The organism is Leptolyngbya sp. FACHB-321 (assembly GCF_014695975.1).
In the GTDB taxonomy this organism is placed as follows: Bacteria; Cyanobacteriota; Cyanobacteriia; order Leptolyngbyales; family Leptolyngbyaceae; genus Stenomitos.
In genome coordinates, this window is the sequence record NZ_JACJPI010000046.1 from 57672 (window position 1) to 115342 (window position 57671).

A 57671-nucleotide genomic window follows, 5' to 3' on the forward strand; every position below is an offset into this window, starting at 1 on the left:
GGGCAGTGCGTAAGGTTTGGAGAATCCGCTCATTCGCAGTGCCTAGCCGTTGACGGTTAATGAAGGTCAACCACCCCGGAGCCGCGATCGCAAACAAGACTCCAATCATAATGACCACAACCAGCGTTTCGATAAGGGTGAAACCGGCGGTTGATTGTCTCAGTAAACGGTGATTTTTCATATTTCTTCTCTAAGCTAGAGCACTAAAAGGAGCAGCCTACTGAGGTGCCGGACTTTTCTCAAAACTGCCGCGACTCAGCACACGGGTTTGTAGATCGAAGACAACTTTGGCAGTGGATGGAACCCCAGCCCGACCAGCCGCATTGCCTCTGAGGAAAACGGCAGTCTCCTGGTTACGTCCGCCTGTGTTGTTTTGAATCCCGGCTGTAAAACCACCACCTCTTACACAGGCATAAAAGCTGGTAACAGTTGTACCGGATGGCGATCGGACAAAGGGTGGCAGGCTGCCAGCAACGACAGAATCACCAGGACAGGCAGTCGCAGTCGAGCCTGTAGTAGTAGGGCTATCCACAAAATCCACTAATACAGGCGGATTGACAGCTACACCAGCAATAGCACCTGCATAAGGGTTCGGTGACCCATCTGATAGGATTGTTGCAGTTTGCAAATTATTACCTGTAGCCTCAAAGGGCCAGCCAAGAAATTTATTGTTTGTTGTGGTCGGGTCAACCCAGCCCCTGTTGGGCGCACCAGTCGCTGTAAATTGAGTCAGCGCATAGCGTTTAAGCCGTGCCTTACCAGACCACGTATTACCTACATTAGTTGTATCAAGGTAGTACACAACTAAGCTATAAGTTCTGCGAGACAGGCAGGGCACTCCATTGATGCCACCTGGAGGATCAGGGTTAGTTGCGAGGTTTAAACTAGCTGCATTGGCTGCACAGAGATTAATTAAGACCTGAGGCAGCGGATCGACTCGCCAGAACGCTAAGACAGGCGTTGTTCCAGCCGCAGTTCCTGTCGGTTGCGTGTTGATCGCTGTAGGCAGGAAGCTGGTGACCCCTGGACAAGCATCCGCTGCAAAAGCGCCCGTTCCAGTTAAACAGCTACCATCATAAACAAAGACAGCTTGGCGCAGTTCGGCACTGATGTAGTCCATCGCCAACTGCATTTCGCGCTGAGTTTCAGCACGGCTCGATTCTCGCTGGTTCACTTTCAGCAGTTCGACCACACTGTAGAGCAATGTACTGGTTATGATGCCGCCGATTAACACCGAGATCAGTAGTTCCAGCAGGGTAAAGCCAGTGGTAGGATGCTTACGCTGGAACCGGAACGATCGCACTAATAGCCACGGGAAGGAGTGTTTAGCCATTCTAAGCCTGGTTGAGAGAAGGATAGTAGCGATTAGAATTTACGGGCATTGCTAGCGCCGTAGCATACGAGCGTTCTGGTTCAGCAACCATCGGGGGTCGAACAGACGGTGCTATAGTCTTGCAGAGAATTGCTGGTATCGTTGCGAACGATGGTGGAATACAAAATCGCTAGAGGTCGACGATTTTGGTCACCCAGTCCGCTCACAAAGCGGAGGGAGGCTTGTGCCGTTTGTAGACCGCCTAAATTTTGACGCAAAAGTGGATTGTCGGAGTAAACCCTTACGCCTAATCGGAAGCCAGATAATCCAGTCGGAGGGGGACCCGCTGTGCGAAAAGTCTGTACCAGAAATTGTGACTGGCACGCAGCAAGATTACTGGGATCAAGATCGGTGCTGACTGGGAGCAAAGCAGTAGCCGCAACGGTGACACCTGTGTAAGTGTTACAGCCTACAGTAGAGGACTTCAGAACGCCAGCGGCAATGCTAGTCGGTGCAGGAACGTTACTAATACTGCCAACTACTTCAGGCAGATCAGCCGCTGTATAAACGCCGCGCTCAACTACTGCCCGCACTCGGTCGATCTCTGCTTGAGCCACCTGCAAGGCTTGTTCTGCCTTCCGGCTCTGCACACGGGTTGCTGTGATGAAGAAGATCGGAGGGGTAATCGCAATCAGCGTGATGGAAACCACGACGATCGCCACCAAACACTCAATCAACGACAGACCCTGATCGCGTTTTGCAAGTTGTGCTGACGGAGCACGCTGCGGCAAACGAGTCAACAAAGAAAGGAGTAAGCGCTGCCGTCGCATCACTATGGTAGAAGAGGGGTTGGGCATTGCTGTCGTGGCTACCTGCACTGTAGGTTTACTGGATGCGGGATTGATGGACATAATCAGGTCTCCAGACAGAGTTAAGCAGGACATTTGATGTTTGCAGGAACCCCAGTGATGCCGGATGTACTCGCCGCAGTGCAGAGTCTCCTAATATAAGGATCGTTAGCAGGCAGTTCTGAATAGAACTCGTTGCGGTTTTTGCCAGCGGTAATAAAGCGAGCGGCTGCCGGACCGGCTGGTGCTAGCTGGAGTGCAGGATCGTAGCCCCAAATCCGATTGGGTGGTGAGTAATATCTGATGGCTTCACTGTTAGGAGAAGCTGTTAAGGGCGGTTCCCAAACATCCTGGTCAAAGGGTGCGGTCGCAGAGTTACTAAAGTTGAGCTGCAAGAACGAACCCGCAAACCAGAGGTTTCTTTGATCCCAGTTTTCTAGGAAGCGAGGGAAGTTGTGCAACCCACCATAGGACTGTCCTGCCCTGGAAGGCACAATGCCACTTACGATGATAGAGTCTACCGTCGTACCTGCGGTGGTGGCTGGCATCAGCGACTTGTCTTCAGTAAACTCATCGTAAGTTTCGCTGGCAATCGTTCCATAAGGAGTACCGTTCGCTTTCAAGGGTTTACCGTTGCGGTCAATGCGGATTGGCGCAGTGGCAGTAGCAGCAGCCGTTTTATCTTCTCGCTGCCAATTTGCCGCGCCGAGGTTCGTCTCCGGACGATTTTGGTTTAAGAACGATGTCCTATTGCTAGTACAGCCTGGACCAAACAGCCCAAAACCAGGGTTTGCAGGGGCGTTTAGGTTATTATACTTATCGGCAGCGGCAGTGATCGTGCCACCAGAGCCTGCATTTGCAACGAACGCATCTTCGATACTGCCATCGCAGAAGCTATCAGACAGGATGGAAACGGCATCAGCAAGAATTTCGGTTGGTCGCCAGCGATCGCCCCCTGTACCTACTCTGGCAAAGTTAGGGTTGCGAGTCGTACGACCATAAAACTGATCTTGCGTATAACGTCCATTATCGTCCCCAGGCACTAGGGTTTGAGTAAATTCCTCGATAGCCGTACCAGGGGTATCATCAGCGCCCGTCCGATGCAAGTTAAAATCGCCCTGAATATAAACCGGGCTATCGGTAAAGAAGGAAAGACCACGAGTGTTGTCTGTACTGGGAAGCGCAAAAGAATCATTGCGTTTAAGCTGCACGCCATTGCGAAGCCGGAAACCGTGAGGACGACGATCGGGATCAGCGATAAAGTCTACTTGCTTAGTGCTAATCGCAACGCCATTAGCATTGGGAGCGAGTGTTGGATCAGTTGGGCTAGTTAAAGTTGTGGCATTGGTCGTCACAGGTGCAAGACCACCTGCTGGTCGAGCAATTGCATCTTCTCGCACCGCATCTTCTCGGAACGCATAGACAATACCACTAACAGGTAGCCAGGGTGTCCCAGCAGTCGTGTTAGATAGACTCCGACTCCGCAGCATTCCTAGGTCAATATCCATTGTGCGGGTCGTCATCATTTCGCGACCGTTGAACACACCTCGATCAAGGAAGCCCACTGCTCTCAGCGCCCCTGTAGGATCAACAATCAGGTTAGGCGAGACATTTGCGCCAGCAACATTAGAACGAGTTTGCAGAATCGGTAAGGTCCAGCTTGCAACATCAGCACGTGGTGTCATTAAGATCGCAGAGAAATCATCGGGTGTGGCACCAACGACCTGGTATTGATAGGTAGAGCTAGTCTTAGCCTGAATATACGGGTCGCTAGAGTACGGCTCATTAGTGGGCTGAAGGTTGTTCGGTATTGCAGCGGCATCACCGTCATAGTCGTGAGCGACTTTAGGGAAAAGGTAGAAGAGAGCAGGGTAACGGGGCGTGTTTTCGCAGAAAGCAAGCGCCAATCCAACGCGCTGCCTGCTTTGCGCTTGAGGATTATTACTGGCATTGATAGGAAACGTTTCTGGATCGCAGCCAGTAGAGAAAGTAACGTCAGTATTGCCAGCCGCTTGAGCTTGATAGGTGTTGCCGTTGGCAGCCCAATAACCACTGCTTGTAACAGGGGGTTGCGGAGACCCTGTTTTGAAGCCAAAGAGACGATCACGCTCAACCTGCTGCTTCCCATAGACAATGCGGGCAATGCCTGCCAATGTCAGCTTGTCAGAGTTGCTTAAACCATTGATATTCGGATCAGTTAACAGAGCCTGAATAAACGCTTCGGGCGGCAGCTGGCTGTATGCTGCAGGGGCTTGAGTAGCATAGGATGCTGGAAGGCTACCGTTCACGACTGTAAAGGGGAAGTAGTCACCTGTTGCAGGATCTTTAACTTCACCGTTATTTCGAAGACCATCAATTAAGTCAAAGAGACGAGTGCCTAACATGCCTAAGCCAGGAGTACCACCACCGTCATTAGTGAAGGTGTAGTTTACCGACGTGTTAAGGTTATGCCCCAACATACCCAGGGTACAAGTGGCGGTATGCAGGGTAGACTTGTCAGCCAAACTCAGGTCTGCGTAGGGAGTCGCGGGAGTTCCAGTTCCATCCAAACGGGCAAGCGTACGGCGCAGCTCAGAAAAGTTACCCCACATTGACGTAAGGGGATAGGGATGCACGATCGAGCCAGAGGCTTCCTGCCTGGGCGGGAAGGCACCGTCAATGATACCAGCAGTTGCCGGATCGTCATCGCCCGCAAAGGTTGCCAAATTGCGGAGCGCTTTGCCCAGAGGTTGGGTAGGGGCGATCGCTGCACTAAAAGCGCCCTCAGATGCAAGCCAAGTCGGGGCGGCAAACTCCCAGCCATTTGTCCCATTTCCCGTCAAGAAGTCTGTGATTACCTGGGGATTGCCATTGACCGATTGCGACCGAAAAGTAATGCTGTTAGCAAGCGTAGCCGCTGTGCCAGGATGAGCCGTACTTGCCAAACACGCTACAGGAAGAGCAGCACCAACTGTACTGCCTACGTGGTAGATTGCCGTTGACTGCACCGCCGCAATGTTGTCCCGCAAGGTACGACGCTGGCGCTGCTCGTGACTGAGCGTTTCACTCGGTGGATACAGTGGATCTTTCGGGCCAGTACTAACCCAACCAAAGGCATTACCAAGCTCCAAGCGCTGCCCCACAATGACCCGCATTCCTTCATTAAAGGCACGGCGTTCCCAGTACCCATCTAAACCAGCGTTTGCAGCAGTAGAGGGATTCGATGGATCAACGGTGCCGCTAACCAGGGCGGTAACATTACTTGTGATTAAATCGCCCATCCTGTTCGGCGATTGAACCGCAATTTGGTCGCTGTAACGAGGCTTGGGTCCCCAGCGGTCATCAGCTCGGTAGAGGTCATCGACATAAGGCTTTGCCTCTGCCTGGTTGTAGATACGCGGTGTACCTGTGTTTGGTAAGCCCTTCCAACCTGCCCTACGGTTAGTCCGGTTTGTTCGATCGCTACCACGCGCTTGACTTACATCGTCAGTCAGTAACCTCACTGGATCTAAAGCAACCGGAATAGCAGTGCCACTAGCCTGCGCTGATCCCCCGTCAGCATCATTTTCGAGGGTCGCAATTTGTGACGGTTGAGCAGGGTTAGTCGTTGCGGGCCAGATGTGAATGCTGGAGGACCCGGCATAATCGTTGTCACGAATACTCCCTGCAAACGCCAAGCCAACAAAGTCGGGCGGCTTCGACGTATCGTTATTGGAGTTAACAATGTCCGTGACTGTAATTTCTGAGTTAGATGCAGTACTCATTAAGCACGATGCTTGAGAACTCACCAGATAGGCATTAAAACCACTTTGCGGCTTGGTCATGAAGCTGCCTTCCGTATGCATGGCTCCATTCCAGTTAAAGGTAGGACCAGGGAAGATTTCCATGTCGTAGCGGAACCAGGCTCCCCACTTATTCCCCCGATCGAGCTTCCGGTCTTGCTGCATTTCCAGCGTTGTGAAGCTGCCATTAGTGTTAATGGTGTCTGGAATAACGAGCGCATCGACCTGGAAGTTTTTGCGGAGCGTTGAAGAGGTGCTTAAATCCTGGAACCAACCCTGAGCCGCACTAGACGCTGCACTATCCTGAGCGATCGCGCAGTTGCCTCGCAGTTGATTGCTTAAAGGACCCTGCCGCACCTGTAAGTTATTTGCTTTATTGGTCTCCGATGTGTTGACTACACCAGAACCCGCAACGCCACCTGTGTCTGGTGGTGTTTGCAGCACGATGGAGTAAACAACTGTCGCATCAAGAGCGCCATCGCCATTCGTATCGGTGCGGAATGCCCAGGCATTGTCTTGAGGGGTCAGTTCGCCCGTCTTCGTTGCACCGTCTAGATTAATCCGGGTTTCGCCAGGAATGGTGTATTGATCTGAACCTCCCAAGGCACCAACGCCATAGCTGCCATCGTTACGCAGCATCCCAGTCATGTAGTTTTCAGCAGGGACACCACCTGGATAGCGGCTGTCTTTAGTCGCATCAAAGAGCGTTTCTAGCTTGGCTCTTGCTCGGTCGATCGCAGGGGTCGCCGCATTGTAGATAACCCGCTGCTGACTCTCACCAATCACCTGAGCGCTACGGCTGTAAGCACGGTAGACTAATGCGCCCACGGTTAACGACACAACGAGCAGTAGCAAGATAACGGTCGGCAACACAAAGCCCGCTGCGGGAGACCGAAACCTTCGGTTTAAAATCATTGCCGAACGCAGAAGCCAATTCATTAGCCCTTTAGTTAAGGCTCTGGACATCTTCTGCATCTGGCTAAAAAGAGCCTGAACTGCCTTGGCTAATTTACGGTCTGACATGATAGCTGCTTCCTGCGACGACGGCAAAAGGTTTATGAACTGAACTCACAACGTGAGCTAATGGGCACGACAGAAAACAGAGTGACAATTTTCTGCGGGATGTGTTTTAAATGTCCTGAAGGTACAAAATTTTTGTGTAGATGCCTACTGTGGTAACAGTTTAAATAGCCTGTGATCAACCGGGAAGCCACGAAGATAAACAAGGAACGATTGCTGAAACATCAGCAAATTAACGGAACGAACAAGAATTTAGCGTTAAGGCTGTGACAACAATCTAAGTAATCTTTCACATTGCGAAGTACTGCTTCACACAAGCTTTATAACTCAGTAGAAGATATTAATTCGTCATAAAGAGAGATGCCCCAATGTTACCCATGTACCTAAATAAAGCGATCGTCCGACTCAAATTATTTTTGAGCAGGTGCCACTTTTGCTAAATTCTCTTCTTAAAAAGTTTTTATAAAATTGACGATCGGGCAAGCTTTTATGGTTGCCCGATTACTTCGTTACACATTCATTGCCAGTCGTATCACCAACTGCGCTCAACGCAAAGAAGCTGCTCACACGCTTAGAAGCGATTCAGATCAATGCCTGATTCTTTAGCAAAAACGCTGAGGCTCTTGTGTTCGAGGGTTTTGATTGCTTTTGTAGAAAGCCGCAACTTCACCCAACGGTTGCCCTCAGCCCACCAGATACGCTTCCACTGCAAATTCACTTCTTGCAGTTTCTTTGTCCGACGATGAGAGTGGGACACGGCATAGGCGTTGTTTGCCTTCTTGCCAGTAAGTTGACATTGACGAGCCATAGCAATCTCCGGGGTGTGCGCTTAGAAAATGGTTAACCGACATCCTATTGTATACAACGACCTGGAAATCAGGAAGCTAAGAGGAAGAAGGTTAGAGAATTGAGCGAACGCTGTACTAGATATACAGCAAAAAAAATCCCTCCATCAGGATGTAGATCACATCTGGGAGGGGAGGGGGTAGAAGGTGAAAGGAGTAAGGAAGTGGAAGGGTGAAGCTAGAGAGTTTTGAGTTGCGCTAGAGCATTTTGAGTTAATGCTGCCCTCTGCCTTCTGCCCCCTCTCTCCTCACCCCTTACTTCAGGAAGCCGCGCGGTCAGTGAGACGAGTTAGTACCGCGTTCGATCGCTCAACGAAGGCTTGCATTCCTTCAGCATCGAAGCCTTTTTGCGCCATGAGTGCCAGATCATAGACGTGGTGACAGATCAGGTTTGCCAGTTCGGCAGAGGGAGACTGTCCTTCATTTTGGATGATGGCTCCCTGACTAAGGCTCACCAGATTTTGGATGAGCGGGTGTGAGGTATTAACCAGAAGAGTATGTTCTTCAGGGAACTGCACAGCTTGCTGTTGCATTAAGGCAGTCATCTCTTGCAACCGTCGCAAATGCTCTGGCAAGAGCACCATTGCTGGCGGCACACCATTGGCATCGCTAGACTTGAGTGCTTCAGTGCGGATGGTTAATTTGGGTTTGTTGAGCGCTTTTTGGAACAGCTCTTTAATGCGATCGCTACGGGTTTGATTGGTCGTCGGGTCAACGATGTCAGCAGGCTTATCTTTGTCAATCAAGGTGTCATCCAGATCGGCATCAACCCGTGAAAACTTCACATCGGGATGCTCACGCTCTAAGAAGCTAACAAAGTGGCTGTCGATGAACGAGTCCATAAACAGGACTTCTAGCCCTTGCTGCTTGTGAAGCTCTACGTAAGTCGTTTGTGCTACCTCATCGGTGCAGTAAAAGACGCGATTGGGATGACGATCTTTATTGCGCTCCAGGTATTCCTTCAGCGTCGTGTAGGGAGGTGAGTCGCTGGAAGCAGAAGAGGGGGAGGCGGGGGAAGCATCCTGCCAGGCGTCGCCGTCGGCAGACTGTACCTCAACTTTGGGTACTTCACTCTTCTCACCGCTTGCTTCACCCAGCTTTGCAGTCGTGCGATAGATGAGAATATCTTCGACCTGCTTTTTGAACTTGTCGTCGTTGATGGAGCCGAACTTGACGAAGGTGCCGAGGTCTTGCCAGCAACGGACATATTCGTCCCGGTTGTCACGGTAAAGCTCCTTCAGGCGATCGCCCACTTTCTTCGCAATGTAGTCAGCAATACGACGGACAGTGCGATCGTTCTGCAAGAAGCTGCGGGAGACGTTCAGCGGAATATCCACGCTGTCGATAACCCCACGCAGAGGCAGCAGAAACTTAGGAATGACCTCTTCGCAGTTGTCGCTGACGAAGACCTGATTGCAGAAAAGTTTGATTTGACCTTTGGTCGTATCAACATCAGGCTTGAGCTTGGGGAAGTAGAGAATGCCGTTGACGACGAAGGGATAGTCAGTGTTGAGGTGTACCCACAGCAGCGGCTCTTCCTGAAACGGATAGAGGTAGCGGTAGAACTCCATGTAGTCTTCGGAAGACAAGGCACTGGGCGATTCCTTCCAGGGAGCCTTCTGACGGTTGATTTGTTCTGGCGCTTTGATTTCGAGTGCGGCGGATTCAGCCGGAGTTTCTGCCGTGGCTTCTGCCGCAGGTTCTGTAGAAGACGTAGCGTCTGGTGCCGCTTCTTTGACTTCTAGCTTAATGGGTACGGGCAAAAAGTCGCAGTAGGTTTTGATCAACTGCCGAATACGATGCGGCTCCAGATATTCCTGTTCTTCCTCCTGGAGGAAAAGCGTCACAGTGGTACCGCGATCGCTCTTAGTCGAGGCACTAAGTTCAAATTCAGTAGAGCCATCACACGACCAATGCACAGGTTCGGCATTCGGCTGATAGGAAAGGGTATCAATATCAACCCGTTGCGCCACCATGAAAGACGAGTAGAAACCTAGCCCAAAGTGACCAATAATTTGCTGGTCACCAGCCGCTTTGTACTTTTCGACAAAGGATTCGGCACTGGAGAAGGCAACCTGGTTGATGTATTGCTTTACTTCATCAGCCGTCATGCCAATGCCCGTATCGGAAACAGCCAGAGTTTTCTGTGCCTTATCGATTGTGATGACCACTTCAGGCTCACCGACGTCTCCAGCCAATTCACCCGAATAGGACACCATCTTGAGCTTTTGGATAGCATCAACGGCGTTAGAGACTAGCTCTCTCAGGAAAATTTCGTGGTCTGAGTAGAGCCATTTTTTGATAATGGGGAAAATATTCTCAGTATGAATACTGATATTGCCCTTTTCAAGAACAGTCGTCATAGTAATACTCCAGTCTCAGCAGGTTGTTTGCAGCAGATAAATGACGAAAAGAAGGGAATCCAGTGGTGATACTGGCTAGTTGCCTCTGATTGTACTGAGAGGACGACCTTCCTTGTAGATGCGGATTTCCCTACCTGTAGAGAGAGGTGAAGGGTGGAGAAGTGGAAGGGTGATGGGGCAGAAGAGTGAAGGGTGAGGGGTGATGGATGTTAATGGCAGCTTTTGCCTTCTGACTTCTGCCTTCCGCCTCCTGCCTTTTGTCAGGAATGGGCATAAAGCTGCATGACATCGGCGATCGCCATACGCGATTGGGCACCCAGCGTTAGCGGTGAGGTATGCCCTCGTTGCAAGTGCTCGGCGGCAGCACAGGCAATCATGGCAGCGTTGTCGGTGCAGAACTGAAGGGGTGGGAAGAGGACGCGCAGATTGTGAGTTTGGGCAGCCGCTTGCAGGTGTTGACGTAAGCCCGTATTTGCTGCCACGCCACCACCGACTGCAATCGTGTCTAATCCGTAATCAAGGGCACAGGCGATCGCTCGTTTGGTCAGCGCTTTGGCAACGGTTGCCTGAAAGCTAGCCGCTAAATCCTCGATCGGCAGGGTTTGGTTTTCCTGTTGGAGTTTTTGGGTCAGTCGCAGCATGGCAGTTTTTAAGCCACTAAAGCTAGAGTCGTAACGGTGGAAGCCTCCAGTCGCTAGCGATACTTGCCCTTCTGGTAAGGGAAAAGCTTTGGAGTTACCTTGTGCGGCAAGGCGATCGATGATCGGTCCACCAGGGTAGCCCAGATGCATTAAGCGGGCGACTTTATCAAACGCTTCCCCTGCTGCATCATCACGGGTTTGTCCTAGCGTTTCGTAATGACCGCAGTCTTTGACGTAGATGAGACTCGTATGCCCACCCGAAACCAGGAGGCAGAGAAACGGCGGCTGAAGATCAGCGGCAGCCAGATAGGAGGCGTAGATGTGTCCCTCCAAATGATGCACACCAATGAATGGTTTTTGATACAGTAGCGCTAGGGTTTTGGCAGTGGTTAAGCCAACTAGCAATGCACCCAGCAATCCAGGTGTACAGGTCGCGGCAATGCCATCAATACCAGACCAATCCAGCGTCGCTTCTTGAAGCGCTTGAGCGATCGCGCTATTCACAATTTCCACATGTTGACGTGACGCGACTTCGGGCACAATGCCACCGTATGGTTGATGACTAGCAATCTGTGACGAAACAACACTACTTAAAACGTGACGATCTTTAACGATCGCCACGGCTGTTTCGTCACAACTTGTTTCAATTGCCAAAACCGTCGCCATTTGCTGGTACCTTTTTGAGGGTATGAACTTCCTCTTGTAGCTTAGACTGCATCAGAGGTCGCCTTAAACGGTACGATGCTACCTCGTTTAGTGAACCGACCGTTGCAAGACCTCTAAACTGTTTTACTAAGTGGTTTGTGCGAAAATTTTTGCCTTTCTATGTTTTGTCTTGTGCGTTTTGTAATTTAAAAAGAAGGGAAACAATTCCATGCAACGGTTGTTTGCTCTAGTGCTCGTCGTCATGCTTTGGTTCGGGTTTGTCTCCATCCCGCCCGCCAATGCCTCTAACTTAACACCTTGTAAAGATTCACCCGCATTTGCTCAGCGAGCCAAAGACTCAGTTAGCGCTACAGCCAAGCAGCGCTTTGAGTTTTACGCTAATTCTGGTGTCTTGTGTGGTGAAGAAGGACTACCTCACCTAGTCGTTGACCCAACAGCGGCTCATGCAGGCGAATTTGCGATCCCCAGTATTCTCTTTCTCTATATTGCGGGTTGGATTGGCTGGGTTGGTCGTTCTTATATTCAAGCTGTCAAGAAAAGCGCGACTCCTGAACAGGATGAGATCGTCATCAACGTGCCTCTAGCACTTAAATTGGCTCTGTCTGGGTTCGCTTGGCCCTTGGCAGCGTTGAAGGAGTTTACCACCGGTGAACTGACCGCTAAAGATGATGAAATCCCCGTCTCCGTCCGCTAATCTTTGCCCACGGTTTGAACTTTAGGCGATCGTTGTTGGGCAACAAACCATAGTGCTATCCGGTTGGATGCGGTACATCCTAAAAGGCAATAAGCCTTTTGACCCCACGGTTGGGTCTGCTAATCACTATCGGAAACTGCTCGCTCTAGCATCGCCTCAGGTCTCGATTGAGTTTCAGCTCTTTTCAGGAGAACACTTTATGCAGTATTTCCTCAAGTATCTTTCGACCGCTCCTGTTATCCTCACCGCTTGGCTGGTGTTTACAGCAGGAATCTTGATTGAGTTCAATCGCTTTTTTCCAGACCTCCTGTTTCACCCAATGCCATAAAGTAGTGTGAGTGAAGCAGTTGCGGTTCGGACAAAATTCAAGTTTGGTTAAAGCAGAGGGGTGGGATCAAAGCGATCGCACCCCTCTGTTCTATATGGGTTTAAAGGTGGATAGGTTTAGGGCGATCGGTAGATAGTGCCTGCTGTCTAATCAGCGACATTAACAGTGCCATCTCTCCACTTTTTCAGTGGTTTAGCTACCGCATGAGTTAGCTGTAACGACCGTCAGCCAATATTCCTTTAGTCACTAAATAAAAATGTTGGGCACCATATCTAATTGGGAAACTTCAGTTTAGAATTTTACAGAATTAGCGTTTACCCTCGCGCGTTTGCTTAAGGGTATCTATGAGCAAGGGATATAAAGTACAAGAACTATGACAAGCAGTAAGTCCAACGATCGGTCTAACCATTCTGGAGTGCAAGACCAGCCGCAGCGTAAAGCATCGAGTGTAGCCAAGAAGCCCACGCCATCCGTAGCAACATTTGTGTTCGCTGCTGGCGATCCACAAGAAGGCAATTTGGCAACTCCAATCAATAATTCGGCGTTTACTCACTGGTTTATCAATCAGTTGCCTGCCTATCGTCAAGGAGTTTCGCCGTTTCAGCGAGGGTTGCAGGTTGGTCTTTCACATGGCTTCTGGTTACTAGGTCCCTTTGTGGCATTGGGTCCGCTACGAGACACTAACCTAGCGCTGTTTGCAGGGCTAAGCGCCACGATCGGGTTGGTTGCCATCGCTACGCTAGCAATCGCCGTTTATGCCGAGAGTGCGCCCTTACCACCGATTGCAACACTAACGACACCAAAGCCACCGACTGATTTAGGCGTACCACAGGGCTGGCGATCGCTGGCACGTGGTTTTTGGTTCGGCGGTACGAGTGGAGCCTTTTTTGCGACAGCCCTCTTGCTAATTTTCACCTTTTAGCGGTGGCATTCAACCCGCCAACCTATGGCATTCAATGGTCTAGAGGCTGTGCTGTAGACATGTCTTAACGCAACATTCTCTACGCCGACTGTCTTTACGTGCCTAAGCCTGACCAAGACGTTGGGCTAACACGTCGCTGTTGCAAAGAGGGTTGCTTCGATGCGATCGAGCGCTTTGGCAATGTCATCGTTAACAATGCAAATGTCGAATTCATCGGCAGCAGCAATCTCAGTACGAGCGCTTTGCAGACGACGGACAATCGCTTCTTCGCTATCTTGGGCACGGTGCCGAATGCGATCTTCCAGTTCCAGCAGGGAAGGCGGCAGGATAAAGATTTGGAGAGCAGCGGGAAAGTTTTTGCGAATTTGCCGTGCGCCTTGCAGTTCGATTTCTAAAATCACACGATTGCCTTGACGAATCTGGTCTTCAACCGCTTTACGAGGCGTACCGTAAAGATTGCCAGCAAAATCTGCCCATTCCAACAGTTCGCCATTAGCAACCATGCGCTCAAAGGTGCTGCGCGAGACAAAGTAATAGTTTTTACCATCAATCTCGCCAGGGCGGGGCGATCGCGTCGTCACTGAGACGGAAAGATACAGTTCTGGATGGCGCTGAATGAGCGATCGTAGCAGCGTACCTTTACCGACTCCGCTTGGTCCTGTCAAAACAATTAATGCGCTCATGCCCGCTTTCGCCCTCAGTAAGAATGGTAGTCAGCAATAAGTCGATCGTTAACAATTCTTCATCTTCAACTAATAAGTCCGCTTCTGCAAGACAAACGGCAATTTCGGGTAGTTAAACTGTCTTCTTAGCGGTTTGGACCTGTTAATTACATTGCTTTTCTGACATACACATAACTTAACAAATTAAAAAGGAAGATATTTTACGGCTTACTACTGTGAAGCGCGACCATACCATCAGCATGGCTCAAGCATCAAGGATCACCAGGTCCGTCTTTACTGACAATTAAGCGATTGGCAACCGTTTCTGGCTGAATGGCTGACAGAATGATATGACCAGAGTCAGTAATGATCACGGCTCGGGTTCGGCGACCATACGTCGCGTCGATTAGCTGCTTACCATCGCGTGCATCAGTAATGATACGCTTGATGGGTGCAGATTCTGGGCTAACGATCGCAATCACCCTATTTGCAGACACAATGTTACCAAAACCAATATTGATGAGCTTAATGTCCATACGGACTCAAGGCGTGGGTGAGTGAGAAGCCTGTCCAAACTTAGATTTCTATCGTAATGCACCGCCAAAGCGAACGGCGCGATCGCGCTCTTTAGTCAGCCTCTTAAGTAAAGCTATACAGAACTGCTCCCTCCTGTAAGAAGCGACTTGTAATAGCATTCTTAGCCTTTCGATTACCTGAAGCATCACAAGGTCATGTCTGGCAGCATACCGACAAAAAGGATGCCTACACACGGCGCTCTGTTTTAGCCTTAGCAGAAGCCTCGTCCCAAACGAATCTTTAAGTGATTCTGAATCCGCCCTTCACCCCTCACTGCCCTTGCAACCTGTTGACGTTACAACGCTTACTGCGATCGCCGCAGAACTACGCACTGAATGGTTACCTGCCCGGTTGGAGCAGGTCTATCAGCGCGATCGTCATACACTCTATTTGGGCTTACGTACCCTTAAGCGGCGCGGATGGCTGATGCTCTCCTGGCATCCCCAGGCAGCGCGTCTTTGTATTAGCGATGCTCCGCCCCGCATACCAGATACGTTTACCTTTAGCCAGCAGCTAAAGCACCAGTTAGGCAACTTGGCACTGGTCGCCATTGAGCCAATCGCCCCCTGGGAGCGTGCTCTGGATCTCCAGTTTTCACAGCGTCCTGGCGAACCACCGCTCTGGCATCTGTACATAGAAATCATGGGGAAGTACAGCAACGTCGTGCTTGCCAACCAAGCCAACCTAATTGTTACAGCAGCCCATCAGGTTAGTGCCCAGCAGTCGAGTGTGCGTCCCATTCAAACAGGTGACCCATACACACTGCCGCCGCCCTTGACTGATCCAGCACCCAAGCTAGCGGAATCGTTCGATCGCTGGCAGGAGCGGATCAATCTGGTACCAGGTGCGCTACGACGCAACTTACAAAAAAACTATCGTGGACTCAGTTCTGCACTCACGCTCTCTTTGATTGCTGCGGCTGCACTTCGCCCTAACCAATCTACCGATAGCCTAGATGCAAGTGATTGGCACCGCTTATTTCACCGCTGGCAGGAGTGGCTGCAAGCATTAGAAACGGAAAAATTTTGCCCTGGTTGGACGAGCGATGGCTATACCGTTTTAGGTTGGGGTATGACACAGGCGGTCGATCGAGTGCAGCCTATCATCGATCGCTACTACACCAGCCAGCTTGAGCAGCAAGAATTTGTCCAGCTACGCCATCAGCTTACCCAAAAGCTCCACACCGTTTTAGAAAAGCTACGCGTAAAGGCAAACGTGTTTCAGGCGCGCTTGCAGCAATCTGAGGTTGCTGACCGTTATCGTGAACAAGCCGATCTATTGATGGCAAATTTACACCACTGGCAGCCAGGGTTAGCAACGATTACACTACCTGACTTCACGACAGAGCAACCCATTAGTATTCCTCTCAATCCTGAAAAAAACGCAGTGCAGAATGCTCAAGCACTTTACAAGCAGCACCAAAAGCTGAGGCGTGCTCGTAACGCGATCGATCCCCTGTTAGCAGAGGTCAATGCCGAGATCCACTATCTGGAGCAAGTCGAAGCGGCGATCGTAGAACTGGAGACTTACCAAACAGCCGAAGACCTTAACACACTCGACGAAATTCGTGATGAACTAATCCAGCAGCACTATTTGAACGATCCAGAATATCGTAACGCCAGCCTGCCTACCAAAGATTCACAAAGCCAACCCCATCGCTACACTACGCCAAGTGGACTGGAAGTACTTGTAGGGCGCAACAATCGTCAGAACGATCAGCTGACCTTTCGGACAGCAGGAGACTACGATCTCTGGTTTCATACGCAGGAAATTCCTGGTAGCCATGTTCTGCTGCGCTTGAAGCCAGGAAGTGCGCCTGATACGATCGATTTACAATGTGCCGCGAACCTGGCAGCATATTATAGCCGTGCCCGCCAGAGCGAACAGGTGTCTGTAGTCTATACAGAGCCAAAACACGTCTACAAGCCAAAGGGCGCTAAACCAGGGATGACCGTTTACAAACACGAGCGGACGCTTTGGGCACAGCCGAAGCAGGGAGAGCAGCTAGTAGCGAAGCGGCTGAAGAGTGAGTAAAGCAATGCTGGGGTATCTAGCGTATCGGGTCAATAGCGACGAGAGTTGAGCATTTTTTTGTGTCATCCTATTGGGTAACGCTGAAAGCTGGTTAGCCGAAACTAAAGCACTTTAGAGAAACTACTTTTAGACCAAAGGCAGTTACTTTTAGTATGTAGTATGACATTTTGAAATCACGTTCCATTTGAGTTTATTGAAGCGATCAAAGCTGTTTTTGTGATTGCAACCCTAAAGATAGAACGCTCTCACAGCGCACATTTCACGTCTTAATATTAGCCCCATAGTGAACGATCAATTTTGCAGATGTTTAAGAGCAAAGTCTCTTCGTACGAATGAATGCTGCACAGGTAAGACTTAAGTTGTGTTACTCTAAGGAAGAAGAACTATTTTCGGTTGTGTAATTCGTCATAGCACACGTTTCTCCGAATCTACCATCTCTGCACCTTTTGATTCTGGAGAAAGTCTATGTCGATTTATGTTGGTAATCTGTCTTACGAAGTGACGCAAGAAGATCTAACTCAAGCTTTTACTGAGTACGGTACAGTCAAGCGCGTTCAACTTCCCACTGATCGAGAAACGGGTCGTCTGCGCGGTTTTGCTTTTGTAGAAATGGGCGCTGAAGCAGAGGAAACTGCTGCGATCGAAGCGCTAGACGGTGCTGAATGGATGGGGCGCGACCTAAAAGTAAACAAGGCGAAACCACGTGAAGAAAGAGGTTCGTCTGGCGGTGGCGGCTGGGGGAATAAGGGTGGTGCTTCCAAGCGCTACTAAGTTTTATTTTTGAGCGTTCGAGACGCTGTGAATTTAGTGGTGCAACACCAGCGGCAGCTAGAAACTAGTAGTCAGTTGCTTCAACATTAAGGAACCAACTCTAAAGTCTAGAGGGCAGATAACAAGTCTGCCCTTTTTTGATTCTGCTGCTTGTGCAAAAGGTTAGCTAGTTTAGGTAAAGGAGCTTGAATGGCACAAATTATTCCTGGCGAAAACGAAAACATTGAGTCAGCGCTACGTCGGTTTAAGCGCGAAGTTTCAAAAGCGGGAATCTTTCCAGATATGAAAAAACATCGCCACTTTGAAACACCGATCGAGAAAGAAAAGCGCAAAGCAATTGCCAAGCATAAGCAGCGTCGCCGCAAGTTTCGCTATTAGCTGCAAACTGTATCCACTATTGGCTGCAACAGGAAGTGATGTTACTCAATCAAGGGCGTAATGGTATATAACCCGTCACTACAAGAAGAGCCACGCAATCAAAGAACAAAGCTGATTCCACCTAATCAGGTAGAACCGCTGCTTCACTGGTTAGATCAGACAGGGCGACTAGCCTCACGTGGTATTGAGGCAGAGCCTGATAGCATCGGTGCTAACGAACTAATTGATGAAATTGTTGATGCAAATGCTTATAACGATGATGATGAACTGATCGATTCAGAAGATGACTAATATTGTCGTTTGCTTGAGTTTCATACTATGCATTTGAACTGCATTAAATCCAACTCTGCTTGACGAAGTGCCACAATCTTTACTAGCAGAACAGACATTCATGATATGTTAATCCTATATACCAACAGAGTTTATATAGCTTGATGGCTGCATAGTTTTATCTCTTTGAGCGAAGGCTATGGGGTATGAGCATTATCAATGAAACTTGGGCTAATTTTTGACAAATCAGTTTATAGAATTCTGCTAAAGCGATCACGGCGAATCAGCCGCCAAGTTGAGTCTTAAATGAAAGTTCAAGCGCTAAATATTCAAATGGGCGATCGCATCATTGCTTATTGCAATAATAAGATGCAGGTCTGTACCGTCAGGCAGGTTATTGATCCGGGTCAGACAAATATTACGCTGTCCGTTTCAACGTCAGAACATTCTCGAAGCTCGTTTTCACGGGTTATTCGGTTTCAAAAAGATGCTCTGGTTGATTTAGCAGCTTAAAAGCTGTTTAGCAGATTATGAAACCGTTGCAAGTGTCACACCAGTTTTCTATGAAATACACATTATCGAACTCCTAGCTGTCCCTACTTTCTTTCACAAGAAAAACTGTAGAAAATCCTGCCTCTAGGCGTCTATAAGAAGAATGGGTATTTAGCTAGCTGGTGCATCCTGTAAGCGTTTTTCAATTAGCGAAGTGTCACCAGCAAATATTTTTGTTGGGTTGCCACTGCTGAATCTGGAATCAAGACTACGTTCAAATCCTCTCATTCAGGCTGTAGCCACAACATACCCATGGCAAAAGAACAGAAAGCTAATAAAGAAAACAAGAAGCAGAAAAAAGAATCTGACGGCACCAAGAAGCAGAAAAAAGACCCAAAGCGACATGATGGGTAGTTTCCTACGGTGGATGACTCTGTTTTCTGAGAGATTGTGACTTGCGCTTTACATATCGCTACATATTGTTACAGAACCGTTGCACGAAATGGTAGAACTACACTTGCAGAAATGCTAGTATTGTGAACGAGAATAAGTAATCGGTTGCAGAATTTGTTTCTAGTCTTGACGGGTTTTTCGCGTTTTGTATTGGCAGGCTTCTCTCCGAAATCTCACTCTCTACGAACTTTTGATTTTGGAGCCAATCTATGTCGATTTATGTAGGCAACCTTTCCTATGATGTTGCGGAAGCTGACCTAAGCTCTGTTTTTGCAGAGTATGGTTCAGTAAAAAGAGTTCAGCTTCCCACCGATCGTGAGACAGGTCGTCCACGCGGTTTTGGGTTTGTTGAAATGGGTACAGACGCTGAAGAAGCGGCTGCCATCGAAGCACTTGATGGTGCTGAGTGGATGGGTCGCGATCTTAAGGTCAACAAGGCTAAGCCCCGTGAAGACAGAGGTTCGTCCTTTGGCGGCGGTGGCGGTGGTCGCCGTAACAACAATTTTTCCCGCAGCTAGTTGATTGCTGGAGATTGAGTGTACTTGATTCAGGCATTTGAATGCAGGTAGGCAAGTAGCACTTAAGTACAATTAGAGACCGAGAATTAGAAGGGCGATAGTGCCCATATTGACCAGTTCGCTTAAACTTCTGGTTCTTGATAGTCTATTTGAAAGGTTCAGGCGATCGCGCTTGAACCTTTTTGTTTGAGTTTTTTTAGAGCCTGCATTTCAGTGCATGATCGATCCATGACTGGTGCAACACTAAGAAGATTGGGTACACCAATCACATTTACACTACTGGGCTATGCCACTGACTGAGCCAATGCTACCCGTCGATCGCCTGCCGCCACCGCTATCGCAAGGACTTGCCTTAACGGCACTAGCCCCTATGCAAGATGTAACAGACATACACTTCATGGGTGTGATCGCTCACTATGGCAGTCCCGATTACTTCTTTACAGAGTACTTTCGTGTCCATAACAGTTCGGGGTTGCATAAACACATTCTGCGATCGATTACGGAAAATGCCACTGGTCGCCCAGTCTTTGCTCAACTTATCGGCGAGAGTGTGGACGATCTAGTACGCATTGCCGGTGCTTTAAGCCACTATCCAATTGCGGGCATCGATCTTAATTTGGGCTGTCCTGCGCCAAGAATTTATCGCAAAAACGTAGGGGGCGGACTGTTGCGCGATCCCGACATGATCGATCGTATTCTTGGTGCGTTGCGGGATGCCGTGAAAGGGCGGCTGACCGTTAAGATGCGCCTTGGTTTTGATAACACCGCTCACTTCGATCGCATTCTCGACTTAATCAATCGGCACCACATTGATCTGCTGAGTTTACATGGTCGTACTGTTAAAGAGATGTACCATAGCGACGTGCATTACGATCTCATTGCCCATGCCGTTCAGCGAGTGCACTGTCCAGTTTTAGCTAACGGTAATGTGACGTCTGCGATCGCGGCTGGTGCAGTTTTAACTCAAACGGGTGCAGCCGGAGTGATGATTGGTCGTGCAGCGATCCGCAACCCGTGGATTTTTCAGCAAACCCGCCAGTACTTGAGTGGTCAACCCATGACCACTGTCACCTTAGCGGCAGTGCGCGACTATATTGAACGGCTCCGTCAAGTGGCAACTGCAGCAGCTATACCAGAGCGTGCCCGTGTAAGCCACATGAAGATGTATCTCAACTACATTGGGCAAAGTGTCGATGCAGCCGGTGCCTTCCTGAGCGAGATGCGTCGTGCTCATACAGAAACCGAACTCTTTGGTACCTGCGATCGCTACTTGTTGAGCGACCCAGACCAGCCCTTTGCTTTAGAGCCTTATCCTGGACTTGTGGCTCGTCCGCGTGCTGAAACTGCCCATGCGGCGGTCGCCTCATAACCACATCACATAAACCTGGTATGTAACGCTGACTGTAGGCGATCACGTCTTGATGCCAAGCAGACTTACTGTGCTCCACTTGGCTAGCAGTGACTAAGTTGGAACCAGAACCTAAAGGATATGGCTGGATGCAGGAAACACCTTTCTTGCTTGAGCCTACGTCTGTTAATGATTCGCGTTAAAGTGAAGGGACGCTTGTTTTTAGAACTGGCATTCAATTCGCTCTAAAGACGGTTAGCTGCGCCTAAAACAAAGCAGCAGTGATAGGATCTTTCTAGTATTTACGCAATTCCGACTGGCTTACTGGAAAAACAACCAGCGCCAAAAGCTGCATTCTCTTGTCTTTGACTTACTCTTGCCGCCCTCCTGATGGTTAACACTCAAACTCCTGCCACCGTTCGCAAACCCTCTAAAGTTGAAGGTCTTAAAGACCGCAGTAATTTTCTGCGCGAACCTGTTGCGTCTGAACTGCTGCTGGACACGACGCATTTTACTGAGGACGCGATCCAAATTCTGAAATTCCACGGTTCCTATCAGCAAGACAACCGGGATAATCGCCTTAAAGGGCAGGAAAAAGATTACCAGATGATGCTGCGGACACGTAGCCCTGGTGGATACATCCCGCCGGAACTGTATCTGACGCTTGATCGCCTAGCTGATGAGTACGGCAACCATACGCTACGGGCGACAACGCGCCAAGGCTTTCAGTTGCATGGCATCCTTAAGCGGAATTTGAAGGCAACGATCGCTGCGATCGTTAACAGCATGGGATCAACGCTGGGGGCTTGTGGCGACCTTAACCGCAACGTGATGGCTCCTGCTGCACCGTATCGGAACAAGCCAGAGTACGAGTATGCTCGGGAGTATGCCAACAACATTGCCGACCTGTTAACCCCTCAAACAGGAGCCTACTACGAAATTTGGTTGGATGGCGAGAAGGCAATTTCGGCAGAAGAAAACCCAGAGGTGATTGCGGCTCGTCAGCGCAACGGTAACGGCACCATTTTTCATGAGCCAGAAGAACCGCTGTACGGCAAGCACTATATGCCCCGTAAGTTTAAGATCAGCGTCACTGTGCCGGGTGACAACTCGGTTGACCTGTACTCGCAGGATGTCAGCCTGGTGGTGCTGACTAACCAACAAGGTGAACTAGAAGGGTTTAACGTTTTTGTGGGTGGTGGCTTAGGACGTACGCACAATAAGGAAGAAACCTTTCCTCGTCTTGCTGATCCGATCGGTTATGTTGCCAAAGCCGATGTCTATGACTTGATGAAGGCAATTTTGGCAACCCAGCGCGACTATGGCGATCGTAGCGATCGTCGTCACGCCCGGATGAAGTACCTGATCGAAGACTGGGGAATTGATCGCTTCCGCGAGAAGGTCGAAAGTTACTTTGGGAAGCCGATCGAACCCTTCAAGCCATTGCCTGAGTTTAAATATTTCGACTTTCTCGGCTGGCATGAACAGGGTGATGGCAAGCTCTTTGTTGGCATCTCCATCCAAAATGGGCGCGTGAAGGATGACGAGTCGCTACAGCTTAAAACAGCGCTACGAGAGCTAGTGCAGACTTTCAACTTGCCTATGCTGCTGACACCGAGCCAGGATGCAATTCTTTACGACATCGACCCAGCTCAGAAAGCTCAAATTCAGGCAGTTTTGACCCGTTGTGGCATCAAGGGTGAGACAGAAATTGATCCATTAGTGCGCTACTCAATGGCGTGCCCTGCTCTGCCTACATGCGGACTGGCTACAGCCGAATCAGAACGGGCGATTCCTAGTATTCTCGATCGCATTCGTGCCCTGTTAAACAAAGTTGGACTGGAGCAAGAGCAGTTCATCATTCGGATGACGGGATGCCCCAATGGGTGTGCCCGTCCCTATCTCGCAGAGCTTGGGTTTGTTGGCAACGGTCCCGATACCTACCAGATCTGGCTTGGTGCCGCGCCTAATCAGACGCGGCTGGCGCAGGTTTATCTGGAGAAGCTCCACATCAATGAACTGGAGACGGCGTTTGAACCGATTTTCGTTTACTTCAAGCAGTCTCGCCAGCCAAGCGAGAGCTTTGGGGATTTCTGCGATCGCATCGGTCTTGCCTCCCTTCATCAGTATGTTGCTCAGTATCAGCCCGAAAGCGCTATAGCTGCAACCATTGAGCCAGCTACAGCTCAGCAGAGTGAAACGCTAAAAGCTGCCAACAAAGCCCGTCGCCGCGTCACCATTCAAGAAGATGTTTATGCGCGGTTACAAGAAGCTGCGCTGCGAGAAGGGCAACCCGCAAGCCAGTTGGCGAATGCAGCGATCGCGGCTTACTTGAGCACCCTTGAGCAAGGCTAGGTCGCAAAGTAAACAGGAGTTAAGCACAAGATTGCTTGTGGAGTAGCAGATTGAACCCTTTCTATTCAATGATCTAAGTTTGAGTTCTTCCAAAGAGTATGGAAAGAATCATCAGATATTCCAGAAAGGACTGGTCTCATTGCGAGTGTGGCGATAGGGAAGAGCCTTTAAGTACTTTTCTCTATGACTTGCCAATTTTAACTGCTTGCAACGTTTTTCCACCGCTACACATTCTCAATGTTCTTCTTCTTAGAGGATGGGTTGGTGGTAGCATGAGTCCCAGGTTTAGCTGGCAACCGTTTGAAATTTTTGAACAAGAGTATCAAGAGGTCTTGCCCAAACTTCTTTATCCTGATTGGGCAGCACTAAGCAACAAGCTTTGGCGTATCAGAGCACTAATGAAACTTGATTCAGAGTTTGATCGTGTTAGCGATCGTGATACGTGGATGGCCTTAGTTGGCAAAAAACATGCAAGAACCTCAGTCAAATAGTCCACTGTAGCTACTTGCCGATACAAAAACGGCTGAAGATGCGATCGAGGACAGATTCGGTTACATCTTCGCCCAGAATTTCGCCAAAGGCTTGAATGGCGCTGCGGAGATCGATCGTCCAAAAATCAAGCGGCAGTTGATCGGCGATCGTCCCTTGTACTTGCTGTAAGGCTGCTTTGGCTCGGGTCAGAGCTGCCGCTTGACGCTGGTTAATCGCAATATCTAAATTCGCAGCCTGAAGTTTGCCAGACTGGACGATCGTTAAAATAGCTGCTTCAAGGTCATCAATACCCTGATTAAGAGCAGCGGCAGTTTTAGCGGAGGGGAGTAGGGAGTAGGGAGTAGGAAGAGATACAGAGAGGGAGCCAAGCAAATCGATTTTGTTGAATACCAAGATCAAGGGGCGATCCTTTACCTGTTCGTAAATGACTTGATCGGCATCTGTCCAGCCTGTTTGAGCATCAATAGTCAGCAAAACGAGATCAGCATTCTGAGCAGCCAGACGTGATCGCTCTACGCCAATTTTCTCTACCTTGTCATCAGTGTCACGAATGCCTGCGGTGTCTAGCACCTGAATGGGAATACCGCCGACCACAAGCTGTGATTCCACAACATCACGGGTTGTGCCAGGGAGATCGGTGACGATCGCGCGATCACTCCGACTCCAAGCATTCAACAGGCTCGATTTACCCACATTAGGACGACCGACGATCGCCACCTTCAACCCCGATCGCAGTAGTTCACCTTGATCAGCCGTTGCCAAAAGATGGCTCATCTCTACCAGCACTAGCTCCAGGTGTCTTTGAATCTCGGCTTCATGCAGCGGTGGCAGATCTTCTTCAAAGTCAATGCGTGCCTCTACCTCTGCCAAAATGTCGAGACACTTAGCGCGGAGCTGACGGATGGGCTGTGCGAGTTTGCCTTGTAAACCAGCCAAAGCTGTTTGCGCCGCTTGGGGCGATCGTGCCCCCACCAAGTCGGTAATACTCTCTGCCTGTGTCAAGTCTAGTCGCCCATTCAAAAAGGCTCTCAGCGTAAATTCGCCAGGTTGCGCGAGCTGTGCTCCCTGCTCCAGGCAAAGCTGCAAAACCTGCTGCACCGCCATAATGCCACCGTGACAGTGAAACTCTACGACATCTTCACGGGTATAAGAGCGGGGCGCTAGCATGAGCAACAAAAGCGCTTCGTCCACCACTTGATCAGTGCCAGGATGCCGCACGTAGCCGTAGAGAATGCGATGGCTTGCCCAAATTTGATCACCTGGCGCATGAAAGAGAGTGCGGGCGATCGCCACCGCTACCAGTCCAGATAGACGCACAATACCAACGCTACCCTGTGCAGGAACAATAGCAGTGGCAATGGCAGCGATCGTGCCCGGTGTGGACATAAGAACCGTGATGGAGCGACTGAAGGAATTGGAAACGAATAGAGACAATTGCCTCTAAAAAGCGTTCACCGCTGATCTCAATCTGACTGTTCAGAGTGAAATCAACGGTGAATGCGGCTAATCAAGATAGCACCGAACCGTTAGCGAACAAAGAGCATTGCTCCAGCTGCTTCAGCAAGAAGAGACGCTGGCAGCATTACGCAGCCCACTTCTCGGCAACGAGTTCTGCAAGGTCGACAACACGCTGGCTATAGCCCCACTCGTTGTCATACCACGCAACAACTTTTACTAAGTCACCGCCCATAACCATTGTGAGTGCTGAGTCAATGATAGAAGACTCATCTGTTCCAGCATGATCGCTGGAGACAAGCGGCAAATCGCAATACTTCAAGATGCCTTTGAGCGAGTTTTCAGACGCATCTTTCAACACTTCATTTACCTGCTCGGCAAACGTGGTCTTTTCTACCTGCACAACTAGATCGACGATCGAAACATTAGGTGTAGGTACTCGTAAGGCAATCCCGTTCAACTTGCCCGCTAAGGCTGGTAACACCATTGCAACCGCTTTAGCTGCGCCTGTAGACGTGGGTACGATATTCATGGCAGCAGCTCTTGCCCGACGCAGATCCCGGTGGCTAGCATCCAGCAGACGTTGGTCGCCTGTGTAGCTGTGGGTTGTAGTCATCACGCCTTTCACAATGCCAAACTGTTCGTGAAGCACTTTGGCGATCGGTGCCAGACAGTTGGTGGTGCAGCTTGCATTGCTGATCACCCAGTGATTCTCATGAGTGTAGTCTTGATGGTTAACACCAACTACAAACGTGCCATCATCACCCTTACCAGGTGCCGTGATCAGCACTTTTTTCGCGCCAGCTTTAATGTGCTTTGAGGCACCTTCTTTGCTGACAAAGACACCCGTTGATTCAATGATGAGGTCAATGTCCCAGTCTTTCCAGGGCAAGTTTTCAGGATTACGATCGGACGTACATTTGATCGTGTGCCCGTTGACAGTGATCGTATTTTCATCGGCGCTAATGTCAGCATCAAACTTGCCCAACATGGTGTCATATTTCAACAGGTGGGCATTTGTTTTAGGGTCAGAGGTGTCGTTAATAGCAACTACCTCAATCTGACTGTCGGCGCGAGTCAACCAGCACCGCGTAAAATTGCGCCCGATGCGTCCGAATCCGTTAATCGCTACTCTAATCACTGCGTCTTGCCCTCTGTCTATTAAAGAGATTCTTGGTAGTCAAATTGATCATAAGACCCTAAGGATACGAGTGCAATAACTCGCTTTAACGTCATCCTGCTTAAGAACGGTCTGACAAATGGCGATCGCGCCTCTGACAAGAACTTCCGCCCCAACACTTGACTTAAGCCTGTATTACTTTCTGTATCATTCATGCCTTAGCTAGGTATTTTAACTCATTTGGTACAAGAGTTTTTCAGTAATATAGCAACGAACGGACTCCGGTACCAGATACCGGATCGAACGCTTATCGCGACACTGCTGCCGAATGAGGCTAGAAGAAACTGCTACTGAAGGCATTTCTAGCCGGTGCCAGTTGAGAGGAAGGTAAGGCATAAGGCGCGAGGAGTTTAGCTTACTGCCACTTTGCGACGGGGTAAAGACATCCAGAGGTATTGCCACCTCTAAAAGTTGATCATTTCCTGCCGCCCTCTCTTCCCCTGCTGCCCTCTCTCCCTCTCCCGCCCTCTGCATCAATCTCGGTGCAACGAGCCAAATGCATTGTGCGGCTAATGTTTGGCTAGCTCTCCAGTGGGGCAGACTTTGAAAGGCATCATTGCCAATAATCCAGTACCAGCAAGCGTTGGGTTCAAGAGTTTGCAGAGCCTTGAAGGTGGCGATCGCGTAGGAGGTGCCTTGCTGTTGGCTGTCCACAGCAGAAACATGGAACGCAGGATGACCAGCGATCGCTAAGCTAACCATTGCTAGACGGTGTTCAAAGCTTACTAAAGGTAGCGCTTTATGTGGTGGTCGAAAGGTAGGTACCCAAATAATTCGATCAAGATGAAACTGATCAAGTGCTGTCTCCGCGATAAGAAGATGCCCCCAGTGAATAGGGTCAAAGGTGCCGCCAAAAATCGCAATATTGGGCATCTTAATCAAAGCGTTTACGTTGTGACGAATAAAGGGCAGCTTCATTCGATCAGTTAATAGCTTCACTTAATGGTTCGAGGTCTTCAACATAGACGACCATCGATCCGGACGTAAGCATTACAGGGCTGTAGTTAACTGTAAAAGCAAGAGCATCTATGTAATGACTGGCGCGATCGCAACACCTTTACAAACAAGCCTATGCGAGTAAAATTGTCAGCCTTTCAGCCAAAGCTAACCGGAAGATTCCCAAATTGATGGTATAACTTTCGTGACGATTAAACGTTGGTTATTGACAGAGAGCCTCTATTCATCTTAAATCGCAAGATTTTTGAGAGGCTGTATCCCGAGAAGATAATCCTTGATATGATAGCCCGAGATATTGGTGTGGTGTGTGAGGAGTTAAAATGCTGAATTCTGTCGATTTCAGCGGTAGACCATTTCATTTCATTGGCATTGGTGGCATTGGAATGTCAGCCCTTGCTTATGTACTAGCGAAGCGTGGACTACCCGTATCTGGATCGGATCTGCATCTCAGTCGTATTACACAACGGCTGCAAGAAGAAGGCGCTCATATTTTTTGGAGCCAAGATCCAAGCAATTTAGATTTTTTTCAAACGGCTGCAAGTGTAGCAACAGAGTCACTAGCATCTGCTGTGAGCGTTGCAAAAACAAACGCTGGGGGTAATCGATCAACTTCTTCGCGATCGCCCATACAACAGCCAACGTTACTGCCGCAGGTTATCTGTTCCACTGCGATTCATCCAGCGAATGCTGAATATCGGGCAGCACGGGAGTCAGGCTATCCGATTTTTCATCGCTCTGATGTATTGTCGGGGTTGATGCAGGAGTACGAAAGCGTTGCAGTGGCAGGCACCCATGGCAAAACAACAACCAGCAGCATGATTGGCTATATGCTGCTGCAAGCAGGGCTTGACCCGACGATCGTTGTTGGTGGTGAAGTAAACGCCTGGGAAGGTAACGCCCGTGTGGGGCAAGGTGCCCACCTAGTAGCAGAGGCAGATGAGTCAGATGGTTCGCTGGTGAAAATGGCAGCCAGCATTGGTATTGTCACCAACATTGAACTCGATCATCCCGATCACTACAGCACTCTAGATGAAGTCATTGCTATCTTTAAAACCTTTGCTGGGCGCTGTCAAACGCTGATCGGCAGCATTGATTGTGCCACAGTGCGAGATCAGCTCCAGCCGACCATCAGCTATAGCCTTGATGTGGATACAGGTGCTGACTACACAGTTGACTGTATTACCTGCCGAGCAGACGGTACGACAGCACGGGTTTGGGAGCGGGGGGTCATTCTGGGGCGGTTAAACGTCAAGCTTTTAGGGAAACATAACCTTAGTAATGCGCTGGCAGCGGTTGCTTTGGGGCGCTTGCTAAAGCTGGAGTTTGCGACGATCGCGCAGGCGATTTCCACCTTTGAAGGTGCGCGACGGCGATTTGAGCACCGTGGAGCATACAACGGCATCACCTTTATTGATGACTACGCCCATCATCCAAGCGAATTGCGGGCAACGCTGGCTGCTGCACGGCTGCAAAGCGACAACGGCTCAGCCTCCAAGCGTCGAGTGGTAGCAATCTTCCAGCCACATCGATACAGTCGCACGCTCACGTTTCTAGAAGACTTTGCCACATCATTTAACGATGCTGATGTAGTGGTTATTAGTGACATCTACAGTGCTGGTGAAGCAAATCCAGGAAATATCAGTGGTCAGCAGGTTGCTAATTTAATTGGAAAGTATCATTCTCAAGTAAACTACCAACCGTCTCTCCAAGCAATAAGTCAGCACTTGACTAAACTGTTAAGACCCGGAGACATTGCCCTCTTTCTGGGAGCGGGAAATCTCAATCAATTGATTCCCGAAGTCATGGCGTTTCATCAGACGATTGAACAAGGGCGATCGCAAGCTTGGTGCAACCAGGCTTAACGCCACAAACCTGACAGAACCTGAGACGATCGCACCCACTGGCGCTAACCGGTTGGGTCACAAACCTGATTTACTACCATGACGCTCTCGTACGATCCTCCAAAAGTAGCTATTTCCAGCAAAACTCGACCGAGTTTTGAATCACTTAAACGTGGCGCTCCACTCTCTCTTGCGCAACCAATCCGGCTCGCTGGTACTGACTGCCTAATCAAACCTCAAGTGCCGCTCGCATCGTTGACCTCTTTTCGGGTCGGTGGTCCAGCACAGTGGTATGCTGCACCCAAACACTTTGCTGAATTGCAGGCAAGTTTTGAATGGGCACAAGCGAATGCTCTACCCCTGACGCTGTTGGGGGCAGGTTCAAATTTGCTGATCAGCGATCGAGGCTTACCGGGCTTAGTCATTAGCACTCGCCGTCTACGCCAATATCAATTTGATGCCGAGTCAGGGCAGGTAACGGTTGGCGCAGGTGACCCTCTCCCCCGACTGGCATGGTTGGCAGCCGAACGTGGTTGGCAGGGCATGGAGTGGGCAGTGGGTATTCCAGGGACAGTTGGCGGTGCTGTTGTCATGAACGCTGGCGCTCATGGTGGTTGCACAGCAGATGTTCTGGTTAACGCCCACGTGCTGCTACCTGATGGCACTACCCAGATTTTGACTCCACAAGACTTGTGCTATCGCTACCGTACCTCGGCACTGCAAGGAAAGAACTGGCTAGTGACGCAAGCAACGTTTCAACTTCAGCCAGGGTTTGATCCGGTAGCGCTTACTAACTTGACCAGCCAGCACCTTAACCAACGTCGTACGACACAGCCTTACCATCTGCCCAGTTGTGGTAGCGTTTTCCGCAATCCCAATGAACAGCACAAAGCAGGCTGGCTGATTGAGCAAGCTGGACTAAAAGGCTACAAGATTGGCGGTGCCCAGATTGCTGAACGGCACGCTAACTTCATCCTTAACTGCGGTAACGCTCTGGCAAGCGATATCTTTCGGTTAATTGATCATGTGCAGCAGCAAGTTGAACAACATTGGTCACTGCATCTGGAGCCAGAGGTTAAGGTTTTAGGTGACTTTCAGGCTTTAGGCACCTAAGTTAGTTACTCAGTGTTTCAGCTTCCCGACTTCTTTAGGAAGTCGGGAAGCTTGGCTGTAATCTTACCCAAACTGTTTGTTTGACGTAGATTCCAGGTTGAACAAAGTAGTAAGCGTTTGCATTGCCTGCCGTCTAACTTCAATGTCTTGCTGTGCCCGTAGCTGCACCATCGGGTCATGAAGGATTTTGTTGACGATGCCTCGAGTAAGCGCTTCGATCACTTCCTGATGCTTTTCAGCAAACTCAGTGCCTAAACGAGACAGCGCTTTTTCGAGTTCTTGAGCGCGGATAGTTTCGACCTTTTCACGCAAGCTGCTGATAGTGGAGACGGTTTCGAGCGATCGTAACCAGCTATCAAACGTATCCACTTCCTGATCCAGGAGTAGCTCCGCCTCCATTGCCATTTGGCGACGACTTTCCTGGTTTTGCGCTACTACTGCCTTCAGGTCATCGACGTTAAATGCCTGTACATGAGGCAACTCGTTGACATCAGTATGAACATTGCGCGGAACAGCGATATCAAATAGCATTAACGGCTGTGCCGGATCCAAGACCATTTCCAGCTTGGCACGATCGAGCAAAGGTTCTGTAGCCGCTGTACTCGTAAACACGATGTCGGAATTTGCCAATACGGTCGGCAGGTCAGACAGTGGATGCAGGTGCAACTCTGCGTCTGGAAAAAGTTTAGCTAATTCCTGCGCCCGTTCTAAGGAGCGGTTCAGAATCGAAATATTGACTGCACCTTTAGAGAGTAAGTGTTGCACCAAGAGGCGAGACATCTTGCCCGCACCCAAAATGCCTACACGACAGGCAGCTAAATTTTGCGCTTTGAGCTGTGCCAGCTCTACGGCTGCGGAACTAATTGAAACCGCTCCAGTGCCAATGCTGGTTTCAGTGCGAACACGCTTACCAGCTGTCAGCGCTTGTTTAAATAGCTGGTTGAGCACACGCCCAATGCCCTCATGCTGCTGCCCTAGCTTATGACAGTGCTTGACTTGAGCCAGAATTTGTCCTTCACCGAGCACAAGGCTATCTAGCCCTGAGGCAACACGCATGAGATGCATCACCGCATCCTGATGCAACAGGGTAAAAAGATGGGGACGTAACTGCGGGAGAAAAAGCTTACTATGATCGCTTAAAAATTGGGTTACTTCGCGGATGCCCTGCTCGGTTTCGCTAGTAACCAGATAGATTTCGAGGCGATTGCAGGTGCTTAGAACAGCAACTTCTTCAAGGTGAGGACAGGCACAAAGCTGAGCAATCGCTCTTTCATAAAGGGTTTCGGGAATGCTTAATTTTTCTCGAACGTCAACCGGGGCTGTTTTGTGGCTTAACCCTACAACGGCAATGTTCATTTCAAAATGCGCTCTTTTTATGTGAACCGAATCTCAATGCGTAGCGGTTGGTTGTTAGCTATTAGCCGCCATTGCCCTAAGAACTAACAACCAACTACTAACAAGTTAGTGCAACTGCACGACTTTTGGCTGCCCAGACATATGGATTGTGTCTACAAAGCGAGCCGTACTGGACTGGTTAGAGATGACTAGCGACTGCGTTCTAGCGCCACCACCAAAGAACCGTACGCCTTGCATCAGATTACCCGTTGTGATGCCGCATCCGGCAAACAAGACAGTTTCACCAGATGCAAGTTCATGGGCATCGTACACTTTGTCTGGATCAGTGATATTCATGCTCTTGAGGCGATCGATGTTAGCCTGCTTGCTTTCGCCAATCAGCCCTGTCTGCACAACTTCAGGGTCATAGATGAGTTGCCCTTGGAAGTGTCCACCCATTGCCCGCATTGCTGCTGCAGAGATGACCCCTTCAGGAGCCGCACCAATGCCCATCAGCGCGTGGATGTTTGTGCCAGCAAAACCGCAAGAAATCGCTGCGCCCACATCGCCATCACTAATGAGAGAGACTCTGGCACCAGCATCACGAATTTCTTTAATCAAGCCAGCGTGACGATCGCGTTTCATAACGACAATAACCAGCTCTTCAACCGCCCGATCAAGGCATTCCGCCAGAATCTTGAGGTTTTCGGTCGCAGATTTGTTGATATCAACTTTGCCTTTAGCTGCGGGGGGTGCTGCCAACTTTTTCATGTAAAAGTCGGGTGCAGCAAACAGCCCGCCTTTTTCAGAGATTGCCAACACCGCCATGGAACCAGGTTGTCCATAAGCAACGAGGTTAGTCCCTTCACACGGATCTACCGCGATGTCGATTTCAACCAGTTCATCAGGGTTACAGAAGGCTTCTGCATTCTCTTGTGTACAAATACCGACTTCTTCACCGATGTAGAGCATGGGTGCGTCATCGCGCTCACCTTCACCAATGACGATACGACCCCGCATGTGGATCTTGTTCATGCGTTCACGCATGGCTTCTACCGCAACCTGATCGGCAATGTTCTTCTCGCCCTTACCCATCCAGCGGGCAGACGCGATTGCCGCCTGTTCCACAACCTCAATAATCTCTAGACCGAGCGTGTTCTCCACGAAGTAAATCCTCCAACTGCTTGAGTTTGCGCGGTTTTGTTAATTCTGATCTCAGTCTTTAAGTCTACCAAAAGGGGGAGACGTGCTTGACAGCAATCTTCTCGCTTCACTATGTTAAGTTTTGCTGCGTCAGCCCAGACATCTGGACTACTTTCTCCCCGTATTTATGTGTAGAGGCTAACCAGATTACCGCACGTTAGTTGCTAGTTTTCTCTACTGTCAAACCATAACAACAGCGTTAGATTAGATCTAAGCACTCGATACAAACGTGCGAATCAACGGGTTAACGCTACATAAACCCATACAGGAGCCTCATACAATGTCTAAATTACTTGAAACGAACAATACTGCCCCCCTTGGACAGCAGTTGCAATCCATGCTTGAGCAAGCACGCTCTGCCTGTAGTAACAATGGCGAACTTTCCAGTGAATGCGCAGTTGCCTGGGATGCTGTAGAAGAAATGCAAGCAGCAAGCTCTGATCGTCGCTTGCACCAAAAGACTAACTTCGATCGCTACTGCGAAGAACGCCCTGACGCTTTAGAATGTCGCATTTACGATGTCTAAGCTAGCTGGCGCATAATTCTAGCGAGTTATGCTTAACATTACTGACCCCCTGGCTGCAGCTAGGGGTTTTTTGTAGCCGTTCCCAGCCTGCAGCGCGGCTGATAAAGTTAAGTAGGTGTCGGATGATCTGATTCAGGTAGTAAGTAGCTGGGTGTAATTAATTGATAAGAAGCCTTTCGACTTCGCGTTCGACTGAGTACCCTTTGGCTTAAGCGCTTAGGTCGAAAGCTCACGCCGAAGTCTTAATGCTCTCAGTCCTATGTGTCGGTGGGTTGAGCGCAGTCGAAACCCGGTCTCTCAGTGGTGCTTAATTTAGCCCTCCTGCTTACCAATGCTCTTTCTAGATGCTACAAATCAAGCTTCCACCTTATTAAAGAAAATTGAGGATCAAGAGGGGAAATGTGTAACCAGCACTTGTTGAATTGATAGAAGAACTGCTGTGTAACTACGTGCCCGACTCTGGACGGCAGACATCAAACCATCTAAGGTACAAAACTAAATGTCTTGAGATACGCTCCATGTCACAAAGCCTCTGGTTTGCTCTCACCTGGATTGCTGGCACTGCTGCTATTCTCGGCAGCCTCATGGCGTTGGGCAGTGTGCTCCTTTGGTTTGTGCCGTCTGTTCCACCCCGCTCGCGCAAACTAGAAGAAGCATCGACTATCCCAGCCTGGCAGAATCGACTCAAACTACTAGTCTTTTCAGTTGCGATCGCCCTTGCTGGGCTTGGCATACTAGTAGTAACGCCCTTTCCTTCTCTTTAGACTGTTTTTCAAGCTATTTATACCTGCGATCATGGAGCGATCAACCGATGCTGAAAACGCTCAATTCCTTGCTTAAACGACATCCTGAGCAAGTCAACGCTAACGTAGAGATCTATACCTGGCAGACATGTCCCTTCTGCATTCGTGCCAAACTGCTCTTATGGTGGAAAGGAGTTAGCTTTACAGAATTCAAAATTGATGGTGATGAAGCAGCCAGAACTAGAATGGCAGAGCGCTCTAACGGGAAACGATCTGTGCCGCAGATTTTTATCAATCAACAGCACATTGGTGGCTGTGACGACCTCTACCAGCTTGATCAAGAACAAAAGCTCGACTTGCTGTTAGCAGCTAGTAGTTAGAAGGCAGAAGGCAAAAGGCAAAAGGCAAAAGCCGACACTTAATTCCCCCTTTCCCCCCTTACCCATTCACTCCTTACTCCTCTTCACCCATTCACTCCTCACCCCTTGCCTTCTCCCTTTGATCATCCAGAATACGTGCGACATCGGCAGTGGATGGAACGAGCGATCGCCCTGGCTCGGATGGCTGGCGAAGCAGGAGATGTGCCGGTAGGTGCCGTGATTGTCGATGCGAATGGACGAGCGATCGCAGAGGCAGAAAATCGGCGCGAGCGGGACCATGACCCAACTGCTCATGCGGAGATTCTCGCACTACGAGCAGCAGGACGGGTACTTAATGACTGGCATCTTACCCAATGCACCCTTTACGTTACGTTGGAACCCTGTCCAATGTGTGCAGGGGCGCTAGTGCTGGCACGACTGGGGCAGCTAGTGTATGGAGCCGATGATCCTAAAGCCGGAGCCGTGCGATCGGTGCTAAATATGCCTGACAGCGATTGTTCTAACCATCGTCTTCCTGTCATGGGTGGTGTGCTAGAAGTGCCTTGCCGACAGCAGCTACAGGATTGGTTTGCTCAGCGACGTCATCATACTTCATGACACCCTAGAAAGTGTCCTTAGCAATAACAACGACGATCGCGTAGCGCTCTAGGGTAGGTTTACGTGTTGTTTCCGCACCTCGTTCCCCTCGTCACCCTATGAACTCGCTCGATCCAACTAGACCACTCTACGCTTCAGGGCAACTGCCAACCAGCGCCGATACGTTGGTAAATTCACTTGACCAAGAGCCAGAAAAGTGCCGGGAGTGCTACCACTCTGATCCATCGAAGATTGACTCTGAGCAGCCAGCATCGAAGAATTCGCTTTTTGTGCAACTGCTTAAAGGTGGCATCTCTCAGGGTCAAAGCCAGGGTCAAAGCGCATCGATCGCTGCGTCGTCCCAGTGTTCATCATGGTTAGCATCATTAGTCTATCCGCTTGGTCGCTATCTTCTTGTGCCCGCTTACTTTAGGCAGGTTGAAGTTATTGGGCGCAACAATCTTCCTCGGACTGGGCCCGTGATTCTTGCCCCCACTCACCGTTCTCGCTGGGATGCCATGATGATTCCCTATGCTGCGGGACACGATATCACAGGGCATCATCCGCGCTTCATGGTTTCGGCAGATGAAGTTAGAGGGCTGCAAGGCTGGTTTATTCGACGGTTAGGCGGCTTTCCTATCGATCCTAAACGTCCGGCGATTGCTAGCCTACGTCATGGGGTTGATCTGCTACAAGATGGCGAAACCCTTGTGATCTTCCCGGAAGGCAATATCTTTCGCGATGGTCCAGTACAGCGCCTCAAGCCAGGTCTGGCGCGGTTGGCGCTACAGGCAGAAAGTAGCCGACCCAAGCTTGGTATCCAGATTGTTCCAATTCGTATTCATTACAGCGATCCATCTGTGCCGTGGCGCTGCAAAGTTAAGGTCTGCATTGGTCACCCGATACAGGTATCTGCATATAATGCAAAGACACCGAAGCAAAGCGCTCAATTGCTGACGGCTGATCTGAAGCAAGCGATCGAAGCACTTTAAGTTGCTTGTCTGACTTTAGAGTGGTGCTTACAATTAAAAAGTTGCCTGCTACAAGCTAGCTTGTTAAAGCATTTTGCTCGTCGCTAGCTGCTGGTTTACGTCGTGCAGCAACCCTTCACAGGCATCAAACAATAAATCAATCACCTGATTAAACCCTTCAGAGCCACCGTAGTAAGGATCAGGTACTTCTTGTAAAGTATGCCGAGTACAGAAATCACACATGAGCTGCACCTTAGACCGATAGTTACCAGCAGGGTCAAGGGCGCAGATATTGTTAAAGTTCTCTCGATCCATTGCCAGAATGCGATCGAATGCCTCAAAATCTGCCGTTGTAAATTGCCGTGCTCTGCCACGCAGTGTAAGACCTTGCCGTTGTGCGGCGACCGCCATCCGACGATCAGGCGGACTACCAACATGGTAGCTAGCGGTGCCTGCTGAATCACATTGAATGCGATCGCTTAAACCGGCTTGAGCAATCAGATGATTCATGATGTTCTCTGCTGAGGGAGAACGGCAAATATTACCAAGACAAACGAACAGCAGCGTATAGGGCATTAGTTGTGCCGTAGGGACAGAAAAACTTTAAACGGAACAGCTACAGCTTTTCGTAGACGAACAGCAGAGCAAATGTAGCGCATATAACTGGAAGCACTTGGAGATTAATAGGTTTGGCACACCACAGCAGAATGCCAAATGCAGAAGCAGGGTCTAGTCACCAGACACACCGTAAAGCAGTGTTATTAACCCTGCCGTCTAACTGCCTCTCAATCTCTACATTCCTGGTAAATTTAGCCCACCGGTTAGCTCTTCCATCCGTTCGCGCATGGTGGCGGTTGAGCGGTTGTAAGCATCTTTCATCGCTGCCGTAACCAAATCTGAAAGCACTTCTGCACCTTCACCGAGAGCATCGGGCGAAATGGTAACGCTAAGAGGTTCCTGGTTGCCACTGAGCACAACCTTCACCAAACCGCCACCCGATTCTCCTTCAATTTCCATTTGTTCCAGTTCTTCTTGAAGCCGTTTGGCTCCCTCTTGAACCTGTTGCGCTTTCGTGAAGGCTTCTTTCAGCTCCTTCATCTTGCCAAGACCGAAGCCAAATCCCTGTCCTTGTGACATAACTAATAGCGAGTTGCGAATGGAACATAAGTAGTCAGTTGCTCCATTATGCCATCGCACACCCAGGCAACGTCATTTTTTGCAAAATCGCTGGATTTGAGCGCAAGCCAGATTATTCACATGCTGAGCGATCGACCTTAGTGTAGTGCGGCTACTGATGCCGAAACATTGTTGGCTGAACGCTGGCTGCTTCCCCATACCCTGTGGCTGTTGGTGCTTCGTAGCGATCGCTACTGTCGGGCAGGCAAAAGCTATCGATTTCTTAAGAGAAGTGCAAGTGTAGGGATGTTCTGTCAAAACTGTTCGACAATAGCGTTTATTCCGCAGTAGCGATGGGTAATAGGCTATGCCAACGAATCCGCTGTTTCATCCGGTGAGTGATGCTGTAAGAGCACCCAATCTGCATGACCAGATCCAACTGGCGCTGGCGATCGCTGACAGCCACGTACTCAAGTCGCTGCTAGAAAACTGCATCCCTGCGCTGGCACAGGGGCATTCAATTCGCACTATTTCGACACAGGTTGGTGTACCAACAGGCTATCAACAGACGGCTGATGGCATCGTGCATTTTGAAGTGGTTTATTGCAAGCTGGCACCACCTGGGGAAGTAGAGCGCTTGTTTAAAAGCAATAGCCGCACTCAAGAGAGCCGAGAGCTGGCAAGACTTACTCAGCATGAATCAGAGATGCAGATGCTGGGTAAAAATCTGTCGCTGTCACTGACTGTCTCGCTGCTAGTAGAAGCAGGGTTCCGCCCAGAGCAAATTGAGGAAATCTTGCATTTGCCCTTTGACGCGTGGCACAAATCCTGGTGGTATACGATTGATGAGATGGGCAACTTCACCCTGCCTTTCTTGCGGCAGATTCGCACATTGCGCTACCCCGATGGTACGTTTACGCTTCAGTACAAGGATTTGTTTGAGCAAGATAAACCGAATTGCTTCATTAGCCTGACGGAAAAAGTGCTGGTGCTGATTAAACCTGATACTCAGGGGTTTGGGGAAACGCTAAAGCAAATCAACTACCAGCGGGAAGCACTTGGTGTTACCCAGGCACTTCTAATTTGCAGTGTCCTCTCAGATTTGGAAGCGCAGGGCTTTATTAATCAGGGGATCAGCGTCTATCCTGCGATCGAATTAGTGTTGCCAACCCAATCAGACTGCATTCACTGCGGGCGCAAAGAATGTGGGATGAACGGTGTTTTAGATTCACCCGTTGCCCTTTGCTATGGCTTTTTGCCAGAGAGCGAATTTGTTTAAAATTGCTATAGCTCTGTGTGAAAGGTTCTGTTCCAGTGCCTATTAGTGCGAGTTTATAGACGCAATTTTACGGATTAAACCTGTTACAGATTAAAGCTTGTGTGGGCTAAGACGCTAGTTCAGATAGCTCTAGCCAGCGATCAGTTGCAGTATCAATCGCGGCATTCAACTCGGCTAACCGAGAAGACAGTGTTTGCACTTCAGTGAAACCTGACGGCGGGTTTTTATACAACGTTTGCTCAATCTGCTCTTTCTCCGCTTCCATAGCGGGGATCTGTGCTTCTAACTGCTCGAATTCGCGCTTTTCTTTGTAGGAAAGCTTGCGAGCTTTAGAGGGCGAGGGGGAAGGGGCAAGGGGCAAGGGTTGTTCCAGCTGAACGCCTTTTTCCTCTCTCTGCTCTTCTTTTTCCTCCCTCTCCTCTTTCGCCTCTCTCTCTCTCCTTTCTCCTTTCTCCTCACCTTCCTCTGCCTGCTTATAGTCCAAATACACCGAGTAATTTCCAGGGTATTGACGCAGAGTGCCGTCAGACTCAAAGGCAAAGATGGTATCAACCACGCGATCGAGGAAGTAGCGATCGTGGGAAACAACAATCACACAGCCATTAAAGTCTTCTAAATAATCTTCCAGGACGGCAAGGGTTTGTACATCTAGGTCGTTAGTCGGCTCGTCCAGAATGAGGACGTTTGGAGCACTCATAAGCACGCGCAGCAGGAAAAGACGACGCTTTTCACCACCAGAGAGTTTGCTAATCGGGGCGTACTGCTGGTTACCAGGAAACAGAAAGCGCTCCAGCATTTGGGAGGCAGTGATGACGGAACCATCCGCAATTTTCACCAGTTCAGCGACATCTTTGAGATAGTCGATCACACGCTGTTCAGGCTTAAGCGTAAGGTCATCGGAATGCTGGTCAAAGTAGCCGATGTGAATAGTCGTGCCGATTTCGACTGTGCCAGAGTCGGGCTGCAAGCGCCCGGTGATCATGTCCATCAAGGTAGACTTGCCAACACCATTGCCACCGATGATCCCCACGCGATCTTCTGGGCTGAACTCGTAGGTAAAGTTTTTGATCAATGTGCGATCGCCATAGCCTTTCGAGACGTTCACCAACTCAATGACTTTCTTGCCAATGCGCCGCCCTGCCGTCGCCAGATCAACCTTGCCATGCCCTTGCTTGAATTCGGTTGCCTGCATGGCACGGATGCGATCGATGCGCGCCTTTTGTTTCGTACTGCGCGCTTTCGGACCGCGTTTCAGCCATTCCAGCTCGCGTCGCAGCAGTCCTGCATGCTTGCGCTCGGTGCTGGCAGCAGAGTCTTCTGATAGTGCCTTTTTCTCCAAGTAGTAGGAGTAGTTGCCGCTGTAGGTGTAAAGGTCGCCGCGATCGATCTCCAGAATGCGATTGGTCACGCGATCGAGAAAGTAGCGATCGTGAGTAATCAACAGTAGTGCGCCTCGAAAGCGATTGAGGTAACTTTGCAGCCATTCGACCGAAAGTGCATCCAAATGGTTAGTTGGCTCATCCATCAGCAGCACATCTGGTTCCGACAGTAACGCTGCTGCCAGGGCAATACGTTTGCGATAGCCGCCTGAAAGGCTGCCAATTTTGGCATCAAAGTCTTCAATGCCAAGCCGAGTCAGAATAATTTTGGCATTGGTTTCTAAGTCCCAGGCTCCGGTTGCATCCAGGCGATGCGTCAGGCTAGAAAGCCGTGCCATCAGTTGGTCTGGATCACCATGCCCGTGCGCCAGCTTATCAGAAACCTCCTCAAACTCCCGCACCAGTGCCATCTGGTCGCCACTGTCTGCAAAGACCTGTTCCAGGACGGTGCGATCGTCGTCTAGCTCTGGCTGCTGCGGTAGATAGACGATGCGAACACCAGAGTTAACGAGAATTTCGCCACTGTCGATCGACTCCTGCCCCGCAATCATTTTGAGCAGCGTGGATTTACCAGAGCCGTTGGTGCCAATCAACCCCACCTTGTCGCCATCATCCAGGCTAAAGTTGGCACCATGCAAAATCTCTTTGATGCCAAAGTCTTTGTGGAGCGATCGCAGCGTAAAAATACTCATCTAACGATTTTGACTTTTGAATTAAAGAATAATGGCTGCAAAACTCTTTCAGCACCGTTCTACGGTAGCACTCACAAGGAGGCAAGGGAGTAAGGGGGAGGAGAAGCTAGGGAAGCAAGGGAGCAGAGGTGCAGGAGGGAAGGGGGGCAAGGGGAGCCATTAGTAAATGTCACCTTCTGCCTTTTGCCCTCTGCCCTCCACCTTCATTCCCCTCCCGCCGACCGTCACTTAATGGGCAGAAATCCGCACCTTAGGCGGACCAGAATGTGGGCTACACCTGAGGTAGATAGTTTTATGCGAGTGGCTGCATACAGTAGTGGCAGGACTAGCCTGATTAACGCGACTATCACTATTACCAGAGGAAAGAAGACATGAATGCGTGGCGCGATCGCCTTAATCAATTCACTGGCAAAACTCGGTTTGTTGTTTGTCGGATCTTTATCCATCTAGTAGGTGATGAAGTCGCTCCGCTGCTAGGCATCCTTAATAGTGCTGCGCGTGACGCTGTAGACACAGAAGGCGACATGCAAGAGCTAGGAGAAGGCTTAGTCGAAATTTGCCAGGGCTTACTTCAGCACGACATCTACTGGCAAGCTGCTGGTAACGAAGGGGAGGTCTTTTGGGATGAAGGCGAGGCAGGCGATTTTGTTACAGAATTGTTTACCGATTCGGCACAGCGTTATCTCAGTACCCCAGCGCTGGAGTCTGCTGGGACTGCTGATGACCCGCTAACCCTACCTGCCACCCGCAACCTTGTTGTAATGCTAACGATTGCTTCTGAGGGCGAAGTACCAGAGCTGGAAACTGACCTTGCCAACATGAGTGCTTTGAGAATAGGGCTAAAGGCAATGATTAATTTGCATTACCAGGAAAGGCTACGCGCCGTTCAAGTGCACTTTTCGCCCGCACGGTTGGGCGATGAGTTGACACCTGATCAGGTGCTTAGTAACTTCCCAGAGCTTATTCCACTCTAAACTGACTCTTCCTCGGTTGCCCCTTTACTCACTGACACCTTTAATCACCTTTAGACGTATGCTTCGCAAATTTTTAGTTCTCTCAATGACTTTGACGCTCATCTGGACTTCGGTCGGGTGCGGCAGCCCTCTTGCAACCAACTCAAATACTGAAACGCGATCGCAGCCAACTCAATCAACTCGCCCAGTTGCCCAGAGCCGCCTTTCGGATGGTGAGTACCCTGTACAACAGGCAACTTACAACGATGATGGTGGCGAATACAACGTAGCTGTACTCAATACAAAACCGGGTGAATCATCTGCGTTTCGCGCCACCAACCTACAGATGGCTCGTTTAACTGAAGAAGAAATTGCGGCTGGTAAGAAGAGTTACCTCAAGGTTGAGAAGGGTCAGCCGTCTCTCCATCTCACAGAGGACTTTAAAATTGAGTACGTTCATAACGTAACGGAAACTCAAAACAATCCAGAGACAGGTCGCCCAGAAACCGTTGTAGTACGTCAAGAGTCTAATTTCTGGACACCGTTTGCAGGCGCATTGGCAGGGCAAGCGATCGGTAGCTTACTCTTTAGACCGCAGTACTATATGCCACCCATGTATCAACCAGGTGTGCCTATGACTGGATACGGCGGTTATGGTTCTTCTTACAATCAAGCCGTAAACCGATACCAATCGCGGTACCAAGCTCCTCCGGCAGCAGTGCGTAACAACCAGTTGCGGACAACCGGACAGTTGCGATCGCCGTCCTCCAGTACTGCCAGAACGCGCAACACCGGACAAGCAAATCGTTCTACTGGCACTGGCTATGGCAACAGCACACTGCGACGCTCCGATCGTCCCAACCGCACCTATCGTAGCCCTAGCCGAGGTTTTGGTAGTTCCCGATCACGTAGCTTTGGTCGGCGACGTTAGCCTTACATTTTAGTAGAACCTGCTGGGCACTGTGCGTCCTTGCCAATTAATTGGGGCGGGGGCGGCGGTGTCCTTCCAAACGGGGTAGTGAAACAAACGGCAGCCACTGGCGTTGCGTTGTTTTTGTCATCCTTAGCGAACAGGATCGCGCCTGTGTAGCTGGGCATACCGTCTTGCTTCGCTGTCGCTGTAGCAATAACTTGCTTGGCTTGCTTCACACCAGTGCTGTAGCTATAGTTTGGTGTGCTTGCAGGAATGCTAGTACCTAACTCTGTGAGGCTAGAAGCAAAACGCTTCTGTTTAACAAAAAACTCCTGCTGCTGCTGCAATAAAGCACTGATGGTAATGGCAGCCTCCATCGTTTTCACAGCATCTTTTGATACGTCAGGGCTAGCACCAGATTGGTCGCCTGCTATCAGCGGAACACCGCCCTCTGCACTACCTTGGGCAATACTCGATGATGGTAGGGTGCCACCGCGTTTTGCTTGTTGTTGAGTACGTACCAGGGCTTGCTGATAGCTCGGTAGCAGTTTCTGCGACGCCTTGTAGTTAGGGCTTGATGGCGGCACTGCTTTCATAAAGGCGATCGCTCGCTCCCATTGGCTAACGACCAGTCTCCAATCGTCTGTAGTTTGAGCAGACTGCGCTAACTGAGTGGCACTCGCTGCTTTGTCAACGCCTTTCACAAACGGATTCACGATCGCCGTTGATTGCGGTGAAGGGCTAGCAATTATGGGACTGGGGGGCAGTGCATCCGGCAGTGGCGAAGAGGTGACAGGTGGTCGAGAAGGATTACACGCAACGAGTGTCATTGCGATCGCCAAGTGAGCGCAAGTATTAGTTAAAAGGGTCTTCATGTCTAGCAATCTTACCTTTACCAGAACCGGTTAGAAGGAAGGAGGGAAAGTTTTGAGCTTTGAATTGTTCCTCTGCTTCTCCTCTCCTATTAAAACGGTCTTATAACGATCGAGAAATACAGCCCGTTCTCCTGCAAGGTGTTTTTCGCACCGTTGATGTCAGTGAGCGGGATGCCCCAGTCCAGGCGAGCTGTCAGGCGATCGCTATATTGCAGCCGCAGCCCCAAACCGACAGCTAAGAGCGTTCTTGGGTCGGGATTAGGTGAGTTTCCCAGGTTCCAGGCAGTGCCGAGATCAATAAAGGGGGTCAGTTGCAACAGGCTATTCAATTTAGGTAGGCGCAGAATGGGAAAGCGCACTTCTGCTGAAGTAAACAGACCGTTATCAGTCAGCAGTGCATCTTGACGATAGCCACGCACACTGTCCTGACCACCCAAACCAAACTGTTCCAGTGGTAGCATCGGTCGGTCTGCCAGTTGTAGATCGCCGCGCACCAGCAGCAAGGTATCGGGAGCTAGCAGCCGCACCCACTGCGCTTGTCCACGCCATGCAAAGAAGCGGCTATCGGGGGAGTCAGGGTTAATAGTGGCGCTGAGAGCGTTTAGCCCGACGGTGAACTGGGAGCGGAGTGCAATCACTTCTGTACCACTGCGCCAGGTTGCTTCCTGAAAAAAACGCAGGGCAGTAAGGCGTGTTTTGCCATCGGGATCAGCTCCCAACGCTGGAAAGGGAATGAGTCCATCCAACAGCGTGGCTTCACTTTGGCGATGGGTGGCGGTAATGCCAACTGCCAGTTCGCGGGTAGGCGTTTGGACGAGCGGCTGGCGAAACGCGAGTTCATAATAGCGGGCTTTGGACTCAATCTCAAGCACATCAAAGGGTGGCTCAATAATCGAGCTGGCAGCGCTGCCATAATTGAGACTCAGAGTGCCATTGCGCGGATTGAGCGGCAGTACATAGCCCAAATCGATCGCGTTACTGCCATTTGTGTTGGTGTAGGAAGCACTCAGCCGATCGCCCAAACCTGTAGTGTTTCCCTGGCTAATCTGAATTTGGCGGCGATTAGTTCCTACGCTAGGCGCACGCGCATTATCAAAAGTAAGCTGCGAGTTCAAAGAACGAGCTTCTGTTACTTGTACCGACAGCACACTCTCGCCAGGACGGCTGCCAGCAGAGAGTTCTGCCGAAAGGGATTGCAGCAGTGGATCAAGCTGGAGCAACTGTAAGGCTGTTAGTAGTCGATCACGGTTCAGCGGTGCGCCTGTTGCGATTGCCAGCCGCGATCGCACGTAGTTTGGGCTGAGTCGGCGGGTACCTGTAACGGTGATGGTCTCCAACCTACCTTCAATGACCCGAATGGTCACGACTCCACGCTGAAGCGTTTGTGGTGGCACATAGGCGCCAGACGTAATGTAGCCCTTGTCAAGATAAAGCTGCGTAATGGCAGACCGAAGCTGAAACAATTCGACGATCGCGAGTGGACGCTTGGTAAACGGCTCCGTAATTTTGGCAAACTCTGCTGCACTAAACACGGTGCTGCCAACAACCTCAAAGCGCTCGACCGTAATGGTCTCAAGCGTGTTTTCAAACGGCGCTGCTGGCTGTGAACCGGGTCGCGGCAGCAGCTGATCAAGGGGCGGTAAGGGTGCAGGGGTAGAAGCTGGAGGCGGTTGCGTAGACGGTGGCGACGGTTCTCGCGGTAGCTGCTGTGGCGCAGCGTTAGGAGGGATGCTTTGGGCAATTGTAAGCTGGTTCGCGGGGGCGATCGTGGTCGGCAGTAGCGTTGGCGGGAACTGAGGCTGTTTTATGACCTTAGGTACAGTCAGCAAAAGCTGGGGCGATCGCTCTGGTTCCACATCCTGACCCTTCACAGGTTTTGCGGTAACAAGACTAACCGCAATTAGTACACTGCACCCAAGCTGGAACGTTGTAGAAGCACTCTGCATAGAACCAGTAAGCCACGACATCTATATACCCAGGAGTGACAAGACTTAGAACTTTTTGAAGGGCAAAACGTCTTAAATTTTTCTACAAAAAATATCTCCTTCATCATCTCATGTGAGGTGAATGGCAGAATGCTGTGTTTCAGGATACTGTGCTTCGATCGTCCCTTCGGCTTCGTTAGCGATCGCTTTTAAGCGGTCTAGCATTTTAGGATCAGGCTGTGACCATAAGCCGCGCTGGTTCGCCTCTAGCAGTCGTTCTGCCATGTCGCGCAGTGCCCAGGGGTTGCTTTTTTGGATGAAGTTCTGCACGGCTGGGTCAAAGACGTATGCCTCTGCAACGCCTTCGTACATGAAGTCTTCAACGCAGTGAGTGGTGGCATCATAGGCAAACAAATAATCAAGTGTCGCTGCCATTTCAAACGCGCCTTTATAGCCGTGACGCATTGCACCTGCAATCCATTTAGGATTGACCACTCTAGAACGGTAAACACGTGCAATTTCTTCACTCAGTTTACGGACTTTAGGCTGTGCAGTACGGGAATGATCGCCAAAGTAGATTTCTGGAGAAGTTTTTGATACAGAGCGTACTGCCGCTGTTAAGCCACCTTGAAACTGATAGTAATCGTCTGAATCGAGTAAATCATGTTCACGGTTGTCCTGGTTTTGCAACACAATTTGCATGGTGCCGAGCCTTTGAGTAAAGGCTTCAGGGGCTGATTTCCCTTCGGCGTTGCGGGTGTAAGCGTAGGCACTCCAGTTAATGTATGCGCGGGCTAAATCGTCGTCGCTTTCCCAGTTTTGCGCTTCGATTAAGCCTTGTAGTCCGGCTCCATAAGCACTGGGTTTCGAGCCAAAAATGCGGTAGCGCGATCGTGCGGCTGCCTGTTCTGCCATCAGTCCTTCAGCTTCCCAGCGCAAGGTTTCCTGCTGCACTTGAGCGGCAAGGGGGTTTTGGTCAGCAGGCTCGTCGAGATTTGCTACAGCGTTCACGGCACTATCAAAAAGGTCGATCAAATTGGGAAATGCGTCGCGGAAGAAGCCAGAAATCCGTAGGGTTACGTCTACTCGTGGACGACCCAAAAAGGACAGGGGTAGAATCTCGAAATCAATGACTCGGCGTGAGACGCCATCCCAGACAGGCTGTACGCCTAACAAGGCGAGTGCTTCTGCCAGATCATCGCCACCGGTTCGCATGGTTGAGGTTCCCCAGATGGATAGTCCTAAGGTTTTGGGGTATTCGCCGTGTTCCTGGGTATATCGTTCTATCAGGGTTTCGGCAGCTTTGCGTCCGATGTCCCAGGCGGTTTCGGTGGGGATGGCGCGAATGTCTACAGAGTAAAAGTTGCGTCCGGTAGGCAATACTTCTGGTCGCCCACGAGTGGGAGCACCGGAGGCACCACTAGGGATGTAGTGTCCGTTTAAGCCGCGTAAGAGGTTGATGATTTCTTGATCAGTTTGGCGGAGAGCGGGGAGGAGGCGATCGCGCACCCAAAGCAATTCTTGTTGCGTTTGCTGCCCAATGGTGTGTTGCGGACAGAGATCGTATGCAGGCACTGTTAGTTCGGTTTCAGGCTCTCTCCAGGCGACTTCCCCCCGGTCCCCCACGACCCCTAAATAGGAAGTTTTGGGTAGAGAGACAGGAGCGATCGAAGGGGGTTTAGCGTTTGTAGCTAGGGCGGTTGGATGAGTGAGAAGTGCTTCGACGAGTGTGGCAGCATAGGTTTCAATGACTTCGACAGCATCGCCAATGATGCGGCAAGTTTGGAGAGCGGGATGCTGAGTGGGTTCTAAAACATCGCCTAATGTAGCGGTGAGTGGATCAAAGTCGAGTTGCCAATCTTGGGCGATCGCGCGGGTTAAACCAAGACGATTGGCGTTGGGATTACGAGCGATCGCAACGATTAAGTCGCGCAGTTGTCGCCCATCAGGACACTGCCCAAAAATATGTAGCCCATCGCGAATTTGAGCTTCTTTGAGTTCACATAAGTAGCCATCAGCGGCGGTTAAAACCTTAGTAATTGCCTCGTCAGACAGCTCAGTTTCAATGCCCAAATCCTTGTGAAGATTTTCCTGCTGAATGAGTTGCATGAGGCGATCGCGAATCAAACTAACTCGTGCTGGATCAAGCGTTTGGGCTTCATAATACTCATCAATTAAGCCTTCTAACTGATGCAAACTGCCGTATAGTTCAGCGCGGGTCATCGGTGGCGTCAGATGATCCAGAATGACTGCTTGCGATCGACGTTTTGCCTGAGAACCTTCACCCGGATCGTTCACGATGAAGGGATAGAAATGTGGCATGGCACCAAAAACCGCTTCGGGGTAGCAATTTTCTGATAGCGCCACGCTTTTCCCTGGTAGCCATTCTAAATTGCCATGTTTACCTACATGAACAACAGCATTGGCACCAAAGTGAGCGTTTACCCAGTGATAAAACGCCAGATACGAATGGGTCGGTTCTAAGTCAGGCGCATGATAATTAAGAGTGGGATCACGATCGTATCCACGCGCTGGTTGAATGCCAACAAACACATTGCCAAATTGTATACCTGCAATCGGAAAGGCATCTGTTTCAAGTGGCTTACCCCAACGATTTTGAATGCCTGTTTGCACTGGTAGCGGCAGTGTTTGAAAGTGAGCTTGATAATCCTTCAACGGTAAGGCTTGGTTGACTGATCGTAGATCTAGGCTTTCTGGATCATTTGTGATTCCAGCCGCAAGCAGTTGCATCAGATCATCACTGGTTTCAGGCAGTTCTGAAATGGTATAACCAGCACTCTGAAGCGCTTTCAAGATTTCCAAGCAGCTTGCTGGCGTATCTAAACCTACTCCATTCGCTAACCGTCCGTCACGGTTGGGATAGTTCGCGAGAATAAGCGCAATTTTTCGTTCTGCGATCGAAGCTTGACACAACTTTACCCAATTAGAAGCCAATGCCGCGACAAATTCAATACGCGATCGCTCTGGTTCATAAACCACCACATCCGTTTGCAAAAGTGCATTTTGAGTCTGCACTGTTTTGAAAGAAACGGCTCGCGTAATAATTCTGCCATCCACTTCTGGCAAGGCAACATTCATTGCCATATCTCGAGGCGTTAATCCTTGTATACCTGCTTCCCAAGCCTCACGAGTACCACCACTAAAAATGACCTGAAAAACAGGAACATTTAACATCTGCCATAAATCAACTTTAGGCGTATCAGTTTCTAAACTTGCTAACGAAAAGCTAGTTGTATTAAGTAAAACGTCAACATTTCGACTGCAATAGCGCCTAAGTTCTGTCTGTACGTCCGGCTCTTTAAGTGACGAAACAAAAATGGGTACAGGTGTTAAATCCCGCCTAATTAATGCCTCACAAAGAGCATCGATCGCCGCTGTATTACCTGCTAAATAATGTGCTCGATAAAAGACGATCGCCACGCCCCGCGATTTTTTCCCATCTTTTTCATGACTTAACACTGCAACAGGCTGTTCTAACGCTGTCTCCCCAGAAACTTCAGCATTTAATAGATTACCCTCAAGCCATACCTGCTTTTCACCACAACCCTCCTGTTCGGGGGGTTTGGGGGAGTTAGGACCCCAAGCGGCGGGGGACCGGGGGGAAGTCCCCCGGAGAGGGCTTTCATTGAAGCCACAATCTGTATGAACAGTAACCTCCGCCAAAGACGTGCCAGAAGGTCTATAAAGCCCAACACGCGGTACTGATTGCGGCGGCTTGTAGTCGATCGCCTGCTGCAAAAACTCCGCCGCAACAAACCTCAGTAGATTCTGATAATTCTCACTGCCCGCCTCAATAAAGTACTGCCACACCTGATTGACCAGTGCCAGTGAAACGGTAGAATGACTGGTCAGCGTTGGATCAGGACGTTCATCACCAGGAATAAAAATGAGCGCGGCACCCGTCTCTTTCGCCGTTTGCTCAACCACGTCCAGCCCATAACTCCAGTAAGACTGTCCGCCAATCAAGCGCACAATAATGACTGCTGCGTTGGCTAAAATATCTTCCGCATAAGTGTCGATCGTTAACTGCTGCTGAAGTTGCAGCAAATTCACTACACGTAACGACGGAAAGCCTGCGGGTAGATGAGCAGCAGCAACAGCAAGCGTTTGAATATCAGTATCCGCAGCGGTAATCACGACGATCGGCGCGGGCTGTTGTTCAACAAAAATCACGCCATCTGCGGATGGATTCCAGCCTCCCGGCAAAGTAGCAAGACGATGCATCAGCGTTTAACAAGTAACGATAGCGGACAGTGGCTACCATTATTGCAGTTGAACCAGGTGTTTACCGTCGCGATGGATCGTAAAGCTAATAGTCGCGCAACCTACATCTGCAAAGAGAAGGTATAATACAGAGATGTATGGGGCTGTAACGGTTTCGACGTTTTGGCGAACAATACAGTGTGATTCAGGCTGAGAGCGAGCTAACTCTCATAAATCAATGGCTCAAACAACGTACATGCGAACAACATTGTACCCTTTGCTCGTAAGCAAGCACTAGTTGCTGCCTAACAACCTCTAACCGGTTCGAGCGTTTGTCATACAGACTCCGTTAAGTATGACAGACAACCCCCAACGGATGCTCTAGGAAGCTTTCTCTGGTAGGCTTTCTAGCTAAGAAATTATCAGAGAATCCCACCGTCCGGGATAATGGACGGTTCCCGCTTTGAGGATTAGAGAAGCTAAGCCTGTGAACGAACGGTGTACCAATACCCAGGGCGGACACGGGTTCGACTCCCGTCAGCTCCACTTAAAACCGATCAAGTAAAAGTAATCTTCTACAGCTCGGTTCAGCTTTTTTCCTAGCTTCGCGCTTCAGTACTATTTCAAGTTGCCTGGATTGCTTTTTGGCAGTAAGGTTGCTGTGCAAGTAGGTCGCTCGACTAGATATGTGCCTGATTCAGTCAGTCAGTTAAGCCCAAGTTCTAGTTCGAGAGACAATAAGGCTGCGCGCTCGACGAAGCAGGCAGCTTGTTTGGTGTCAACTTAGTCGATAAAGCCTACTGAAAGACCAACTAAGGCGCTTACTTTACCTTGGGCAAACCCCTTCAGCTAAATGATTGCAGCGAAGCGATCAGTAGTCTACCATCGCTCTTGATTGCTGGCTCCGGACGGTGACAGGCAAATTACTATACCTTTCGAACCATAGTTAGTACAATTGTTCGAACACGATTGTCTTCAATTCTCACTGCTAACTGAACGCATTCATCATGGAAATTCTCTCGGTTAGCCTTAAGAACTTCAAGTCGCACAGCGATCGCCACTTCACTTTTCAGCCAGGAACCAATGCCATCTGTGGTGAAAACGGTGCGGGGAAGACAAGCATTCTAGAAGCGATCGCCTGGGCGCTGTTCGACTACGCTGGCGACTACAACAAAGAGGATTTAGTGCGGAATGGGGCTGCGAGTGCTCAAGTGCGAGTTGCCTTTATCTCTAGCCGCGACGGACGTACTTACGAAGTCCAGCGCTGCACCAGCAAAAGCTATACACTTTACGATCCCCAGCTTGATGAGCGCCTCCCCTACAGCCGCATTAAAGAAGAAGTCATACCTTGGCTGCGCGAGCATTTGGGCGTAGCCCCAGGAACCGATTTGAGCCAGTTATTTTCCAGCACGATCGGCGTACCACAAGGAACTTTTGCCGTCGACTTTCTACTGACGAAGGAGAAGCGCAAGCCGATTTTTGACAAGATCTTAAAGGTCGAAGAATATCAGCAAAGCTGGAAAAAACTAGGTGATCTAGAAAAGTACGCGAAGGGTCAGGTAGAAAGCCTGGAACAGGAAATTGCTCACTATGACGACGACTTAACAGCTTTAGCACCGCTACTGCAAAAGCGCCAGGAGCAAAGCGAAGACGTTAAACGAGTCCAAACAGAGCTTGAGCAAGTACAGATAGCATTGGCGCAATGGCAGCACGAGCAGTCACAACTCAGCACCCAGGCAACTCAGCTCCAACAGTTTGATAGCCAATTAGAAAAGCTTGTCGCTCGTCTCCAGACCGAAACAGCACTAGTTGAACGATTGCGCCTTGATTTGCAAGAAGCCGAAAAAGCGGTAGCAATCTGCACAGCCAATCGCGAGGCGTTTCAGGCGTATGGACTCGCAGAGAAAACGCTCAACGAATTAGAACAGCAGCAGCGATCGGAACGCCAACTTCAGCAAAAGCGACAACAGAATCAAGAGCAGTTGCGCGATCGTCAAACGAAGCTGGCAACCCTGAACCATCAACTCGATCGTCTTCAGCAAGCAAGAGCCGAAATAATCCAACTGGAGCCATTAATTGGACAACAGCAGCAGCTAGAACAATCCTTACAAAGTCTTAATCAGCAGCTTCAGGAGTGTGTCAATTGGCAGCGAAGCCTGAAAGACCAGGAAAAACGGCTTGCCCAGGTACAAACCCGCGTGACTCAAATTGATCAAAATATTAGCCGGATTCAGGCACTAAAAGCCCAGGTGCAGCAGATTCCACACCTGGAGCAACAGCAGCAACGCTACCAGCAACAACTGAGTCGCATTGCCGCCGCCGCTCAGTTTGAAGCAGACTTACGGCAACTGCTGGAGCAGTCAGCAGCAAAAGGCGATCGTTACCTCACTCAAGTTGCTCAAGCCAAAGCAACGCTAAAAGATCTACAGCAAACCGTGCCACTGTGGAGCGAGCCGCTGGAACTCGCACTCACAACGCTTCAAAGTAGCGTGCATTGGCAAGAGCACCTGATGACAGCGCTGCAAGACATTCTCAAAGATTTAGCAGAGCAAACATCGGAAACCCGCCTGGAGCAGCAATTACAGAAATTACAAGCAGATTTAAAGATTGCTCGTCAGCAACAGGTTGAATTTTCCAGCCTGGACCGTCTGCTGAACGATCGAGAGCAGTTAATCGAAGAGGCGATCGCGCTCCAAGCCAGCTTGACCGAACTGCATACTCACCTGGCAGGCAAACCGCTTTTGAAGAAGCAACACATACGGCTAGGTCAAGAGCTTGACGTTCTAGGCGATCCCCGCGGTCGTTGTCGTCTTCAGCAACAGGAACTTCAGCAAGAGCCTGACTTGCAAGTAAAAATTCAGGCATTGCAGAACTCTTTGGCAATCGATCAGCAGGCGATCACTACGCTTGATCAACAGCTTGCCACGTTTGCTGACCTAGCAGAAAAACTACAAGAGCAGCAAGCCTTACGAGAGCAACACCGCGCTGCACATCAGGAATACTTAGAGCATCAAAAACTGGCAAACAGCCGACGTGAGCGCGATCAGCTTTTACAGGCTGCTATCGTGCAACTGCAAGCCTTAGAGCAAGACGCAAAAACTATGAGTGCTGAACGCGATCGCCTGAATGCAACCTTTGATGCAGCGCGTTTTCAAACTGTACAAACGGCTTACCAGGAGACGAAAGAACAGAGTATTGTGCTGAATGCCAGTCTGCCAGACAAACTCAAGTATCTAACCGATCTAAACCAACAGCTAATACGCCTAGAAACGATCCAGACCAAGCGATCGCAGGCTCAAGGGTTAGTAGAACAAAAGCGAAAGACCCAGCGCTTCGTTAAGTTTGCCCGTGATGCCTATAAGAAAGCAGGACCCCGTATCACAGAACGCTATGTGCAAAACATTTCTCGGGAGGCCGATCGCCTGTTTCGTGAATTGCTCAATCGTCCCAATGTAGGGTTGGAGTGGACTCGGGAATACGAGATCCTGATACAAGAAGGTGCTCACACTCGCCGCTTTATCAACCTTTCTGGCGGTGAACAGATGTGTGCAGCGTTAGCAGTGCGACTAGCGCTACTCAAAGTGCTAGCGGATATTGATATCGCCTTCTTTGATGAACCAACAACGAATATGGACAAGCCCCGACGTAATCATCTAGCGGAGGCAATCGCTAACATCAAGACCTTCCGTCAACTCTTTGTGATCAGCCACGACGACACCTTTGAGAAGGTGACTGAAAACATCATTTTAGTGGAGCGGGAAGCGTAGGAGCTTTCTGAGCAAAGATTTAACGTTAGGTAGAAGCAGATTACTAGAGAGCGAGTCCTTAGCCGCCAATCTAGTTATTAAAGCTGCATATACAGCTAGTTAGCTTATGAAAATCTTCTTAACAGAGCATTGTCACAGGAGCCATTCGCTATTCAAAAACCAGTTATCTGCTGCTTGAGCGTTGCCCACTCAGCAAAGTCTTTGACCAAAGTGCAATCTCGACACCGAAAGCCATGAGCAAGATTATGCCAACTAGAACTGCACTCATCTTCTAATCTCCCTTTTACTTAGCTGTCGTCTGCTTTTGGAAATCGGCCTTACAAACATCTAAAATGCGTTGATCATTCTCACTAACATTGCTGATGCGCTCAAATCCTTGTAACCCAAGGTTAGAAAAGGCTGGATTACCTTGTGAAGCCACATTTGAATTACGCTCCAGAGCAATTTCAAAGGGATTCGTAGTGCGATCGTAGCTATTAACCACAGTTAAAGCCAGTTGGTCATTCTGAAACTTGCCAGACGCACAGTCAAATGACGAGCGCGGCATATATAGCGCTCCAACCACATTTCCTTGCTTCGACTCAAAAACAAAGTATCCCTGACCAACCTGATTGGGCTGCGTCGATTGCCCATACAGATAAATGCCGTCAGGTAAAGCTTGCTTTGCAACTTGGGACTGGGTGGATGCTTCAGCATTCGCAATTGCAGGGACCAGTCCAACACCAAGGAGACCAACGGTTAACGATAAACCTGCTAGAATACGACGGGCGCGGCAAGCCGGAGAAAACCACGGCGAGATAACGGTAGTAATTGGGTTTCGCATCGTATTTCTCCTCTGGAACTAAACGAAAAGCTGCCTTGTAAAGTGCCATCCCGGCACTAGGGGTATTTCACTGCGGTGATGAAGCTGGATACAAACCCGCTAGCGCTGATTCCGAAACATATGAACAGGTTATAGGGAATTTATTTGTTTAACCTCATCCCTCTGACTCACCTAAGTGGATGAATTTGCGCCACTTTTGGCAGAGATGTAAGACAGTTGTTGATTGCCTTAGATCGTGCGTTTCTGATAGCTGTCTTCGCCTCTTAACTAAAGGCTGCTTAAATTGCTGACAGCGGAAATAAGCAGTAGGTAAGAACAAAGAGCCATGAACAAGCAGAACGCATTTGCTCAGGGTCAACGGCTCAAAAACCGCACTGCGTAGACAATAGCTTCAAAGCTACTGCCTTGCCTTCAAGACTCGTATAACCATCAAATCATTATTTGTAGGCTGAAACAATTACGTTAAGTGACAGTTCCGCAACTGTTTAGTCTTGGGCTAGGTTGGGTACTATGCACATTGTTGGTCGTGGTCATCTACTCATACAAAGCGACCTATCTAAGCGATCGTAGCCGCTGCGATCGACAGTGCCATTTTTGTAAGTCTCTGCCTGCTGTAAGGGTAATTACAACGATCACAGCTTTGTTGTGCCTGCGGATAACTTGGCTTAAAGCTCTACCGTTTCTTCAATTGCCCTCCTCCAGATTTGGCAGCTCAAATGACGGATTTTCCCTTTAACTTCAAAGGCATGATCAGAAACGGTCGCCGCCTGTTGACGCTAACCCTCAAACATCCTGCGCTGCTGACTGGCATTGTCGTGACAGGCTTAGTCTTTGGCGTGCGTGAGGTGGGTGGACTCCAGTCACTAGAGCTATCGGCATTCGACCAAATGATTCGACTGCGCCCCAGCGCTGGTGCTGATCCTAGATTGCTGGTGGTGAATATTACTGAAGATGACATCCGATCGCAAAACCGCTGGCCCATCTCAGATCAAGTCATTGCCCAACTGCTAGCAAAGCTGGATCAATACAAGCCAAAAGTCATTGGGTTGGATCTGTATCGTGATGTACCTCAGCAGCCAGGGCATGCAACCTTGCTGAAACAGTTGCAGTCTAGCAACGTTACAACAGTAATGTTGCTGGGCGATGAAGATACTGGCAGTGTGCCACCGCCACCTGGAGTCGCGCGCGATCGCGTTGGTTTCAGTGATTTTGTTATTGACCCCGATGCAGTCATACGGCGCAATCTACTTTTTGTCACTGCGAAAAACGAAAAATATTACTCGTTTGCCCTCCGATCAAGCCTTCAATACCTGGCAGACAAACAGCTACCATTTCGCCTTGACGCAAAAGCATTGCACATTGGCACAGCCATTTTTCCAGCGCTCGACAAACGTGCTGGCAGCTATCAGGCGCTCGACGATCGTGGCTATCAGGTGTTGCTGAATTACCGCGGCAATACTGTGGCACGACAGGTCACGTTGACGCAGGTGCTGCAGGGCGAACTACAGCCAGAGTGGGTGAAAGACAAGCTCGTGCTGATTGGCACAACCGCCCCTAGCGGCAAAGATTTATTCTTAACGCCTTACAATTTATCGGCAACGCAACAAAACCCCAAGACGCCTGGAGTCTTGATTCATGCACAAATGGTGAGTCAAATCCTGGGTCAAGTCTTAGATGGCAGAGCCTTGCTATGGTACTGGTCGGAACCAGGCGAAATTGCTTGGGTATGGGTTTGGTCAATGGTGGGCGGCATCCTGGCGTGGCGGTTTCGTCATCCCGGTGCATTGGCATTCACCATAGCCTTAGCTGGCGGCGGTTTATACTGCCTTTGTTTTGGTATTTTGTTGCAGTCAGGCTGGGTGCCAGTGGTGCCAGCCGCGATCGCCCTTGGGCTGGCAACGCTGGGTATTGTAGCGTATCGGCTACTGCACGATGCGTTTCACGATGCACTGACAGGGCTACCAAATCGCGCTCTGTTTATCAAACAACTTCAGTGGGTCATTCAACATCATCACCCCTTTAGTCGAAGGTTTGGGTCATCAGACGCGCCCTCGATCGCCGTTTTGTTTGTGGGTTTAGACGGCTTCAAAGCCATTAACGACAGCTTTGGGCATCGCCTAGGTGATCAGCTTCTAGTGACAACCACCGATCGACTCAAAGTCTGCCTACATCCTACCGATCAGTTTGCACGGGTCGGCGGCGACGAATTTGCAATCTTACGACGCAACGTGCAAGATCCAGCCGAAGTAACGCACCTAGCAGATCAACTGCAACGGCAAATGACACTGCCCATCCAGCTTGATGGGCAAGACGTATTCAGCACCGCCAGCATTGGGATTGTGCTCGGACGCTCCAACTCAAACTATGCGCCTGAAGATATCCTGCGTGATGCCCACACTGCCATGCACCGCGCGAAAGCATCAGGCAAGGCTCGCCATGAGGTTTTTGTGACCGGAATGCGTGTGCAGGTAATGACGCGCCTCCAGCTTGAAACCGATCTGCGACGTGCGATCGAACGTCAGGAATTCCGCCTGCACTACCAACCGCTCATCTCCCTACAAACAGGCAAAATTGCTGGCTTTGAGGCTCTAGTTCGCTGGCAACATCCTGATCGTGGATTGGTACCGCCGAATGATTTCATCCCAGTAGCAGAAGAAACTGAGCTAATCATTCCAATGGGCAAATGGATTACTCATGAAGCCTGCCGTCAGCTAAAAATCTGGCAAGAACAATTTCCGCAAGAGCAACCGTTGCTCGTCAGTGTTAACCTGTCAGGCAAGCAGTTCTCACAGCTAAATCTAGTGGAGCAAATTGAACAAACGTTGCAAGAGACGGGACTAAGTGGTCATAGCCTAAAGCTCGAAATTACCGAAAGCATTGCTATGACTGATGTGGAGTCTACGATTGCCCTCCTCCAACGGCTCAAAGCACTCCATCTACAACTCAGCATTGATGACTTTGGTACAGGCTATTCATCATTGAGCTATTTGCATCGCTTCCCGACCAACACCATCAAGGTTGATCGTTCCTTTGTGAGCCGCATGGGCGATGAAAGTGAGGACTCTCAAATTGTCCAGACCATCATTCTTTTGGGGCACAACCTGGGTATGGATATTGTGGCAGAAGGCGTAGAAACAGCCGAACAGCTTGCCAGCTTACGCACACTGAAATGTGAGTACGGCCAGGGCTTTTTCTTCTCTAAACCGCTTGTGACAGAAGCCGCAACCGCTCTATTAAAAAGCGATCCGCAATGGTGAGTGTGCAGCATGAGAAACATCACGTTGCAACAACTGCTTGCAACTGTGTAGAGAGTAGCGATCGAGCCACACGTTCTGAGGGGTCAAGATGGTCGAACAAGCTTCTGAACGTCAACTTATTTTAGTGACGGGTCCAGCACGATCGGGCAAGAGTGAGTGGGCAGAAACTCTGGCAGTTCGCTCTGGCAGGTCTGTACTCTATATTGCTACGTCTCAACGCGACCCAGCCGATCGCGAATGGCAAGACCGTATTGACCAGCATTGCCAACGTCGCCCGCCTACCTGGACAACAGTCGAAACTCCGATCGCCTTAGCAGAAACCATTCACATGGCTCCCTCAAACAGTTGCCTGCTCGTTGATTCCTTAGGCACATGGCTAGCAAATTTACTTGATCAAGATGACGACACTTGGAGGAAAACGTTGGCTAGCTTACTAGAC

At 49.8% G+C, this 57671-nt stretch carries 46 protein-coding genes and 1 other RNA gene (2 of these 47 cut by a window edge); 26 read left to right on the top strand and 21 right to left on the bottom strand.

Annotated features, from left to right (window positions below; translation table 11 throughout):
* From H6F76_RS08610 to tsaD, 7 genes are all read right to left on the bottom strand, one after another.
* A protein-coding gene (locus tag H6F76_RS08610) for a type II secretion system protein (RefSeq protein ID WP_190507450.1) crosses the window boundary here: on the bottom strand, nt 1-181 show its 5' end (the start). The gene continues 425 nt to the left of window position 1, outside the view; 181 of the gene's 606 nt are visible here — the first part of the coding sequence; the start codon lies at nt 179-181; its stop codon lies off the left edge, out of view.
* A 36-nt stretch (nt 182-217) separates the two neighbouring features.
* On the bottom strand, nt 218-1333 hold the full coding sequence (locus tag H6F76_RS08615) for a prepilin-type N-terminal cleavage/methylation domain-containing protein (RefSeq protein ID WP_190507452.1): 1116 nt from the start codon (nt 1331-1333) through the stop codon (nt 218-220).
* Between the two features lie 80 nt (nt 1334-1413).
* A complete protein-coding gene (locus tag H6F76_RS08620; RefSeq protein ID WP_190507454.1) occupies nt 1414-2223 on the bottom strand; it encodes a type II secretion system protein in 810 nt (269 codons plus the stop codon).
* A gap of 20 nt (nt 2224-2243) precedes the next feature.
* Complete coding sequence (gene hpsA / locus H6F76_RS08625) at nt 2244-6944, bottom strand: hormogonium polysaccharide biosynthesis protein HpsA (protein WP_190507456.1); 4701 nt, start codon at nt 6942-6944, stop codon at nt 2244-2246.
* A gap of 568 nt (nt 6945-7512) precedes the next feature.
* The gene (gene rpmB, locus H6F76_RS08630) at nt 7513-7749 is read right to left on the bottom strand and encodes a 50S ribosomal protein L28 (RefSeq protein WP_190449097.1); all 237 of its coding nucleotides are present in this window, start codon (nt 7747-7749) and stop codon (nt 7513-7515) included.
* A gap of 297 nt (nt 7750-8046) precedes the next feature.
* Nucleotides 8047-10149 (bottom strand): molecular chaperone HtpG, encoded by a 2103-nt coding sequence (htpG, locus tag H6F76_RS08635; protein WP_190507458.1) that lies wholly within the window; start codon nt 10147-10149, stop codon nt 8047-8049.
* 260 nt (nt 10150-10409) lie between these two features.
* Nucleotides 10410-11456 carry a tRNA (adenosine(37)-N6)-threonylcarbamoyltransferase complex transferase subunit TsaD gene (gene tsaD, locus H6F76_RS08640; RefSeq protein WP_190507460.1) on the bottom strand — a complete coding sequence of 349 codons (1047 nt, stop codon included), beginning with the start codon at nt 11454-11456 and terminating at the stop codon, nt 10410-10412.
* Nucleotides 11457-11664: 208 nt separating this feature from the next.
* On the opposite strand from tsaD, the gene H6F76_RS08645 reads away from it, so the two are divergent.
* The 3 genes from H6F76_RS08645 to H6F76_RS08655 all read left to right on the top strand — a co-directional run bounded on the left by H6F76_RS08645 (nt 11665) and on the right by H6F76_RS08655 (nt 13400).
* A complete protein-coding gene (locus H6F76_RS08645) occupies nt 11665-12150 on the top strand; it encodes a Photosystem I reaction center subunit III (RefSeq protein WP_190449100.1) in 486 nt (161 codons plus the stop codon).
* Nucleotides 12151-12349: 199 nt separating this feature from the next.
* On the top strand, nt 12350-12478 hold the full coding sequence (psaJ, locus tag H6F76_RS08650) for a photosystem I reaction center subunit IX (RefSeq protein ID WP_190449101.1): 129 nt from the start codon (nt 12350-12352) through the stop codon (nt 12476-12478).
* Between the two features lie 373 nt (nt 12479-12851).
* Nucleotides 12852-13400 (top strand): photosystem I reaction center subunit XI, encoded by a 549-nt coding sequence (locus tag H6F76_RS08655; RefSeq protein WP_190507462.1) that lies wholly within the window; start codon nt 12852-12854, stop codon nt 13398-13400.
* A 125-nt stretch (nt 13401-13525) separates the two neighbouring features.
* On the opposite strand, the gene gmk is transcribed toward H6F76_RS08655, so the two are convergent.
* On the bottom strand, nt 13526-14083 hold the full coding sequence (gene gmk, locus H6F76_RS08660; RefSeq protein WP_190507464.1) for a guanylate kinase: 558 nt from the start codon (nt 14081-14083) through the stop codon (nt 13526-13528).
* Nucleotides 14084-14334: 251 nt separating this feature from the next.
* Complete coding sequence (locus H6F76_RS08665; RefSeq protein WP_190507466.1) at nt 14335-14598, bottom strand: DUF370 domain-containing protein; 264 nt, start codon at nt 14596-14598, stop codon at nt 14335-14337.
* Between the two features lie 319 nt (nt 14599-14917).
* On the opposite strand from H6F76_RS08665, the gene H6F76_RS08670 reads away from it, so the two are divergent.
* The 9 genes from H6F76_RS08670 to H6F76_RS08710 all read left to right on the top strand — a co-directional run bounded on the left by H6F76_RS08670 (nt 14918) and on the right by H6F76_RS08710 (nt 23748).
* On the top strand, nt 14918-16672 hold the full coding sequence (locus H6F76_RS08670; protein ID WP_190507468.1) for an NFACT RNA binding domain-containing protein: 1755 nt from the start codon (nt 14918-14920) through the stop codon (nt 16670-16672).
* Between the two features lie 465 nt (nt 16673-17137).
* Nucleotides 17138-17443 (top strand): RNA-binding protein, encoded by a 306-nt coding sequence (locus tag H6F76_RS08675; protein WP_190449105.1) that lies wholly within the window; start codon nt 17138-17140, stop codon nt 17441-17443.
* 189 nt (nt 17444-17632) lie between these two features.
* The gene (rpsU, locus tag H6F76_RS08680) at nt 17633-17821 is read left to right on the top strand and encodes a 30S ribosomal protein S21 (RefSeq protein WP_190449106.1); all 189 of its coding nucleotides are present in this window, start codon (nt 17633-17635) and stop codon (nt 17819-17821) included.
* A 60-nt stretch (nt 17822-17881) separates the two neighbouring features.
* Nucleotides 17882-18112: a DUF3134 family protein gene (locus H6F76_RS08685; RefSeq protein WP_190507470.1), complete on the top strand. Its 231-nt coding sequence runs from the start codon at nt 17882-17884 to the stop codon at nt 18110-18112.
* Between the two features lie 285 nt (nt 18113-18397).
* Nucleotides 18398-18604, top strand: coding sequence for a hypothetical protein (locus tag H6F76_RS08690; protein ID WP_190449108.1), 207 nt, complete (start codon nt 18398-18400; stop codon nt 18602-18604).
* A 641-nt stretch (nt 18605-19245) separates the two neighbouring features.
* On the top strand, nt 19246-19554 hold the full coding sequence (locus H6F76_RS08695) for an RNA-binding protein (protein WP_190449109.1): 309 nt from the start codon (nt 19246-19248) through the stop codon (nt 19552-19554).
* 304 nt (nt 19555-19858) lie between these two features.
* Nucleotides 19859-20923: a tRNA-dihydrouridine synthase family protein gene (locus H6F76_RS08700; protein ID WP_190507526.1), complete on the top strand. Its 1065-nt coding sequence runs from the start codon at nt 19859-19861 to the stop codon at nt 20921-20923.
* Nucleotides 20924-21292: 369 nt separating this feature from the next.
* Nucleotides 21293-23257 carry a sulfite reductase, ferredoxin dependent gene (sir, locus tag H6F76_RS08705; protein WP_190507472.1) on the top strand — a complete coding sequence of 655 codons (1965 nt, stop codon included), beginning with the start codon at nt 21293-21295 and terminating at the stop codon, nt 23255-23257.
* A gap of 98 nt (nt 23258-23355) precedes the next feature.
* On the top strand, nt 23356-23748 hold the full coding sequence (locus H6F76_RS08710; RefSeq protein WP_190507474.1) for a hypothetical protein: 393 nt from the start codon (nt 23356-23358) through the stop codon (nt 23746-23748).
* A 10-nt stretch (nt 23749-23758) separates the two neighbouring features.
* Here the strand turns inward: H6F76_RS08710 and mnmE are convergent, their stop codons facing one another.
* From mnmE to nadD, 3 genes are all read right to left on the bottom strand, one after another.
* A complete protein-coding gene (gene mnmE, locus H6F76_RS08715; RefSeq protein WP_190507528.1) occupies nt 23759-25147 on the bottom strand; it encodes a tRNA uridine-5-carboxymethylaminomethyl(34) synthesis GTPase MnmE in 1389 nt (462 codons plus the stop codon).
* A 184-nt stretch (nt 25148-25331) separates the two neighbouring features.
* Nucleotides 25332-26345 (bottom strand): type I glyceraldehyde-3-phosphate dehydrogenase, encoded by a 1014-nt coding sequence (locus H6F76_RS08720; RefSeq protein WP_190449113.1) that lies wholly within the window; start codon nt 26343-26345, stop codon nt 25332-25334.
* Nucleotides 26346-26555: 210 nt separating this feature from the next.
* Nucleotides 26556-27302 (bottom strand): nicotinate (nicotinamide) nucleotide adenylyltransferase, encoded by a 747-nt coding sequence (gene nadD, locus H6F76_RS08725; protein WP_199322008.1) that lies wholly within the window; start codon nt 27300-27302, stop codon nt 26556-26558.
* 359 nt (nt 27303-27661) lie between these two features.
* Here nadD and murC point away from each other — a divergent pair, with 359 nt between their 5' ends.
* Nucleotides 27662-29203: a UDP-N-acetylmuramate--L-alanine ligase gene (murC, locus tag H6F76_RS08730; protein WP_190507476.1), complete on the top strand. Its 1542-nt coding sequence runs from the start codon at nt 27662-27664 to the stop codon at nt 29201-29203.
* A 78-nt stretch (nt 29204-29281) separates the two neighbouring features.
* Nucleotides 29282-30295, top strand: coding sequence for a UDP-N-acetylmuramate dehydrogenase (gene murB, locus H6F76_RS08735; protein WP_190507478.1), 1014 nt, complete (start codon nt 29282-29284; stop codon nt 30293-30295).
* 63 nt (nt 30296-30358) lie between these two features.
* On the opposite strand, the gene H6F76_RS08740 is transcribed toward murB, so the two are convergent.
* Nucleotides 30359-31651 (bottom strand): glutamyl-tRNA reductase, encoded by a 1293-nt coding sequence (locus H6F76_RS08740; protein WP_190449116.1) that lies wholly within the window; start codon nt 31649-31651, stop codon nt 30359-30361.
* A 105-nt stretch (nt 31652-31756) separates the two neighbouring features.
* Nucleotides 31757-32794, bottom strand: a complete 1038-nt coding sequence (gene glpX, locus H6F76_RS08745; protein ID WP_190449117.1) for a class II fructose-bisphosphatase — start codon at nt 32792-32794, stop codon at nt 31757-31759.
* 319 nt (nt 32795-33113) lie between these two features.
* Here glpX and H6F76_RS08750 point away from each other — a divergent pair, with 319 nt between their 5' ends.
* From H6F76_RS08750 to H6F76_RS08770, 5 genes are all read left to right on the top strand, one after another.
* Nucleotides 33114-33359 carry a Calvin cycle protein CP12 gene (locus tag H6F76_RS08750; protein ID WP_190507480.1) on the top strand — a complete coding sequence of 82 codons (246 nt, stop codon included), beginning with the start codon at nt 33114-33116 and terminating at the stop codon, nt 33357-33359.
* Between the two features lie 518 nt (nt 33360-33877).
* Nucleotides 33878-34123, top strand: a complete 246-nt coding sequence (locus tag H6F76_RS08755; protein ID WP_190507482.1) for a hypothetical protein — start codon at nt 33878-33880, stop codon at nt 34121-34123.
* A gap of 47 nt (nt 34124-34170) precedes the next feature.
* Nucleotides 34171-34482 (top strand): glutaredoxin 3, encoded by a 312-nt coding sequence (gene grxC / locus H6F76_RS08760; RefSeq protein ID WP_190507484.1) that lies wholly within the window; start codon nt 34171-34173, stop codon nt 34480-34482.
* A gap of 105 nt (nt 34483-34587) precedes the next feature.
* Entirely contained in the window at nt 34588-35079 is a 492-nt protein-coding gene (gene tadA, locus H6F76_RS08765) for a tRNA adenosine(34) deaminase TadA (RefSeq protein WP_277881201.1), read from the top strand.
* A 98-nt stretch (nt 35080-35177) separates the two neighbouring features.
* Nucleotides 35178-36050, top strand: a complete 873-nt coding sequence (locus H6F76_RS08770) for a lysophospholipid acyltransferase family protein (protein ID WP_190507485.1) — start codon at nt 35178-35180, stop codon at nt 36048-36050.
* Nucleotides 36051-36113: 63 nt separating this feature from the next.
* Here the strand turns inward: H6F76_RS08770 and H6F76_RS08775 are convergent, their stop codons facing one another.
* Together H6F76_RS08775 and H6F76_RS08780 are read right to left on the bottom strand one after the other, a co-directional pair.
* Complete coding sequence (locus H6F76_RS08775) at nt 36114-36605, bottom strand: low molecular weight protein-tyrosine-phosphatase (protein WP_190449122.1); 492 nt, start codon at nt 36603-36605, stop codon at nt 36114-36116.
* Nucleotides 36606-36821: 216 nt separating this feature from the next.
* On the bottom strand, nt 36822-37166 hold the full coding sequence (locus H6F76_RS08780; RefSeq protein ID WP_190449123.1) for a YbaB/EbfC family nucleoid-associated protein: 345 nt from the start codon (nt 37164-37166) through the stop codon (nt 36822-36824).
* Between the two features lie 346 nt (nt 37167-37512).
* On the opposite strand from H6F76_RS08780, the gene H6F76_RS08785 reads away from it, so the two are divergent.
* Nucleotides 37513-38424 carry a hypothetical protein gene (locus H6F76_RS08785; RefSeq protein WP_190507487.1) on the top strand — a complete coding sequence of 304 codons (912 nt, stop codon included), beginning with the start codon at nt 37513-37515 and terminating at the stop codon, nt 38422-38424.
* Nucleotides 38425-38530: 106 nt separating this feature from the next.
* On the opposite strand, the gene H6F76_RS08790 is transcribed toward H6F76_RS08785, so the two are convergent.
* Nucleotides 38531-40495, bottom strand: a complete 1965-nt coding sequence (locus H6F76_RS08790) for an ABC-F family ATP-binding cassette domain-containing protein (protein ID WP_190507489.1) — start codon at nt 40493-40495, stop codon at nt 38531-38533.
* 371 nt (nt 40496-40866) lie between these two features.
* On the opposite strand from H6F76_RS08790, the gene H6F76_RS08795 reads away from it, so the two are divergent.
* Together H6F76_RS08795 and H6F76_RS08800 are read left to right on the top strand one after the other, a co-directional pair.
* Nucleotides 40867-41469 (top strand): DUF1517 domain-containing protein, encoded by a 603-nt coding sequence (locus tag H6F76_RS08795; protein WP_190507491.1) that lies wholly within the window; start codon nt 40867-40869, stop codon nt 41467-41469.
* Between the two features lie 58 nt (nt 41470-41527).
* Nucleotides 41528-42379 (top strand): hypothetical protein, encoded by an 852-nt coding sequence (locus tag H6F76_RS08800; protein ID WP_190507493.1) that lies wholly within the window; start codon nt 41528-41530, stop codon nt 42377-42379.
* Between the two features lie 2 nt (nt 42380-42381).
* Here the strand turns inward: H6F76_RS08800 and H6F76_RS08805 are convergent, their stop codons facing one another.
* The 3 genes from H6F76_RS08805 to cobN form a co-directional block, all read right to left on the bottom strand.
* On the bottom strand, nt 42382-43236 hold the full coding sequence (locus H6F76_RS08805) for a type IV pilin-like G/H family protein (protein ID WP_190507496.1): 855 nt from the start codon (nt 43234-43236) through the stop codon (nt 42382-42384).
* Between the two features lie 89 nt (nt 43237-43325).
* Complete coding sequence (locus tag H6F76_RS08810) at nt 43326-45182, bottom strand: ShlB/FhaC/HecB family hemolysin secretion/activation protein (protein ID WP_190507534.1); 1857 nt, start codon at nt 45180-45182, stop codon at nt 43326-43328.
* Nucleotides 45183-45290: 108 nt separating this feature from the next.
* Nucleotides 45291-49406, bottom strand: coding sequence for a cobaltochelatase subunit CobN (gene cobN / locus H6F76_RS08815; protein ID WP_190507498.1), 4116 nt, complete (start codon nt 49404-49406; stop codon nt 45291-45293).
* Nucleotides 49407-49545: 139 nt separating this feature from the next.
* Here cobN and ssrA point away from each other — a divergent pair.
* Both ssrA and H6F76_RS08825 read left to right on the top strand, forming a co-directional pair.
* Nucleotides 49546-49934: a transfer-messenger RNA gene (ssrA, locus tag H6F76_RS08820) on the top strand.
* A 458-nt stretch (nt 49935-50392) separates the two neighbouring features.
* Nucleotides 50393-53152 (top strand): SMC family ATPase, encoded by a 2760-nt coding sequence (locus H6F76_RS08825; protein ID WP_190507500.1) that lies wholly within the window; start codon nt 50393-50395, stop codon nt 53150-53152.
* Nucleotides 53153-53435: 283 nt separating this feature from the next.
* On the opposite strand, the gene H6F76_RS08830 is transcribed toward H6F76_RS08825, so the two are convergent.
* Nucleotides 53436-53975 (bottom strand): hypothetical protein, encoded by a 540-nt coding sequence (locus H6F76_RS08830; RefSeq protein ID WP_190507502.1) that lies wholly within the window; start codon nt 53973-53975, stop codon nt 53436-53438.
* Nucleotides 53976-54691: 716 nt separating this feature from the next.
* Here H6F76_RS08830 and H6F76_RS08835 point away from each other — a divergent pair.
* Both H6F76_RS08835 and cobU read left to right on the top strand, forming a co-directional pair.
* Nucleotides 54692-57232 carry an EAL domain-containing protein gene (locus H6F76_RS08835; protein WP_199322009.1) on the top strand — a complete coding sequence of 847 codons (2541 nt, stop codon included), beginning with the start codon at nt 54692-54694 and terminating at the stop codon, nt 57230-57232.
* Between the two features lie 88 nt (nt 57233-57320).
* On the top strand, nt 57321-57671 hold the 5' portion of the coding sequence (cobU, locus tag H6F76_RS08840; protein ID WP_190507504.1) for a bifunctional adenosylcobinamide kinase/adenosylcobinamide-phosphate guanylyltransferase. 225 nt of this gene lie beyond the right edge of the window; the window shows 351 of its 576 coding nt (coding positions 1-351); its start codon is at nt 57321-57323; its stop codon lies off the right edge, out of view.

Coding starts and splice junctions, on each gene's coding strand:
- H6F76_RS08775 (WP_190449122.1), bottom strand. CDS start 36,605: ATGCCCTATACGCTGCTGTTCGTTTGTCTTGGTAATATTTGCCGTTCT.
- H6F76_RS08780 (WP_190449123.1), bottom strand. CDS start 37,166: ATGTCACAAGGACAGGGATTTGGCTTCGGTCTTGGCAAGATGAAGGAG.
- H6F76_RS08770 (WP_190507485.1), top strand. CDS start 35,178: ATGAACTCGCTCGATCCAACTAGACCACTCTACGCTTCAGGGCAACTG.
- H6F76_RS08785 (WP_190507487.1), top strand. CDS start 37,513: ATGCCAACGAATCCGCTGTTTCATCCGGTGAGTGATGCTGTAAGAGCA.
- H6F76_RS08695 (WP_190449109.1), top strand. CDS start 19,246: ATGTCGATTTATGTAGGCAACCTTTCCTATGATGTTGCGGAAGCTGAC.
- H6F76_RS08665 (WP_190507466.1), bottom strand. CDS start 14,598: ATGGACATTAAGCTCATCAATATTGGTTTTGGTAACATTGTGTCTGCA.
- psaJ (WP_190449101.1), top strand. CDS start 12,350: ATGCAGTATTTCCTCAAGTATCTTTCGACCGCTCCTGTTATCCTCACC.
- H6F76_RS08810 (WP_190507534.1), bottom strand. CDS start 45,182: ATGCAGAGTGCTTCTACAACGTTCCAGCTTGGGTGCAGTGTACTAATT.
- H6F76_RS08675 (WP_190449105.1), top strand. CDS start 17,138: ATGTCGATTTATGTTGGTAATCTGTCTTACGAAGTGACGCAAGAAGAT.
- H6F76_RS08830 (WP_190507502.1), bottom strand. CDS start 53,975: ATGCGAAACCCAATTACTACCGTTATCTCGCCGTGGTTTTCTCCGGCT.
- H6F76_RS08740 (WP_190449116.1), bottom strand. CDS start 31,651: ATGAACATTGCCGTTGTAGGGTTAAGCCACAAAACAGCCCCGGTTGAC.
- H6F76_RS08835 (WP_199322009.1), top strand. CDS start 54,692: ATGACGGATTTTCCCTTTAACTTCAAAGGCATGATCAGAAACGGTCGC.
- H6F76_RS08700 (WP_190507526.1), top strand. CDS start 19,859: ATGCTACCCGTCGATCGCCTGCCGCCACCGCTATCGCAAGGACTTGCC.
- H6F76_RS08685 (WP_190507470.1), top strand. CDS start 17,882: ATGGTATATAACCCGTCACTACAAGAAGAGCCACGCAATCAAAGAACA.
- H6F76_RS08645 (WP_190449100.1), top strand. CDS start 11,665: ATGCAACGGTTGTTTGCTCTAGTGCTCGTCGTCATGCTTTGGTTCGGG.
- H6F76_RS08825 (WP_190507500.1), top strand. CDS start 50,393: ATGGAAATTCTCTCGGTTAGCCTTAAGAACTTCAAGTCGCACAGCGAT.
- murC (WP_190507476.1), top strand. CDS start 27,662: ATGCTGAATTCTGTCGATTTCAGCGGTAGACCATTTCATTTCATTGGC.
- htpG (WP_190507458.1), bottom strand. CDS start 10,149: ATGACGACTGTTCTTGAAAAGGGCAATATCAGTATTCATACTGAGAAT.
- sir (WP_190507472.1), top strand. CDS start 21,293: ATGGTTAACACTCAAACTCCTGCCACCGTTCGCAAACCCTCTAAAGTT.
- H6F76_RS08750 (WP_190507480.1), top strand. CDS start 33,114: ATGTCTAAATTACTTGAAACGAACAATACTGCCCCCCTTGGACAGCAG.
- H6F76_RS08805 (WP_190507496.1), bottom strand. CDS start 43,236: ATGAAGACCCTTTTAACTAATACTTGCGCTCACTTGGCGATCGCAATG.
- nadD (WP_199322008.1), bottom strand. CDS start 27,302: ATGAAGCTGCCCTTTATTCGTCACAACGTAAACGCTTTGATTAAGATG.
- H6F76_RS08710 (WP_190507474.1), top strand. CDS start 23,356: ATGGAAAGAATCATCAGATATTCCAGAAAGGACTGGTCTCATTGCGAG.
- H6F76_RS08800 (WP_190507493.1), top strand. CDS start 41,528: ATGCTTCGCAAATTTTTAGTTCTCTCAATGACTTTGACGCTCATCTGG.
- rpsU (WP_190449106.1), top strand. CDS start 17,633: ATGGCACAAATTATTCCTGGCGAAAACGAAAACATTGAGTCAGCGCTA.
- H6F76_RS08690 (WP_190449108.1), top strand. CDS start 18,398: ATGAAAGTTCAAGCGCTAAATATTCAAATGGGCGATCGCATCATTGCT.
- rpmB (WP_190449097.1), bottom strand. CDS start 7,749: ATGGCTCGTCAATGTCAACTTACTGGCAAGAAGGCAAACAACGCCTAT.
- tsaD (WP_190507460.1), bottom strand. CDS start 11,456: ATGGCGACGGTTTTGGCAATTGAAACAAGTTGTGACGAAACAGCCGTG.
- H6F76_RS08655 (WP_190507462.1), top strand. CDS start 12,852: ATGACAAGCAGTAAGTCCAACGATCGGTCTAACCATTCTGGAGTGCAA.
- murB (WP_190507478.1), top strand. CDS start 29,282: ATGACGCTCTCGTACGATCCTCCAAAAGTAGCTATTTCCAGCAAAACT.
- hpsA (WP_190507456.1), bottom strand. CDS start 6,944: ATGTCAGACCGTAAATTAGCCAAGGCAGTTCAGGCTCTTTTTAGCCAG.
- gmk (WP_190507464.1), bottom strand. CDS start 14,083: ATGAGCGCATTAATTGTTTTGACAGGACCAAGCGGAGTCGGTAAAGGT.
- H6F76_RS08795 (WP_190507491.1), top strand. CDS start 40,867: ATGAATGCGTGGCGCGATCGCCTTAATCAATTCACTGGCAAAACTCGG.
- H6F76_RS08615 (WP_190507452.1), bottom strand. CDS start 1,333: ATGGCTAAACACTCCTTCCCGTGGCTATTAGTGCGATCGTTCCGGTTC.
- H6F76_RS08620 (WP_190507454.1), bottom strand. CDS start 2,223: ATGTCCATCAATCCCGCATCCAGTAAACCTACAGTGCAGGTAGCCACG.
- H6F76_RS08755 (WP_190507482.1), top strand. CDS start 33,878: ATGTCACAAAGCCTCTGGTTTGCTCTCACCTGGATTGCTGGCACTGCT.
- H6F76_RS08790 (WP_190507489.1), bottom strand. CDS start 40,495: ATGAGTATTTTTACGCTGCGATCGCTCCACAAAGACTTTGGCATCAAA.
- cobN (WP_190507498.1), bottom strand. CDS start 49,406: ATGCATCGTCTTGCTACTTTGCCGGGAGGCTGGAATCCATCCGCAGAT.
- grxC (WP_190507484.1), top strand. CDS start 34,171: ATGCTGAAAACGCTCAATTCCTTGCTTAAACGACATCCTGAGCAAGTC.